Genomic DNA, 57,671 nt, shown 5'->3' on the forward strand with positions numbered 1-57,671 from the left:
AGGTCTGTTGGGTATGATGTAGACATTGCTCTAGTAACCCTGTCGCATTTTTATCTACTGACACAATAGCGTTACTGGAGCTTTTTTAGACTTTCCAAACATCCTCTTAGAGTTATGTTCCAATTTTGTTAATTAATTTGCAACTTTTTGATAGTAAAAGAAGAATAAACTTTATCCTTATGAAGGCAACTAAGTAGAGGAAAGAATCTCGATTTTCTACTCAATATTACCCACAGCTAAAATTTGTGCAACTGTCAGCACAATTTCTGGAAAAGTTGCAGACATAATTTGCTGACTTCCGCTAAATTCTTGTTCTTCGTACAATCCTTCTGACAACAATAAAATTGTAATTTTTGATTCTATTGGGTCTACAATCCAATATTCAGGAATCTCCAACGCCGCATATTCAGAACGTTTATAGCGATAATCGCGCTTCACTGAATCAAGACTCACCACTTCCACTACTAATATCGGCGCAGTCTGACAAACAGCCGACTCATCAAGGAATTCCTTTACCTGTTCAGTTGTGACAACATAAACATCAGGTAATCTTGACTTCCGCCATCCCGTTCTTACTCCCGCTTCTCTAAAGCATAGCCAAGGTAAACTCAGGCGATTGATTTCTGTGTCAAATGCTAGTTCAATAAATTTAGAAATCAGTAAATGTCGGAAAGTTGGCGGATTCATAAGTTCTAGGTTTCCATCCACCAGTTCATAACGGTTATCAGTACCATCGTTATAAGCAAGATATTCTTCAAAAGAGTATAGATGCTCTGTTGTTGTCTGTGTCATGGCGTAATCTTTGATTAAGCTCATTTTCTATAGTAGACTTGATTTTCAGCAAAAATCTCAAATAAAACGGTTGAAAATTCTTTAAACTCTTTACTGATAAAGGTTTTGAGTAGTGTCATAATTTCCCCATTATTTTGGAAAGTTCTGCTGTGCGACAAAGATGCGATCGCAATTAAGCTAATGAGCATTTCCGTGGTACAAAACTAGGGCTGTACTGCTTCGCAGAACCCGTAGGGTAGCCGTTATTACCAGTGAATCAGTCTGGAACAATGAATGACGATTGGCTGACTGTACGATGATTCTAAAATCATCAAAAAGGTAAGGCAACTGACCCTATCAAGTATTTCGCTGCGCCAGAAAACCAAGATTTAGGTATTGTTAAACGGCAACGAAAACCAAACATGAAGCTCATCGTTGCACCCTTCCCTGATCAACAACGAGGCACACCTGAATTTTTCTTTCAGCCATCTTCTCAAACCCCCTTGACAACTGCCTCACAGCCTTAACTTGTGACAAATGCCCTTTACCCAAGATATTTTTTATGGCGTTTTAGCATTCTTTCTTTTAGATATGGGGATGGTAGCCGCTAGAAGAATTAAAGATATGCAAAAGACTGGCTCATTTTTGATTGCTTTCTCTATTTTTATGCCTGTAGCTAATGCAATTATCGGCATAATTTTAGCGAAATTAATTGGTATGTCTGAAGGAAATGCTTTACTATTTGCGGTTTTGTGTGCTAGTGCTTCTTATATTGCAGTTCCCGCCGCTATGAGAATGACAGTTCCAGAAGCTAACCCTAGTTTGTATGTGTCTATGGCTTTAGCTTTAACTTTTCCTTTCAACATTATTATCGGCATTCCTTTGTACTTCAACATTATCAAAGCAATTGGAGTTTAAGAGAATGGAAGCTATTAAAAAAATTGAAATAGTCACCAATTCTTTAGAACTGCCAAAAGTTTTAGAAATTTTAGACAAAGCAGGTGTTTCTGGCTATACAGTCATTGAAGATGTCACAGGTAAAGGCGATAGAGGTAGAGTTTTTAATGATTTAGAAAGCCATACACTGACTAATGGCTATGTGATGAGTGTTTGCACATTAGAACAAGAACAACAATTAGTCACAGCAATTGAGCCAATTTTGAAAAAATTTGGTGGGGTGTGTATTGTTTCTGATGCCAAATGGATTGCACATTAGGTAAGCTCTGATGAGACGCGTTATTACTATCTGCGTCTCTATAAATCAAAATAAATTTTGTGAGTGAGGAGTATTTATCCGTGCCAATCAAACGAATAATTGAGGGGCTGAATGAATTTCACGACAATTATTTTAGTACACACCGAGAACTATTTGAAAATTTATCACAAGGCCAAAATCCAGAAGTATTATTTATTACTTGCTCAGACTCTCGTATTGACCCTTGTTTGATTACTCAAAGCCAACCTGGAGAATTATTCGTTATCCGGAATGTTGGTAATATTATCCCTCCTTACGGAACACCGCATGGTGCTGAAGGTGCAGGGATAGAATATGCTGTGCAAGCTTTAAATATTAAAGATATTGTTATTTGCGGCCATTCTCATTGTGGGGCGATGAGAGGACTATTGCAGATAGGTAACTTAGCTCATCAAATGCCTTTAGTTTATGATTGGTTGCGGCATTATGCTGAACCTACTCGCCGCTTAGTTTTAGATAACTACCCAGATTGTTCTAATGATAAGCTGTTAAAAATAGCCATTGAACAGAATGTTCTTACCCAGATAGAAAATTTAGAAACTCACCCGATTATTCGTTCTCGACTCCACAGTGGTCAATTGACACTTCACGCTTGGATTTATGAAATTGAAAGTGGAGAAGTGTTTGCTTATGACGCTCAGACTGGTCAATTTAAGATTCTAGAAAATCGGCCATTTCCTGTACCAAATCCTTTAATTTGCGCCCAGTTACAGTAGTGTTTGTGCCAGAGCAAATATGTAGCGATCGCATCAGTAATCACTCTACCTCAAAAATAGCGATCGCTGATATTTTTACTTTCCTCGGCCACGCCAGTCGCTGTAAGTCGGGAAACTCGCCCAACGCACTAGCTCCCCTTGCCGTCTAAACAAGCAAATTCAGTGATTAACAGCTTATGGTGTTGATTCTCCACATTTACAACACCGGAGAGTCTTCAAATTTATAGCCAACCCCAACAACAGTTTTAATAAAAGATGGACTAGCTGGGTCTGGCTCAATCTTTTTCCGCAACCGCGCTACATGAGTATCTACAACCCGTTCATCCCCAAAAAAGTCATCTCCCCACAGTTTGTCAATTAATTGCGTCCGGTTCCAAACTCGTCCGGGGTTGCTGACAAAGGTAGTTAACAAATTAAATTCCAAGTTAGTTAAATCGAGAATTTCTGGTTCTTGGGAATTTATCTGACGCGAAGCTGTGCGTTGTTCAACATCTACGATAAAGCTTTGAGTCCGAATTAGTTGATTCTGGCCACCTTGGCGCAAGCTACGACGTAATAACGCCCTGACCCTAGCAACTAACTCCCGAGGACTAAAGGGTTTAACCATGTAGTCATCAGCACCAGTAGATAGACCAATTACCCGATCTATTTCTTCACCCTTCGCAGTCAACATCAAAATATAAGGGTCTTTTGCACCAGGCTTTTGACGAATTCTGGCACATACTTCCAACCCATCCAACCCAGGAATCATTAAATCTAGAATAATTAAATCAGGTGGTTTTTCTTGAAACATCCGCAACGCATTCACACCATCACGGCTGACGCTACAAGAAAATCCTTCTTTTTCTAGAGAAATTTGGATTAACTGAGCAATTTCAGCTTCATCTTCAACGATTAAAATATCCATTGCACCTAGGATAGGATTAAGCAGACGACACAGAGTGATTTACTGGCTTGTCATTGTACTCTAAAAATCGGCTGGCATTTACAGCTAATCTTATTTCCAAATAAACAAGCACAGAAAAAACCTACCGTCTGCAGTCTGCTTCCCGTTCCCTATCCACAAAGAAAAGCAGTTAGTTAAAGCTGCGAATTAGACAACGTGCGGTAGTTGTAACCCAAATGAGAATCCTTTTGGATTTCTTGTTTAATGTTCTCAAGATCAATAAAATAGTCGGCAACATCAATCAAACTGTCGCTGGTCATGGTTCGCAAACTGACTACTTCCACCCGACCACCTTTGCTAGTGACAGCATCAACCGCATACGCTAAAGCTCCATCACCACTAACTAAAATTGCAGTATCGTAGTAAGGAGCTAAGGTAATCATATCAACAGCAATTTCTACATTCAAATTGGGTTTTTTGGTAGCATCTGTGAGTTGAACTTCTTTCGCAACCACCCGATAACCATTGCGACGCATCCAAAATAAAAAACCCTGTTGTTTTTCATTCGCGCGCGGGCGGGTTGGGTTTTGTCTTGTAACATCCACTACTGTATAGAAAAAAGCTCGTAACAGGCGCGAACCAGATGTTAATCGACACAGCAATTTGAGATAGTCAATTTCGATCCCTAATTGCAAAGCGGCATGAAATAAATTGACACCATCAATAAAAATAGCAACTCGCCCACGGTTTAATCCATTGATTGGAGAACTATCGGTTCTAGTTTCTCTTCTGGATGAATTCTCACCTTTAAGATGATGTTTGAGCAAGATTTTGCTTGATGAATGTACTTCATCTTCGTGGTGTTTATAGGAATTTCTAGGTTTGGTAAAATTAGTGAAAGTCATTGACTCCTCGGAAAAATTTAAATTTGTCAAGGCTGTTGAGAAATTACCAAGTAAACATCTGTGCTAGTGTGTTTATCTAGCGACAAATGGTATTAATTTACGAGTCTTTAAGCTAAAGCATTTAACTTGCACTTTGATTTGTAGGGGTTATGTTTTGTTATGATTTATTAGTCATTGATTTGGGGATGACTAAATAAGGCATTAACAAAAACAGTGCAGTATCTAAATGCATGAGCTTAAGCTACACAGATTGTGTTAACTATGCAGATTCCAAAAATGAATGCTCCAGAGTGTTGGACTCTAAGCACAGCGAGTTTTACGAGATATTCCCTCTGCCTACAAATATGTGGCTCTTGACCTTGAATATTTACCTGTTTCTGATCACAGGATGCTAAAACTGATTTGGAGACTGCTTCCTGTCAGGTAAATGGTAAAGAACGATTGGCATCTATTGTCATTGTACAACTGTATGGCAAAATCCTTCAATCAAGCTTTTGATGACATTTGATTGCATGAGTATTAATTACTAAAAATATTGCGGTTTTAGTTGATATATGAATTACAAAAAATTCAACCTATGTTTATTTACAACGGATTGAATAATACATAGCAGATTTGATTTAGCAAATTGTTTGATTGCTGAGATTGAATAATTTAGCACATTGTTTGATGAGGTGCAGAAATAATAGATAATTTTTGGTATATATAGCGATTCCCAGTTAAGTGAGGTACAGGTAATATTTTGAAACGCAGAGGGTCGCAGAGTTAAGCGCAGAGGTACGCAGAAATTTGTACTTCAGCAGACTAGGAAACGCTATAGATTTTAGCAATTTATTTAATCCATCAAATAAGCGGTTAATCATTTTCTCAATCAGATAAATGAGAGACTTCATCTTTAATTCTTCTTAAGATAGAGGGCAAAAGTCAAAAAAAGAGATACATTTATTTATAGACTAGTCCACAAAATGTCTTTGCTCATCTCCTCCACGGTTTTTTGACCAGGGAGGTTGTTTTTTGATATTTTTCCGAGAAAATGGCGACAAAAACAGCAAATTTTGAGTATTGATAATTGCTGTAGGTGGCTTGGTAAAAATTAGTCAGCAAATTAATAGCTGAAAACCGCAGATTTTTTGATTAATTTAGCTGAATATAGGGTTAAGACAGAGAATTATGTGACTTTAAGTCTAATATTTCTAGTAGCGATCGCTCCATAACTCCACTGACAAACTGATTCCCCTGTAAGTTCATGTGAATAGTGTCGTGGTACAACGCTTGGGGGTTTGGGCTGGCGTTAAATAATTGCAAAAAATCTATATAGGGGATTTGCTGGGCTTTGGTAAACTCGCTCAACCTTTGTCGGGCGGTGATTTCATAATCAAGAGGGCCTGGTTTACCCACTTCTCGCAGTAAGGGAGTCATGGCTAAGAGAAATTTGCTGTTGTGTTGATTTGCCAAAGCTTGGATTTTGCTAATGGCCTCTAGATTAACACCGACGCGATCGCCTGCTTCTTGCTGAATTGCTTGGAGTTCCGGTATGGGTTGCGCCTGAGTCAGGTAACGCTGCCAAACTTCTATTAATGCCAAAGCTGGTTTAGTATCGGGATAGTTGCGATCTCGTCCTACAGGTAAAGCTGTCGGGCTAGTCGCAAACAAATCATCGGTATTAATTAACAAAATGACAACCTCAGCCCCAAAATTGCCAAATCGCTGCAAATAAGCTAACTCATTTCTCGGCCCCCAAGAATTAGCCGACGCATTCAAAACTTCTACTTGCTGATATTTGTCAGCGATCGCTGATTTTAGCGAATTCATGATCAAACTAGAAATAGTATTCTTTTGATCTGTCCACCAGCCCCCATTGGCAATGGAGTCGCCTAACAACAGCACTCGCAGCGTTGACGGCGCAGGTATCTTCTCGATAGGACTGCTACGCATTGAAAATTGGTTAATCTCAATTTGATTACCAAAGCGGCGGGTTTGCTGGTTAGGTGCTAACAAGTAACCAATTTGGTCATCACCTAGGTAAATTAAGGGGTTGCCAAAACCAAATAGCGATCGCAAACCTATCTCCACTAAGACTAGCAGCCCCAGCAAAACACCAATAATTAAAAATATTAATCGCACTGGCTCATTTTCTCCAACTTTAATCTAAGTAATTAAATATACTGTATGTTTTTAACTGATTAGGGTGAGTAGATTGCTAGTTAAATCCGATAATTACTGAGAAAAGCCCATAATTCAGGCTCAAGATGATTACTTCTGGGTAAGTAAATCTAGATATACAGATATTCTTTGTATAAAGTGAAATATTACCTCTAACGGCATAAGTAAAAATGGCGATGTATTTGTTGCAAAGCTTAAACAAAATATTATGAGAGGTTTGAGTTGTTTTGCGAATAGAAAGACTACAATCAAAACGGACAAATTCGGACTCTAACAAAGGAGGATTCAATAGTCATGTCCGACTTAAATAGAGGAATTATGAAATTTGAGGGTGCAGACTCTCCAAAAATAGTGACTGTCTCTACTGTGTTGCTGTTAGGTTCGATTGCAGGCCTGATTATTTGGGCATTGCAAGCTGCCTACGCGCTAAACTAACCAAGAGCTTAAGAATTATTTGTCTCCAAGGACACTAGCAAACTACTGCTAAGTGTCCCTTAAGCATATAAAAAAAGTCCCAATAAAATCGTTAAATAACTTAAACAAAAAATTTAGAATTTGAGATTTGAGATTTTAGATTAAGATTGCATCTAAAATCCAATATCAACAATGCTTGAACTTTGGGGTGTCCTTGTTATATTAATTGCCTGCCCCTTATTAGGAGCGTTACCGCTAATTGCCTGGATTACTCAGGGATTAACAGGTAGGCAGTTATCACAAATCGGCACAAGAAACATTAGCGTATCAGCTGCTTTTTATCATGGCGGAACTTGGGTAGGGCTTTTGGCTGTATTGTCAGAAGCTCTAAAAGGTATCGCCGCAGTTTTTCTGACGCGGGCTTTTTTCCCCGATGGTTCGCCGTGGGAAATCGTCGCTTTAATTGCCTTAGTCTTGGGTAGATTTGGCTTAGGTAGAGGGGCGGGGACAACTAATGTGGCTTGGGGATTTGTCATCCACGATCCACCTGTGGCAATTTTTGTAACTTTTTTGTCACTGACAACGTTTTTAGTATTCCGCAACAAAAAATTTACCAAGTACGGGATATTAGTTTTATTTCCGTTGTTTGTGACTATCTTGCATTCTGATGATGTATTTAGAATCCTAGCAGCGATCGCTCTAGCCATCTTACTAGGATGGATTTATACACAACTGCCAGATGATTTAGATTTACCCGTTGCCGAAGCCCAGACAGACACACAAGCAACATTAGAAAATTTGCAAGGCGATCGACCCATTTTGACCTTAGATAATGAGTTAGAAGCCTCTATAGTGGGCGAGAAAGCCGCTACCCTATCTCAAATAAAGCGTTGGGGCTATCCTGTGCCTAAAGGGTGGATAGTTACTCCAGGTAACGATCCGGAAAAATTAATTGCCATTTTGCAACCTTCGGAGTTATCGCCTTTAATTGTGCGTTCTTCGGCAATTGGGGAAGATTCCGAACAAGCTTCTGCGGCTGGACAGTATGAAACAGTGGTGAATGTCACTAGCAAACAACAGTTGCAAATTGCGATCGCCCAAGTGAGAGATTCCTACAACGATATCTTGGCGGTACAATATCGTAGCGATCGTGGTTTACCAGATACAGCAATGGCAGTTTTGGTGCAGCAACAAGTCCAAAGCGTGTATTCAGGGGTAGCTTTTACCCGCGACCCGATTACGCAGCAAGGCGATGCTATTGTGATTGAAGCTTTGCCCGGTAGTCCGATTCAAGTTGTCTCTGGACAAGTCACACCAGAGCAATATCGCGCCTTTGTCGTGGAGACAGATAATATTTCTTCGATTCATTTAGAAGGAACAGGGCAAGTTCCCCAAGCCATTATTAAACAAGTCGCCTACCTTGCCTACCGCATCGAAAAACGCTATCACGGTATTCCCCAAGACATTGAATGGAGTTACGACGGTCAAACCTTGTGGGTGTTGCAAGCTAGACCAATTACCACTTTGTTACCTATCTGGACGCGCAAAATTGCCGCCGAAGTAATTCCCGGTGTGATTCATCCCTTAACCTGGTCAATTAATTGCCCGTTAACTTGTGGTGTTTGGGGGGATATTTTCACAATTGTATTAGGCGATCGCGCTTCGGGGTTAGATTTTACCGAAACCTCCACACTGCACTATTCCCGAGCTTATTTTAATGCCTCCCTCTTAGGAGATATTTTTCTGCGGATGGGCTTACCGCCGGAAAGTTTAGAATTTCTCACCAGAGGCGCGAAAATGAGTAAACCGCCCTTGCAGTCAACTGTGCAGAATCTCCCAGGATTAATGCAGTTACTCAAGCAGGAACTCAATTTAGACAAAGACTTTAAGCAAGATTACCGCGAATTATTTATTCCTGGTTTATCGCAACTGGCCCATGAGTCAATTGAAGATATGGAGCCATCCCAGATATTAGAGAGAATTGACTTTAACTTAGAATTATTGCGGCGTGGTACTTATTACAGCATCTTAGCCCCCTTGAGTGCCGCCATTCGACAGTCAATTTTTCGGGTCAAAGATGGGCAGATTGATAACAGTGTGACACCAGAAGTCGCTGCATTGCGATCGCTCAGTGCTTTAGCCGCCGATGCTGCCCAAATATTAACTGATGTTGAGCCAGATCAAGTATTTGAACAGTTAGAACAAACCCCCGCCGGACAAAAAATTCTTTACGAATTTCATGAACTACTAGAAGATTACGGCTATTTAAGTGAGGTGGGTACAAACATAGCTGTCCCTACCTGGAAAGAAGACCCCCGCCCAGTGCAGCAATTATTTGTGCAGTTAATTCAAGGCAATCAGTCAGATGTAGGCGGTGTTGACCCGATTAATCGGGCTTTATCAGGTAAGCGTAAACGCGGCTTCGTTCAAGAACGTATAGATATTAAAGGGCGGGTGACAGAAGTTTATTCGCGCTTATTAGCTCAACTGCGCTGGCGATTTGTAGCGATTGAAAAAGCTTGGTTAAATTCCGGTTTGTTGCCAGCAGCCGGAGATATCTTTTTCTTAGAAATTGGGGAAATTAGGCAACTAATAGCTGGTGATGCGGCTTCATTAAGAGAACGCTTGCCCGAAATTATAGAGTATCGGCGATCGCAATTCCTCGAAGATAGCAAAATTCCCCAAGTTCCCCTGTTAATTTACGGCAATACACCACCCCATCCTCTCGCCCCCTCTCCCTTATACTCTGACCAAGTATTACAAGGTATACCTGCCAGCCACGGACAAGCGGAAGGTCGGATCAAAGTAGTGCGCAACTTAGAAGATACGCCTTACATCGACCGGGAGACAATTTTAGTCGTACCCTACACCGATTCTGGCTGGGCGCCTTTATTAGTTAGGGCTGGTGGACTTATTGCCGAAGTTGGCGGTAGACTTTCCCACGGGGCAATTGTCGCCCGTGAATATGGCATTCCGGCAGTCATGGATGTACGCGGCGCAACTTGGTTGTTACAAGATGGTCAACGCGTCAGAATCGACGGATCTAGGGGTATTGTAGAACTATCTCACGACTTAAGACCAGAATGATTATTACTTCTTTGAATAACTTGCCGGAAGAATCCGTTTCTCATAACCCCGAAATCACAAAAAAGGTGATGTTACGCTTCGGCGATTTACCTCACCTCACCAACTTTTCTCAAGCTCGTTTTGCCCCGGGAAACATAGCCACAGCCCACGCCCATCAAGATATGTGTGAAGTGTTTTTTGTCGAAGCAGGTTCTGGCTTAATTCGTGTGAACAATCAAGAATATCCTTTGCTTCCCGGCAATTGTATTGCCATTGAACCAGGAGAAATTCACGAAGTAATTAATAATAGCGATGGCGAACTTGTGCTTACCTATTTTGGTTTGCGAATTGAATAATTTAAGTAGCTTAGTTTGCATATTAAAATTACATCAAACTCTTGTGGGGCGGACATCTTGTCTGCCCATTTGATGCAAGTTCCATATACAACAGTTTACCTGAGGACTTTAATCAAGAAACACTAGGATCATTCACACTTCTAATCTGTTTTAACATTTGTTCAATTTGATAAACCTTATCATTTCTACTTTGGGTTTTAAAAATATTTAAAGCTTTTTCTAGAGAAGCTACCGCTTCATCTCGTTTATTAATTTGCCATAATGCTTGACCTAAATTAGTCATGGCTTCGCCATAATTGGGGTTAATTTCTAAAGCTTTGCGATATTCAGTAATCGCTTCATTCCATCGGTCTTGAGTGGCGTAAGCAACACCAAGGGCATTGTAAGCTAAAGCATATTTAGGTTTAATCCGAATAGCTTCTTGATAAGATTTAATTGCCACCTCTGGCTGTTTTTGCCGCAGCAGTACATTGCCTAATTGAAAGTGAGCAAAAGCATCTTCAGGATATTTTTTAATTAGCTGCCGTAAACTAGTTTCTGCACCCTTAAAATCTCTTTGAGAGTATAAGGCATTAGCTTGTTGTATGAGTTGCGATCGCTCTGGATTATCATCATTAAATTGAGCTAAGTTAGACGATGGTTTTTCATTAATTTGTGTAGGATAAAGCAATGCAGCCATTGTTGGAACTGCTAACGTTAATTGTGATACTCCAATTGCTGCAATTGATATCAACGTTATACTACTAACAGATTGAACTTTCATCGCCTTCAATACCTCACTAATGTCCTGATCCCTATAATAATTTGACGGGGCATTATCTGATATTGTTCATTTTATTTTGGTGATACCAATTCTCTGTAAGGCTGCATTTATCATTTATCTCGTATTTCTGTCTTTGTGTCCTACCCTTCGAGAAGCCGCTATCGCGTCTATGCGCCCTTTGTGGTTCGTTATCTAATTCAGTGCATCTTCATATAGAACTGGTATGAGCCGCCATACTCTGATGCTTTGCTGTGTTGGAGCTAATGCGCTTAATTATGTTTACCTGATTAACCTTCAACTGTGGTAGTTGATAACACTTCAATTTGACTTAATTGCTCTTGAGCAAGGCGTTCATAATGTTCTTTATCTCTATATTTGATGATTCTATGAGGTTGACCACCGACAATTGCTAAAGGTTCCACATTAGAAGTTATCACTGTACCTGCTGCAATAATCGCTCCATCGCCAATGACAATTCCGGGAATAATTAAGACATTTGCACCAATCCAAACATTGCGACCAATCACAACAGGCTTATGAATGTAAACATCATGTTCGTAAGGTAGAGCATTACTTTGATAATCGTGGTTGGCAGATAAAATAATTGTATTAAACCCGATTGTTGTATTATCACCAATTGTAATTCCACCACGACCATCTAATAAAACATCTGTCCCAATGTAGATTTTGTTGCCAAGACAGACATTTTGTGGATGCTCAATGCGAATTTGATGTTTAAATCGCACACCATAACCAATAGATTTTAATTTATTTTTGAGTTCTTGATGTTTATATTGGCGGACTTTCGGTTGCCAGTATTCTTCCCACTTCACCATGAGAGGAATGAAAGATATTAATACACGCTCTAATTTATTGGTGATTGTATTAGTAAGTGATTTCATACATTTACTCAAAGATAATGATTTATTATTCCCTAAAAAAAATAGCGATCGCACTGCATCTTTGGGAATACTGAAATCAACCATGTACAAGTTTGTAGTAAATATGGCAGAAAATCGCATCAGTGCTAAATTGTCCGCCGCAGATAAAGATGCAGTTATGCAAGCAATTGCGACTATCAAAGAAAAATTACCGTTTTTAATTGATTTGACCACCGAAGACCGTCGCACAATTGTCAAAATGGGCGATAAAAGCCGCGCCTTTGTCAGCAAAGCTTTAGAAGTAGCCACCCAAAACCCCGACTTTTTACCCCGTTCTTTTGATGTTGAAGAAATGCGGCGCGACTTAGCACTGTATGAAGCCTTGTATCCTGTGCTGTTGTCGTTGACCCAACTGCAAGAACTGGTAGATGATACTTGCATGGCCTCTGGTAGTGAAGCATACACAGCAGCCTTAGCAGTTTATAACTATGCCAAAGCTAGTGGTGATGTTGCAGGTTTAAATAGCGTCATTGATGAAATGGGACGTAGGTTTACCCGCCGTACTAAGAAAAAGAAAACCGAAGTTGTGGCGGGGTAAGGATTAGGATAGGCGATCGCACTAATAATTGATACAGGGACACAAAAATTTTGTGTCCCTATTTTGTATTTTTCTTAGAGGATGTTTGAAAAGTCCAAAATCATAATCAAACCCCTCTCCAAACCTCTCCCCTACAAGGAGAGAGGCTTCAAAAGCTCAATTTTTCGTCAGTAATTAAGGATATTTAAGCCCCTCTCCGCCTCGGAGAGGGGTTGGGGTGAGGTCAAAAAAGACTTGTAGAACTCACGTTCTAACCCTTTGAGGCTGAAGATTGAGCCTTTTAGGCTGAAAGTTGAGCCTTTTATGCTGACAATTGAGCCTCTGAGGCTGAAGATTGAGCCTTTTAGGCTGAAAGTTGAACCTCTGAGGCTGAAGGTTAAACCTCTGAGGCTGACAGTTGAACCTTTGAGGCTGACAGTTGAACCTCCGAGGCTGAAAGTTGAGCCTTTGAGGCTGACAGTTGAATCTCTGAGGCTGAAAGTTAAGCCTTTTACAGACAAAATATTAATTTTTAAACTGAATTTTGGAAATTTTAGAATAAAACACTGCTTAATTAATTGTTAAAACAGTATTTGTTACTTAATTGCCATGAGCATGAGCAGTGAATCTGGGACATCTATCAGTAAGCCTGTTCGATTTTGGAGAAAACCACCAAAGTTAGATGTTAGAGAACTATTCAAATCTCTGAGCAAAGCCGCTATAGATGGGGCTTTAGGAAATTGGCAAGAAGTAGCCAAAGATGCAGTAGAAGCATCAGCAGCAATTGGTTGGGCGCAAACACCAGAAGAGATAGGCTGGTTGCTGGTTTATCGTTCTTTGATTCAAGCAATGCTAAGTTTGGTAGAAGAAAACCGAACTTTTCTGTTTGAAACACCAAATCAAAGTGACCTGGAATTATTGTATAGTCACCTCAACGAATCCTTAGAAACTCAAGAGTTACGCATTGACCAAGATTTTTTTAACAATCCCAAAGATTTGCCAATTCTCGCCACAATTAACAGTGCTTTTGGTAATTGGTTGCAATATTTTAGCCTAACTACAGTTCAAGCTCAAACAATTAGCGATCGCTTACCTACTTATTTTATCTTTGCTCTACATCAAGAATGGGCAGAACATCCAGATAAATATGCTTGTCTTAAAGCAGAAGTAGATACCCCCTTTACGCAAGCCAATGAACAAGAACGCTCATGGTTACGTTATGCTGCTTGGCTACAAAAACAAATAGCAGAGCCAATTTTTGATGAAACTTTTGGCTTAGAAAAAGTCTATATACCCTTGCGGGCTTATTATAAAGTCCCGATTAAACCTCAAAAAGATAGTTATTCTTCTCGTCAAAGTCAAGAATCAGAAAAATTTGAGCAAGTTGTAGTTAACTTAAAAACCGAGCTAGAAGCTTGGTTAACAAAAGCCGCACCTCAAGATGCTATGCGGGTAATTAGTGGTGGCCCTGGTAGTGGTAAATCTTCTTTTGCTAAAATCTTTGCTGCTGAACAAGCTGCAAAAGCAGAAATTCAAGTTTTATTTATTCCTTTACATCGTTTTGAGGTCGAAGATAATTTAGTTAATGCAGTTGGTGAGTTTGTTAAAGCTAATGGTTTTTTACAACATAACCCCCTAGAAGATAATGATAAATCACGTTTACTAATTATCTTTGATGGCTTAGATGAACTCGCCATGCAGGGTAAGCTGGGTGCAGAAGTAGCGAAACAATTTATTCAGAAAGTAGAAAGAAAACTAGATAACTCTAATCAGCACGAAACCCGCTTACAAGTTTTAATTACTGGACGTGAGTTAGTAGTGCAAGCCAACACAAATCAGTTCGATAAATGCCCACAAGAAATATTACATATTCTGCCTTACTTCATACCTGAAAATGAAAGGGATAAATACCAAGACCAAAACAAATTGCTTGATGTAGATCAACGGCAATTTTGGTGGCAAAAGTATTCCCAAGCTAAAAATAAGCAATATAACGGTTTACCTGTAGCTTTAAACCAAGGAAAGCTAATAGAAATTACTGCTCAACCTTTGTTAAATTATCTAGTTGCTTTGAGTTATGACCGTGGCGAAGTGGAATTTTCAGAAAATAGCAACTTAAATACTATTTATGCAGACTTACTCAAAGCTGTTTATGAACGCCGTTGGGGTGATAAACAAAAACATCCCGTAGCTCAAGAATTTAGCATTGCAGATGATGAAGAATTTGCGCTGATTCTCGAAGAAATCGCGTTAGCTTGCTGGCATGGAGATGGTAGAACCACAACAGTAAGTAAGATTGAAAAGAAATGTGGCACTAATAGTCATATCAATCAACTATTTAAAGAATATCAGCAAGCAGCAGAAGCGGGTGTAACTCGTCTTTTGACAGCATTTTATTTCCGGCAGAGTGGAGTTAAAGAACAGGAAAAAACCTTTGAATTCACTCACAAAAGTTTTGGTGAATATCTCACAGCCAGACGCATAGTGCGTGAATTGATTTGGATTCACGAACAGTTAGAGGAACGTCAAAAAGATAGATATCATCGTAAAGGATGGGATGAAACAGAGGCATTAAAAAATTGGGCAATTCTTTGTGGCACATCTCCCATTGATAAGTATCTGTTCGATTTCATTTGCGACGAAATCCGCTTACAAAATCCCGCAGATGTTGAAAACTGGCAACAAAGCTTGTCTCATTTAATTAGTTTTATGCTGCGTCACGGAATGCCAATGGAACTTTTGCCGGAAATCAAAAGTTTTCATCAAGCTAATCAACAAGCGCGTAACGCTGAAGAAGCTTTGTTAGTTGTTTTAAATGCTTGTGCTAGGGTGACGCAAAAGACTTCTAAAATTGAATGGCCTGATCTGGAAACTTCTGAAGCATTTGAAGAACCAAAAGCTTCTAATGCTTTTGGGGCTTGGATTTCTCGTTTACATGGGCAACGAGTGAGTTGGGATGCTGATGTATTGTGCTTAGATTGCCTGAGTTTTTTAGATTTACAAAACTGTATTTTAACTACTAAAGACTTTTTTACAGCGAATCTTGAACGAGCGAATCTTGAAGAGGCGAATCTTGGATGGTCGGATCTTCAAGCGGCGGATCTTCAAGCGGCGATTCTTAAAGGGGCATATCTTGAACGGGCGAATCTTCAAGAGGCGATTCTTGAACGGGCGAATCTTCAAGAGGCGATTCTTGAACGGGCGAATCTTCAAGAGGCGAATCTTCAAGGGGCGATTCTTCAAGGGGCGATTCTTCAAGGGGCGATTCTTCAAGGGGCGATTCTTCAAGGGGCGAATCTTGAAGAGGCGAATCTTGAAGAGGCGAATCTTCAACGGGCGAATCTTGAAGAGGCGAATCTTCAACGGGCGAATCTTCAATGGGCGATTCTTCAAGGGGCGATTCTTCAAGGGGCGAATCTTCAAGAGGCGAATCTTGAAGAGGCGAAACTTCAAGGGGCGAATCTTCAAGGGGCGAATCTTCAAGGGGCGAATCTTCAAGGGGCGAATCTTCAAGGGGCGAATCTTCGAGGAGCAATTGTTGAATGGCCGAAACTTTTACCAGCAAATTTTGTAGATGAAGTAGCAAAATAAAACGTAGGTTGGGTGGAGCGGTAGCGTAACCCAACATCATCAAGCAGGCTTTGTTGGGTTCCACTTCGTTTCACCCAACCTACATTTCTTCTATTCCGCTATCTGCAACTCGATAAAAATTACTCATCTTCCGGCTTAAGTAAAATTAAAACGTAGGTTGGGTGGAGCGGTAGCGTAACCCAACATCATCAAGTAGGCTTTGTTGGGTTCCACTTCGTTTCATCCAACCTACATTTCTTCTATTCCGCTATCTGCAACTCGATAAAAATTACTCATCTTCCGGCTTAAGTAAAATTAAAACGTAGGTTGGGTGGAGCGGTAGCGTAACCCAACATCATCAAGTAGGCTTTGTTGGGTTCCACTTCGTTTCACCCAACCTACGGTTATTTCTAACATTGTTCTGACATTTTTACATGACTATGCCACATAGCGTAAAATTTCAACTTCAGCACCTTTATTAACTGCTTCTTCTGCACGTTGCAAAACTTGTTCTGTAACAGCAGCACTTAAATAATATTCGCCGCAATTATTACAAACTTCTGTTGGCACACCTTTAAGAATAACGATAGTATCATCTCGCTCTAAAGTTACTGTCACTAGTCCTGGTTGAGTTTCGCCGTGCTTACAGATAACACATTGCATAAATTAAGGAAAAATCCTATAAATATCTTTACGATGTGCGACTCGTTGACAAATTAAAGTTTGTCTTTCTTTGTCAACAGTGATACCTATTCTGTAATTGCCTACACGAATTTTATATTTATCTTCGTATCCCTTCATTTTTTGGAGATAACCCAAGTCAAAAGGATTTTCTGATTCTAATTCTTGAAAAACAATGGGTTCAATTCGGGCTTGAATATCTTCTGGTAAATCTGCCAGTTCTTTTAAAAACTTTTTAGTATATTCAACTTGCCACATTCTTTTTCTTCACTGACTGGTAATATTTCAAAGCTTCTTCTTTAGTCAGGCGTTCATCATTTTCTAACTCGTCCATTAACTTTACCAAGCCGTAGTTTTCTAATATTTCTTCGATTTTTTCAAAGTCAGCAATAGAAATTTGTACAGCAATAGGTTGCTGATTTTCATCCATCACGTAATTTTTGCTTATTTCTAGCATTTTTACTACATCTGAATTGATTATTTGCCTGCTTTACTTCAGCTTTCAGCTATATACGATGATTTTATCTTGGACTAGTAGGGTGCGTTAGGACTAAAGTCCATAACGCACCACAATATTAAATGATGTGTTGCGCTACTCAGCACTCAGCACTTTTAACTCAGCACTCTTTAAGCACCTTCGCGCAATTTATCTAATACGCCACGGTCTTCTAAGGTTGAGGTGTCACCAGAAACTTCTTGTCCGGCGGCGAGGTTACGCAACAAGCGCCGCATAATCTTGCCCGATCGCGTTTTGGGTAAAGCGTCGGTAAAGCGGATTTCACCCGGACGAGCGATCGCACCAATCTCTTGCACGACGTGTTTTTTCAGTTCTTTACTCAGTTCCTCACTTGGTTGATGTGTACCTTCTAAGGTGACGAAAGCGACAACATCCTCACCTTTGAGTTCATCTGGTTTACCTACTACCGCCGCCTCTGCAACGGCTGGGTGAGAAACTAAGGCTGATTCAATTTCCATAGTTCCAAGGCGATGTCCAGAGACATTCAACACATCGTCAACTCGTCCCATCACCCAGAAATAACCATCTTCATCGCGTCTCGCGCCATCGCCAGCAAAGTATGTATACTTGCCATCTTGCGGTGGAATATGTTCCCAATAAGTGCGGCGGAAGCGTTCAGGGTCGCCGTAAACAGTCCGCATCATCCCCGGCCAAGGATGGCGCACTGCCAAATAGCCGCCTTCGTTATCGCCTAAAGAATTACCATCTAAATCAACGATGTCTGCCAAAATTCCGGGGAAGGGGCGGGTTGCGGAACCGGGTTTAGTGGGAATTGCCCCTGGTAGGGGTGTAATCATAATTCCACCTGTTTCAGTTTGCCACCAAGTATCGACAATTGGGCAGCGATCGCCACCAATTACGCGGTGATACCACATCCAAGCTTCGGGGTTAATTGGTTCGCCGACGGTTCCCAATAAGCGCAGTGAAGACAAGTTACGGGTTTTGGGATGGTGTTCGCCCATTTTAATAAACGCCCGAATCGCCGTCGGTGCAGTGTAGAAAATATTCACACCGTATTTTTCAATTACATCCCAGAAGCAACCAGGATTAGAAGCACGGGGCGCACCTTCATACATCAGCGTGGTTGCACCGTTGGATAATGGCCCATAGACAATGTAACTATGTCCGGTAATCCAACCCACATCGGCAGTACACCAATAAACATCAGTGTCTTGCAAGTCGAAAATCCACTTAGTGGTGATATGGGTGTACAAGTTATAACCAGCAGTCGTATGCACAACGCCCTTGGGTTTGCCTGTACTACCGGAAGTGTAAAGAATAAACAGCATATCTTCGCTGTCCATTGGTTCCGCCGGACAATCAGCCGAGACACCTTTTTGTAAATCGTGCCACCAATGGTCACGTCCGCCCAACTGCATATAAATATCTTGTCCGGTGCGCTTGACTACCAAGACATTTTCTACAGAAGGAACAGCCCCATCTGCCAAAGCTTTATCGACTTGTTCTTTCAAGGGAACGATCGCATCTTTACGCCAACCACCATCAGCCGTAATCACTAATTTAGCTTGGGCATCAATCAAGCGATCGCGTAAAGCTTCGGCACTAAAACCACCAAATACCACACTGTGGGGTGCGCCAATTCTCGCACAAGCTAACATGGCGATCGCCGCTTCCGGTATCATCGGCATATAAATACCAACGCGATCGCCTTTTTGGACTCCCAACTGCTTTAATACATTGGCAAACTGGCAAACTTCCCGATGTAGTTGGGCGTAAGTTAAAGTTCGGGAATCCCCTGGTTCACCTTCCCAAATCAACGCCGCTTTATTCTTGCGCCAGGTGGTGAGATGTCTATCTAAACAGTTGTAAGAAATATTTGTCTTCCCACCAACAAACCACTTAGCAAACGGTGGTTGCCAATCTAGGATGGTGTGCCACTTTTCAAACCAATGCAACTCGGTTGACGCTAAATCTGCCCAAAATTTTTCCGGGTCAGCCTTGGCTTTATCGTAAAGTTGTTGATAATCTTCTAAGCTTTTAATATGGGCGTTTTGCGAGAATCCCGCCGCCGGATGGAATAAACGCTTCTCTTGTAAGATTGACTCTATAGTTGGTTGAGACATAGTTGATCAGCACAATCACTATATGTTAGTAAAAACCATTCTTAACCTAGTTAGGCTCTCAAGAGTTTAGATTTTCGTTAAGCTGGATGAAAAGAGGGGCTAGGGGCTAGTACAAAAAGCCTGAAGTCTGAAGTCTGAAGTTTGAAATGAAGAAACTCTGATAGTGAGCTTTTCTGCAATTTATTATGAGTGCTTGATTTCCACTGACCTGTACTAGTTGCTGTTGAGTATTTAGGATTTTCCCATTAAATCAGTGAACAGTGAACAGTTATCAAGGCCTATGGTGGGGGATTTAAACCCAACGATAAACACATCACTCTTTACTGATAACTGTTAAATAAAATAAGTATAGGAATCCGATTTGATTTCTGAAAAAATCTCAGTATGTAGTAGTGGCGTGTTAGGCGTAAGCCGTAACGCACCGAAAACTTTGCGGTAGATGCGTTACGCTGTCGCTAACACATCCTACGTACATTTCAGAAATCAAATATTAGTCCTATATAAAATTTCACACTTCACACTTCATACTTCACACTTCACACTATGCCGCTAATTCTCGAAGCTAGTAACTTATCACTCAACGATGTTCATCGCTTGCTGAAACTCGAAAAGCTGGCGAATGGTTCATTTACAGACTTTTTAAGTTTAGAACCAGTCTCTGAGCTTGAACAGCAGGATTTATTGCGAATCAGAAATGACTTTGAGCGTTACTCTAGTGAGGGGAAAATTTCTGAAGGATTAGTTAAATTTTTAACACTAGCGCCATTAATGCGGCTGGCTGGATTTTATGATGTGCCGATTCGGTTAACAATGGAAGATAGTGTGGCGATCGCAGTCGAAGATGAAGACAGAAGAATTACCGGACGGATGGATATTTTAGCCGTCAATAACTCTCAGACTCATACCACAGCACCTTTTTGGATTTTAGTGATTGAAACAAAAAATAGTGCGATCCATGTGGGTGAGGGTTTACCGCAATTAATTACTTACGCCTTTAAAAGTTTAGAGCAACAACCATCTGTGTGGGGTTTAGTTACCAACGGACAGCTTTATCAATTTGTTCATGTAACCCGGACTCAACAGCCAACCTATCAACTCATGCCATTATTAAATCTTAATGAATCACCCGATGCGATCGAGTTATTACAAGTTCTTAAAGGCATCTGTCAGTTAGTAAATCTTCAGAAATAATTAACGTAGATATTGAGAGCCGATTATGTCTGAGCCTGCCATTGTAGACAGGAGCAAAAGTGAAATTACAGCAGATGGTATACTGTTCCCGCCTAGTGATTTACTCAGTGACGAACCACCATTGGAAAGTGATTTACACCGTGACCAAATTGAACTGCTAATTCGCACTTTAAAGTTATGGTGGCAAGAAAGACAAGATTTCTATGCTTCTGGTAACTTGACAATTTACTACAGCCCCAGGCAAAAAAAATCAGAAGAATTTCGCGGCCCAGATTTTTTCGTGGTATTAGGCACAGAAAAAAGAGACCGTAATAGTTGGATAGTCTGGCATGAAGACGGCAAATATCCCAATGTAATTGTCGAAATTTTGTCAGATTCCACAGCCGCAGTAGACAGAGGCTTGAAAAAACAAATTTATCAAGACACCTTCCGCACCCCTGATTACTTCTGGTTTGACCCTGTTACTTTTGAGTTTCAAGGATTTCATTTAGTAGAAGGCAGATATCAGTCAATTACACCCACCCCAGCAGGCAAACTCTGGAGTCAACAATTAGAACTATATCTTGGCGTGTATGAGGGCAAATTAAGATACTTTACTACTGACAATCAGTTAATACCCACACCAGAAGAAAAAGCGCAGCAAGAACAAAGCCGCGCCCAGCAAGCCGAAACCCGCGCTCAACAAGCCCAAGCTGAAGTTAATCGGTTAAGGGAGATTTTATTAGCGCAAGGTATTGACCCCGACCATATTTGATCGCATCATAAAGTTAATACGAAGTTTTTTAAATAGAATAAGTATTATTGACCAAAAGTAGGGCCTCATTTGCAAGCAAAAGAGATTAAGGAGCAGTTAAAATCACTAATCGAGGAAGCATCCTTGGTAGATCCAAATCTAGCGAGAAAATTGCATGAAATTAATCGTTGGGTTAAAGATATTAAGTTAGGTTCCCTGACGGCAAAACCTTTGGTTCTGGCTTTTCTGTTGGAAGTAATTACGGATTCTACTATTTGGTTAATGATTAAATCATTACCTTCCCAAGCAGAACAACAAGCAAAGTTTGCTCAAATGACAGCAAATGAAAGATATTGGTATGGTTATCTTTTTCCTAAATGGATTAATTCAACTGACGCTAAATTTTATATTTGGAAACAAAAATTAATGTCGGGTGAATTTAATCAAGTTGATGATGATATTATTAAATCTATAGCGCAAGATATTGTGAGTCGTGAAGGTAGTTTTTGGCAGAGGTATATTGCCGACCTTTCGATGGCAACAGATTTAATTGTTAGCAGTCGCAACAATCAACCTTTATGTATTCAAGTTACCAGTGTATCGGAAGAATTAAGTAGCCAGAAATATCATGATTGGAAAAGCACACTCAACTCATGGGAAATAGAAAGAGGCTTGTTTGTTAGTTACAATCCCAAAGATGCGAATTTCATTAATCAGTTAGTCAACGTTGCTTTGTATAACAGTGATTATCTTGCTGAAGGCAAATATCTGAAATTTGCTTAATTACTGCTGAATTTAATATAGTTAACTGCTTATCACAGCTTTATGCCTAACCAAACCGAAACTGCTAGCTACGACGGACAATTAGATAAATTTTCTCAGGCGTTAGCAACAGCCCGTCAAATGCAACAAGATTGGCTAACCTACGGATTAAATTTTGTCCATATTTATGTTGAAGATGTTGATGGAGATTGGTTAGAAACTTGGAACCATGATGAAATTTTAGGTAATAATTTATTAGATGCAATTAAAGAATTTTTGGTAAGTGATGATGTTGTCGCTGTGCAGGTAAGGCAGCAAATAGGAGAGCGTTCTTTATTTGATTTTGCAGTTAATTTGTCCCAATGTCAGCAAATTTCTGAAGCGAGTGAAAGATTATTGGCGATTAGAAATTTGTTAGCTATGGATGATAACGAAAATAGGAAATTAGACGATTTAGCAAATGTGCTTGCAGATAAATTTTTCTCATAAAAATAGCAGTATCAAATCTACTCCCTACTCGCAATTTCTATTAACTGCCTTCAAAATTCGTTGAACAATCAAGTGAAACTGGTATAGGATTTAGGCAACTGAATACTAAAATTTGTTTAGCGATAATCTGAAAATTAAGGTATCGCTAAATTTTGTGTATAATAAATCACGTTTACTTTAAATATAGTAAAAATACTGGAATGCGATCGCGTCCATTATGCAGCCTCTACAAGTTAAGCTGGATAAAAGTAGCGATTGATTGCGCTTTTTATAGAAGAAACGTTCTGTTAGTTTTTTATTTTTCTGTTTGAGAAACCCGGAATGCTAGACAGCATATTTGATTATCTCCACTTTCATTTCAGCGTAGAAGCCCCGATAGTTCTGCTAATTCTGGTGTTTTTAGAGGCGGTACTATCGGCTGACAATGCTATTGCTCTTGCGGCAATCGCTCAGGGATTAGAAGACAAGGAACTCGAAGGTAAGGCGCTGAACTTTGGTTTAGTAATTGCTTACGTGTTGCGGATTTCCCTAATTTTGACAGCAACCTGGGTACAAAATTTCTGGCAATTTGAACTGTTAGGTGCTGCTTACTTGTTGTGGTTGGTATTCCAACACTTTACATCTGAAGAAACCCAAGACGAGCACCATCACGGGCCGAGGTTTAGTTCGCTTTGGCAAGCCATCCCAGTAATTGCGTTTACAGACTTGGCATTTTCCTTGGATAGCGTGACAACCGCGATCGCAGTTTCACAAGAAAGATGGTTGGTATTAACAGGCGCAACCATTGGCATTATTACACTGCGATTCATGGCCGGATTATTTATTCGCTGGTTAGATGAGTATGCCAACTTAGAAGACGCAGGCTATATAACTGTAGCTTTTGTTGGCTTGCGCTTGCTTTTAAAAGTCGTCAACGATGACTTAGTACCACCAGAATGGTTAATGATCACTGCGATCGCTTTAATCTTAGCTTGGGGCTTTTCTAAGCGGACAGTTGCCCCATTACCCCAAGCCGAACCAGAAAAGACTGAAGTCTCGAAGTAAATTCTGAAGTATGAAGTCTGAAGTTTATTTTTCATACTTCACACTTCACACTTCATACTTTTTTATTCGTGCAACCAAGGGAAAATATGTGGTTGCCAATTAACTAATTCTTCATCTTTAAACCACAAAGCAACTTCCTGCTGTGCAGTTTCAGGAGCATCGGAACCGTGAATCAAGTTGCGTCCAATATTGATCCCAAAATCGCCGCGAATTGTTCCTGGTTCTGCGTTTAAGGGATTTGTTGCCCCAATAATTTTTCTTGCAGCCGCAATCACACCGTCGCCTTCCCAGACCATCGCTACAACTGGGCCAGAAGTGATAAATTCGACTAAGCTGCCAAAAAAAGGTCGTTCCCGGTGAACACCATAATGTTGTTCAGCTAATTCTCGACTAACTTGAAGAAACTTCAACCCCACAAGGGTAAAACCTTTAGTCTCGAAGCGACGGATAATTTCACCGATCAGTTTGCGTTGTACGCCATCAGGCTTAATGGCTAAAAATGTGCGTTCCAAAGCTGTCTCCCAAAACTTAATAAAGTTTTTATCTTGTCAATTGTCAAAAGTCTGTAGTCCAAAAGTCAATAGCTCTTTTACTATTGACCCATGACCAGTGACTATTGACTCTTCTTGACCAATCAGAGTTTATCTCAGAAATCATCTTTGAGTGCATATTCATTACTAGATGAATGAGTTAAATTGTTTATTCGTGGGTGAAACACAGAGGTCAGAAATGGGTGTTGAGTCAACTGCTACATCTGATGAGGTGGTACAACTACCGTCTAATGGGCATAAATCTGAAGTGAAAAATCATAAGCAAAAAAAGCTATTACCACCTAGCACTACCGCAGGAGATTTGCCGCGCCCCTGGAAAATCGAGGATAGCGAAGCACTATACCGCATTGAAGGGTGGGGGCAACCTTATTTTTCGATTAACGCTGCTGGTCATGTTACTGTTTCCCCCAAAGGCGATCGCGGGGGTTCTCTGGATTTATTTGAATTGGTCAACGCCTTAAAACAAAGGAATTTAGGGCTACCTTTGCTGATTCGCTTTTCTGATATTTTAGAAGACCGCATCGAAAGATTAAACGCTTGTTTTGCCAAAGCGATCGCTCGTTATAACTACCCTGGTGTTTATCGTGGGGTGTTTCCTGTCAAATGCAACCAGCAAAGGCATTTGATTGAAGATTTAGTCAAATTTGGCAAACCCCATCAATTTGGTTTAGAAGCTGGTTCCAAACCAGAATTAATGATTGCCCTGGCTTTATTAGATACCCCAGGCGCAATGCTCGTTTGCAACGGCTACAAAGACCGGGAATACATCGAAACGGCGATGTTAGCCCAAAGACTAGGCCAAACCCCAATCATCGTTTTAGAGCAGATTGAAGAAGTAGATTTGGTAATTGCGGCTAATCGCCAGTTAGGGATTAAACCAATTTTAGGGGTACGAGCCAAACTCAGCACTCAAGGCATGGGACGCTGGGGAACATCCAGTGGCGATCGCGCGAAGTTTGGCTTGACAATGCCAGAAATTATCGAAGCTGTGGATAAATTACGCGAAGCTGAGTTAATCGAGTCTTTGCAGTTGTTACATTTCCATATCGGTTCGCAAATTTCTGCCATCAATGTGATTAAAGATGCCATCCAAGAAGCCAGCCGCATTTACGTAGAGTTGGCGATGTTGGGAGCGGATATGAAATATCTCGATGTTGGCGGTGGCTTGGGTGTAGACTACGACGGTTCCCAAACCAACTTCTACGCTTCCAAAAACTACAATATGCAGAACTATGCCAACGATATTGTGGCAGAGTTAAAAGATACCTGTGCGGAAAGACAAATCCCCGTACCTACACTGATTAGTGAAAGTGGTAGGGCGATCGCATCTCACCAATCGGTACTGATTTTTGACATTCTTAGTACCAGCGATGTCCCCCTCCATCCCCCCGAACCCCCACAAGAGGGAGAATCGCCGATTATTAATTACCTGTGGGAAACTTACCAATCAATCAACAAAGAAAATTACCAAGAATTTTTTCACGACGCAACGCAATTTAAAGAAGAAGCAATTAGCCGCTTCAACTTAGGAATTTTACGCTTGCGAGAAAGAGCGAAAGCCGAGCGACTCTATTGGGCTTGTTGTCAAAAGATTTTAGACATAACCAGGCAGCAAGATTACGTACCTGATGAACTGGAAGACCTAGAAAAAATCATGGCTTCCATCTACTACTCCAACTTGTCAGTGTTTCAATCAGCACCAGACTGTTGGGCGATCGACCAGCTATTCCCAATTATGCCGATACACCGTCTTGATGAAGAACCAACACGACGAGGAATTTTGGCAGACTTAACTTGTGATAGTGACGGCAAAATTGATCGCTTTATTGACCTACGCGATGTCAAATCAGTATTAGAACTGCACCCCTTCCAACCAGGCGAACCCTATTACTTGGGAATGTTCCTCAATGGTGCGTACCAAGAAATCATGGGCAATTTGCATAACCTATTTGGGGACACCAACGCCGTGCATATTCAGCTGACACCTAAAGGCTACCAAATTCAACACGTCGTCAAAGGCGACACCATGAGCGAAGTAGTCAGTTACGTACAGTACGACTCAGAGGATATGGTAGAAAACATTCGCCAGCGTTGCGAGAAAGCCTTAGAAGAAAAGCGCATCACCCTCGCCGAATCTCAGCGATTACTCCAAACCTACGAGCAAAGTCTCCAAAGATACACATATTTGAATAGCTAGGAAGTAAAAAGTAAAAAGTAAAAAGGCAAAAGTAGAAAATGTAATCTTTTGCCTTTTACCTTTTGCTTTCATTAACTTGCGTTTGTCCCTAGCAATTCTTCAATTGCTTGCCGTTCTAGAGGTGTATGAATTGGCGGTGTTTGCCGAGCATCGGTAATTAGCCAGTCTAAAGCAGCCGCTTGCACATCAATGGATGCGCCCGTTTTATCTACGCAATAACGACCAAATACCAACTTATCAACAAGGCGGACTCCTGGCCCTAGGCGCGACCATTCAAAGATGACGCTGTTATCCACAGTTGCACCACTGCATATCCAGCAATTGGGGCCAATCATCGCTGGGCCAACGATTTTAGCCCCGTCTTCGATTCTGGTCATCCCGCCAATGTAAACTGGGCCTGTAATATCTACTTTGTCCCAATTTACGGCCACATTTAAACCAGTGTAAATACCAGGAGCAACTTCATGGCCGGGAATTTGCACGTTTTTAATTTCACCTAGCAATACCCCGCGAATTGCTCGCCAGTAATCTGGCACTTTACCGATATCTACCCATTCAAAATCCATCGGAATCGCGTAGAAAGGCGCGCCGATTTCCACTAATTTCGGGAATAACTGGCTACCGATGTCATATTCCACCGCAGAAGGGATATATTTAAATACCTCTGGCTCAAAAATGTAAATACCAGTGTTGATGTTAGTGCTGAGGGCTTCTTCTACTGACGGTTTTTCTTGGAAAGCTTGAACGCGCCCATCTTCATCAGTAACAACTACACCGTAGCTAGAAACTTCTTCTAAGGGAACAGATTTAGAAATAATTGTGGCAATTGAGCCTTTGGATTTATGCCACTTGACGGCTTCTGTTAAATCTAAGTCAATTAAAGCATCACCGCACAAGACTACAAAAGTATCATCAAAAAACGGTGAGAAATCTTGGATGCGGCGCATCCCTCCAGCAGAACCAATTGCTTCCCCTACCAGTTTACCGTCATCAATTTTCCCTTCAAAAGAATAGGCGATTTGTACGCCAAAGCGTTGACCATCACGGAAATAGTTTTCAATTTCTTCAGCCAAATGGCTAACGTTGACCATAATTTGGTCAAAACCATGTTGACGCAAAAGTTCCAGTAAAAATTCCATCACTGGCTTTTGCAAGATGGGAATCATCGGTTTGGGAGTCGTATAGGTAATCGGACGAACGCGAGTACCCTTACCTGCTGCGAGAATCATCGCTTTCATAAAATTTTATTCCTCAACCACAAGCCAGTTTACTTTTAATGAGTGATACTTAACCATCAATTTTTCTGTTCTAAGTAACTCCTAGAAACAGGGATAACAGGAATTTGCGGATTTTTGCAACCATAGCTAGAGATATACAATCAGCTTTAGGCTTTGACCGTCGTCAGCATCGCCCATCCTTTAAATTTACTCAAATTTTGAAGTTATACCAAATTGAACAATGATCAAGACAGATGGAATGTAAAAAAACTAACTCATCAAACATTGCAAAATCCGACATCGAAAATGGTTTTAACTTTAGAGTGTCTGTTAAAATTACGTATATTTTCAGTTAAAAAGTCGAGCCTAGTGTTAATACAGACACTATCTCACAATTAGCAAAAAACAGATCAAGGATTTCCCCTTAAACAGGACTTACGCACCAAGATTGTCTATGGAGATTGTTCTGCTGACTTTTGAGTGTGATTTATTTCACAAATCAGTCTAATTTTAATCTCTTGGTAAAATTCTTCCTGAAATAGCTCTACTTTCGATTGAGCCGATAACAGTAGTAAAGCCCAGAAAACACTAACTAGGTGGCTGTGTTCTGATTCATGATGACCAGAGCCATTTTGTTGTGCTGGCTTTGTTTGCGACCACAAATGTACAAGTTGTTCGAGACTTAGATAATTTTGTGTTTGCAATAGTTCTTGGCCAGCACTATGTAATACCTGTTCTAATTCCCTGGCTACTTCTGTCAGATTTTCTTGGTGAGCCAATTCTAGGGCCTGTCGCATTGTCCGGACACTAGGTTGACGTTTAACACGAACAGGTTTATCTACTTTTTGGACAAGTTTTAGCTGGTTTGCCATTAACTGCAATTGCTCGATTAGTTCGGGCAACGTGACACGGCGCTTTGGCGGTGGCATGGCAGCAGGGCGACGGCGCAGGTGTAACTCTAAAGGCAAACGACGCTGATGTAATAGGCCATTTTCTAAATCAGATATGGCATCTTCTTCTAGAATTTCTGGGACTTCTTCGGCTGTTGACCATTGCATCAAGGTGTTGGCTTTGAATAATACCAGCATTGATGCGGATAAAAAAGCTTGCCCAGATTGCGACAAATCAGCTTCGTAGCCTTTTGTGGTTGCCTCTGGGGCCATAAATTCTAAATAACGGTCAATTACCTCAATTACTTTGACATCCCAAGGGTCTATTTCCCCTTGTTCTGCTTGCTCAATCAGGAGTGCGATCGTTTCTAATAGCTCGGAAGCATCCATTCTGATTTCCGAATTATGGAAGTTGTGATTTGAGGTTTGTGAAACAAATCCCAGCAAAATAGTTTAGTTAATTTTTTATTTATGGACAAACTAATATATCATTAGGTTTTTATACTGGAATTTAAGTAAAATAACTTAATAGTCCTGGCTAAAAAGGCAAGATTAAATTTTAGACTTCGGACTTTTTAGTTTTTATATTCTTCTGGTGGTTCGTGGGCAACAGTTACAGTTGATACAAAATTGCTGCCTTTGTTACTTTTAATGGCATCAAAGGTTCCTTTGATAGTTCCAGCCAGGGGAACGGCTACAAGTGTACCCAACAATCCAGCAATTTCAAATCCCATCAAAATAGATACGAAAATCCAAATTGGGTTGAGACCAATAAAATCACCTAAGAGTTTGGGAGCTAATAAATTATCTTTAATTTGCTGCATGAAAATCGCCGCTATGGCAACTTGTACTGCTAAGCAGCCATTTTGTAGCATTACCAAAATTGTGACTAAACTAATGCCCAGGGTTGCCCCAATGAAAGGGACGAGTTCTGATAAACCAATGAGAATGGCAAACAATAAGGCAAAGGGAACTTTCATCCCCATAAAAATGGGTGTAAGAGTTATTATCATGAATAAACCTAGTAATAACTGGCTTAAAAAGAACCTTTGGAAATTTAGCTGCAAAGAAACCGTTAAAGGAATGCCAATCTGAGCGGGTAAAAGATTAATTAGACCATACCAGACGCGATCGCCATACAACAGCATATAAAATGCCAGCACAACCACTAACACAATATTTAATAGTCCTGATAGCAGTGTTCCTGCCACTCCTACTGCACCAGAGGCTAGTTGCTGCACCAAACTTTGGATACTGGCATTAATTTGATTACTCAACACTCGCAAATCTAAGGGTAAGCGACGTTGTTTGGCAAATGCCTCTAACTGTTCTAGGTTTGCTTGACTAGCACTTAGCCAATCAGGAATTTTATTTAACAGTTGAATTGTTTGCTCGATAACGATAGGGACTAATGTAACGCCCAAAATGACAACTAACGTTAAAGTTACTAGCAAAACTATAATTACTGCCTGGGTGCGGGTAATTCGCGCGCGTTCAAAAAACTTAACTGGGTAGTTAAGTAAAAAAGCTAAAATCGCCGCAACGCTAAGAATTGTAATTGGATGCTTAAAGTAAGTAAAAAGTCCTGATAGCAGCCAAACGTTAAGCGCGATAATCGGGCCGCACAGACCATAGAATAACAAAGTTTGCAGAGAAGCTGAACGGCGCATTGGCTGTAATTAATTTAAATAATTATCAGATAAGTTTTTATTATTTGGAACTGACAACAGGTCATAACTGATAGGGTGCAAGGTTTTTGGCTATTTCAGGTTTAATTATCTATCGATTTGCTGTATGCCTGCGCTATTTTGATCAAAATGGCTTTGGTACTGGCAATCATCATAGATATTTTTAACAAAGACCTGTATAAGTGTATCTGTTATAGAGGAAATAAATAACCATGAACACCACCATTGCTGACCTCCGCAAAGACTATACATTGCAAGATTTATCAGAAACAGAGGTTGACCCTAATCCATTTATACAATTTAAAAAATGGTTTGAGCAGGCACTAGCAGCCCAACTCCCAGAACCTAATGCGATGACTTTGGCAACAGCAACACCAGATGCACAGCCAGCAGCCAGAATGGTATTACTGAAGAATTTTGATGAGCGGGGTTTTGTCTTTTTCACTAATTACAATAGTCATAAAGGACAAGAACTAGCCGAAAATCCCCAAGCGGCTTTGGTTTTTTGGTGGGCAGAATTAGAACGCCAAGTTCGTATTTGTGGCCATGTAGAGAAAGTCTCGGAAGAAGAATCAGATGGATATTTTGAGGCTCGTCCTGTCAATAGCCGCCTAGGTGCGTGGGTTTCTCATCAAAGTGAAGTGATAGAAAGCCGAGAATTTCTAGAACAGCGGATGCAGGAATTTCAAGATAAATATGAAAATCAGGAAATTCCCCGCCCTCCTCATTGGGGTGGTTTGCGAGTCATTCCTTCTGAAATTGAGTTTTGGCAAGGTCGCCCTAGCCGATTGCACGATCGCTTGCTTTATACTCTTTTAGATGATGGCAGTTGGAAGATTGAAAGATTGTCACCTTAAGTAAGGGTATAGGGGTGTTTGGGTGTAGGGGGTGTATGTATCTCAAATCCTTTTACCTCTACACCCAGTTTTTACAACTAACTTTCTTGGGTCAGTTCTACTGTGGCTGTTGGTTGAAGTGTAAATGCAACTCTGGGGTCTGGCATGAAGGTATATCTGAGGTACAGTCCACCCCAGACGAACAAGATAATTAATAAAGCACCAATACCCAAAGGACTAGGAAGCCAGAAAACTACTTCTATATGGTTGAGTTCGCCTGGTTGCAGTCGCCACACCAGTTGATTACCTTGCTTTTCTGGTGTGACAGCATCTTCGGTGAGTGGAATAGTTTTAGCCCCAAAAGGAGTTTTTAAGCTAAATTCCAAGTCGAGAATTGCACCAGCATCAGTGAGGACGTTGCCTTTACTGGCGATTAAAGCCAGCGATCGCAAGTCTAAATCATAAATTAAACGATTTCTCACCAACAGTAAAAAATTATTTTGAAATAAAAGTAAATTTGATTCAACTTTTGGTAATTCTGAATCGGTTTCGTTGGGTTTAGCTGCTACTTTTTGAGAATTACGAGAGCTAAAAAATTCATTAAATTTAGTTTGCAACTCTTGACCATTACTGAAGGGAATGGTCACTATAATTTCTTCTTGAGAAACTCTTTGCGCCTTGCCTTCAAGTTTCCGCGCGCGATTTTCTATACTATCTAACCAGGCATAGACATAATCACCACTAAAACTAGTCAGCCGTTCACCTAATTTTATGTGCTGCACTAATTCACCACTATTAGAGTGGTGAAAATTTAAGCCGACATCATATTTAACACAACCAGATAACAGCAGTGATGTTAACACGACCAGCCACAATACAGACTTTCGAGGAGAAACAAAAAGGTTAATACTTCTCCTGAGATGCGCTGCCAACTTAGAAAAATTAATCACTGTACTTCTCCTAAAAAAGACAACTGAAGTATGAAGTATGAAGTGTGAAGTATGAAAATTTTGATAAATCACCAGGATTGAATTGGCTTGTTGAGACTCAAAGTCAAGGTGAAAATTGGAGCGTTCAAATCCCCGATTTATTTAATAAGTCAGGGATATTGTTGTTCACAGATAGCCTTATTTCATACTTCATACTTCATACTTCACACTTCATACTTCACACTTCATACTTCACACTTCATACTTCATACTTCACACTTCATACTTCACACTTCATACTTCACACTTCATACTTCACACTTCATACTTCACACTTCACACTTCACACTTCATTAAAAAGCTAACCAAGCCAGATAAGAAATAATAACTCCAATAGTAATTAGTGCTACCCAAATAAAGCGATTATCTTTAGTATTAACCTGGCTGAGGTCAACAAATTCGGGTTCAGCAGTTTTTTTCTTGGGTGTGGATTTAGTCGGATTAGGCGCAATACGCATTTTGGATTCATTATCTGACAACGCACCCAAATCGGGAATTTCCGTCATCCATTCGCTTGGTCGTTTGAGCTTTGGTGCTTGTAATATGTAGAGCAACCGCCGGGCTTGTTTGTTGATTTCTGAGTAGGGATGACGTTGGAGTTGTTTGCAAAGTGCGATCGCTTCTTCATTTCTTCCAGCCGCTTCATAAGCTGTTACTAGCCAAATTTGCGCTTCACCCCCTAAACGGGAATTACGAGTTAATAAAGCACTTGCCTTTTCGAGATTTTCTATGGCTTCCCGATATTGCCCATTTTCAAAGGCAAATCTGCCCGCTTGGTAACGCTTTCTGGCAATTTCTAAACTTTGGTCACTCACGTTTCGCATATAAATCAGCACTGTCTTAATTGTGCCAATGTCAGTAAACTTTTTGTAATCTTTTTAGAACCTAATCATTTTCCAGGAGATAAACTTTTAAAATTTAACTAGTAGTCATCTGTAAAAACCCTTAATTATACAATACAGGTGAGCAAAATATGGTTAATATCAAGTCTTATCAACCCAAATGGCTAGGAGCAGGAATTAGTCTGGTATTGATGAGTACCTTCATTGCTCCAGCTTCAGCCCAACAGGTGATTGTGATTGATAACAACAATCCTTTTGGTGTAAGTCAGCCACCTGCTGTTGGTTCATTTATTTATGGTAGTCCAATTGCCACACCCATGCCTGTAGATCCCTCAACAGGGCTTTTACCTAGAACTCGCACTGTCTACCCCGATTATTATCCTCCAGTCAGGCATTACAGAAGATTCAATAATCCCACTATCATCAATCCCACAATTCAAGACTCGACGATAGTCAATCCAGTAATCATCAATAATTCCTGGCGACAAAGACCGTTTAGAGGGCGATCGCGGGTGATTATCACTCATCCTTGGTAATGTGATGGCACAAGGCAGTGGCTATTGTTCAAGAGGGGTCAAAAGCCTTTTCTGAACAAAACCTTCTGCCCCCTGCCCCCTGCCTTCTTCAAACAAAATGAGAACCCGAAATCATTGTCCCGATCCCTACATCGGTAAATATTTCGAGTAACAGTGCGTGGGGTAGACGACCATCGATAATGTGTGCAGCCCGAACTCCTTGAGCGAGCGATCGCACGCAACAATTAACTTTGGGAATCATCCCACCACTGACTACACCACTAGCAATCAATTCCCGTGCTTCCCGAATATCTACTTTGGGAATTAACGTCGATGGGTCTTTATAATCTTTTAAAATCCCTCTAGTATCGGTGAGCAAAATTAACTTTTCAGCCCCCAAGGCCGCAGCAATTTCCCCAGCAACAGTATCTGCGTTAATGTTATATGCTTGTCCCGATTCATCAGCAGCAACACTTGACACTACCGGAATATAACCGTTACTCGAAAGAGTTTCTAAAATTTTGATATTAACACCGCTAACTTCACCCACAAAGCCGATACCTTCTTGACCTTGGGGACGGGCTGTAATTAAATTCCCATCTTTGCCGCATAAACCCACAGCCATACCACCAGCTTGGTTAATCAAAGCCACAATTTCTTTATTCACTCGACCGACTAACACCATTTCCACCACATCCATTGTGGGAGCGTCGGTCACTCGCAAACCATTTTTAAATTGTGGTTCGATGCCTAATTTATCTAACCAACTGTTAATTTCAGGGCCGCCACCATGTACAAGAATGGGGCGCAAGCCAACACAAGATAAAAAGACAATATCGCGGATTACCTTGTCTTTGAGGGTGCTGTCTTTCATCGCTGCACCACCATATTTCACAACAACAGTACGTCCCGCAAATTGTTGAATGTAGGGTAGTGCTTCGCTGAGTACCCGCACACGGGTAGCTTCAGCTTGCCTGATATACTCAGTATCGTTGACCATCATGGTTGATATTTAAAACCTATGCAGTCAGTGTAGAAGACTTTTTCTCTGGTCACAATCTCTTAGTTGGAAGTGCTAAGGATAAACAAGGCGATCATCGCTTAATTTTCTACATTCTGGTGAGAAGCAGGGGTTTTCAGAACGCTAGGAATGGCTGCCATAACTCGATTAGCGATTTGTTCTGGTGTTTCACCTTCGTTGACGATGATGTGCAAATCAGCTTGGGCGTAGAGTGCTTGGCGCTGTTCAAGCAGGGAGCGCAATTTACCTTGCGGATCAGGATCTTGCAGTAGTGGGCGTGTGGTATCTTCAGCCAAGCGCTCATAAAGCAGTTCCACTGGCACATCTAGCCACACAATTAAACCGTGGCGTAAGTAACTCCAATTTTCTCGCTTTAGCACAATGCCGCCACCTGTGGCTACAGTCAAATTTAGATGCGCGCTAACTTGGGCTAATACATCACTTTCCAACTGGCGGAATGCGGCTTCTCCTTCTTCGGCAAATAACTGATTGATGGATCTACCTGCTGCTTTAGCAATCACATCATCAGTATCCACAAACCCATAACTCAACTGTTTTGCTAATAAACGCCCTACCGTTGATTTACCAGCACCCATCATCCCAATTAAGTACAGGCTTACTCCTTGCAATAAGCTACTCACCAGTCGCTTTACTCCAGTAAATTCTCAACTCCTCACTTTACTTTAAATCTCGGCATTCAAGCGACTTTCTTTGATGTGGTTTTTTAAGTGTGCCGCAAAAATGGTCTGACTCATTAAAAAGTAGCTTTCTTGTTCTTCGCTTAATTTCAGGTTTTCTTCAATTAAGCGTTCAATTATATACTCCATAAATACTGGAGTTTGCGCAAAGCTAGAACCTTGTTGTTCAATCAGGGAGCGTCTCATTAATAAATCGACCGCTTCTAAAATTAATCTTTGCGATAGTTTAGGTGACAAACCTGGTATAGTATTTTTCTGCAATTGCCTCACAGAAACAGCATTCTGATTCATTGCCAACCAGTACATCATATGCTTTTCTAATTGCGACAACCGATTAAACTGTTGCTCTAGAATGGTGCGAATCTCCCCAAACACCACAGTTCCTTGTTGAATAAACTCATCAATATTGCCACCAAATAATTCTTGAATGGTTGTCGCTACTAATTTTAAGAACAGTGGATTTCCGGCATATTGTTTTAACAAAGTATGGCATTCGTCTTCTGTTATATTAGTCAACCCTTTATATTTCAGAAGTGAGAGGCTTTCTAAGAGATTTAAACCAGTTAATCTCAAAGAGCGAACAGGTAGCGAATTACCTTCTAAAGCTGTGATTTCGGGAGTTTTTTCTCGACTGGTTAATATTAAACAGCTTTGATGCTGCGATTCCCCAACGCGCCTAATTAGCTCCCCATATAATTCATATCCTGGGCGATACTGAATTTGAGTCAGAATAAAAGAAGGATGAGAATTTTTCATTCCTTGGCTGCTAGCTGTTAATGTCGTGTCAATATCACTGCTAGCTAAAACTGCATCAAAATGATCAAAAACAATTAAACATCGATAATTACGCAAAAAATCTATCAATTGAGAGATGCGCCCTTCGGTATTTTCTGAAATAGCTATTTCTTGATGGGGTAATAAATTTTGAATTAGCTGTTCGATTATCTGTTCCGGGGTAGGAGATAGACGTAGCGATCGCCAGATGACATAATCAAACTGCTCTTGAATTTCTTGTGCTAGCTTCACCGAAAAAACTGTCTTACCAATACCACCCATACCTGAAAGTAGAAGTAAGCGACAGCCTTCTTGCAATATCCATTGTTGAGTTTTTGCAAGTTCTGTGATACGACCCTCAAAAACGCTAACATCAACTGCTTCACCCCAATCGGGCATTGCCGCTGATTTAACTTTGACTAACTCTGTTTGTGTAGGTTTTGATGCTTTTTTCGGAATAATTGCTGCTGGTAATTGAATCCTACCTTTTTTGTACCCAGCTTTTTCTAGTAAATAAGTTACACGACTCCAATTTTTCACTTTTACTGAGTAGCCAGCTGCATTACTCAGCATTTCTTCTATATACTTGTATAATCCATTAGACAAATAAACTCTAACGGTGCTACTACTGCGACTTTGATAAACTATACTGGCAATTTCTGCTGGACTGCAACCACACAGCAAACCTCTGAGGAATTTCTTTTCTACTGGAGTTAACGCTTTACCTTTTGTTGATGCTAAATCTACGTATAACTTTTCTAACTCCCAATTACTTTTAGCCTCAACAAATTCCTCTTCGACTTGATTTGAATCTGGTGTTGCCATTACCATAATTTATGTAGTTAATATAACCCCGGCAATATCCTAACTATTATTCGATGAAGTCAGAATAAATAAAAAGTAAATTTATAACGAATTTACTAACTGTTGTTAGGTGACTTGGAAGTTCTTGCTTAGATATCTTTAGATTTAACGGAAATTTTATCAAGCTTGTTTGAAACTTTAAGCAAACAAATTCGGTCAATAGAAATCTACGTAACTTTTGGTCTGTGCTGTGAGAATTTTAGATTGGCATCATACCGTGTCTTTAGTATCACATTATTGGAATTCTAAAATTCTTGGAAATTAAGTTATCATCAAAAATTTTTGCCAAGCAAGGTGTAAAAAGAGACTGAATTTTTGAGCTTGTCGGAACTAAGCTTTGCAAAATTTAAGGTATAAGCACAAAAAACGATGCGTATTCTACCGGACTCAGCCCGAATAATTAATGTGGTGTGTTAAGAGGCATCAACCATGACTCGAATTCGTGATGTTGTACAACAAGCTTTAACAACTGGATATTTAACTGTTGAAGCAGAAAATCAATTACGGCATTTATTAACCAGTCGTTATGACTTGGAAGATTTCAATGCTTTTATGGCTTTGCAAGAAGCGGCGATGAACGGTAAAGTCAGGCAAGAATCGCGGGAAAGAAGTGTGAAGTGTGAAGTCTGAAGTCTGAAGTGTGAAGTCTGAAGTCTGTAGACGCGCAGCGTCTGGCCGCAGGCTAGTCTGAAGTTTGTAGACAGTTAATCAAGACTGCCATTCTCTTTTCTTCTGCCTCCTGCCTCCTGCCTTTCCATCACAATAGTTTTTCACACTGAGCTACTCAATCACTTGCGTGGTTTTTCGTCATCCTCAAATTCATCATCCTCAAAAAATGACCAATCATCGTCATCACTAGTGCTTGCGGTTTCGTTTTCAGGTTGTTTGTAGGGAGGAATAATGACGCGATAATCAGCATCATAAACTGATTCGGTTTTACCTACAGCCGTATTTTTGGGTTCGCGGTAGCTGTAAGAGTAAGTTGAACCAGACTTAGAAGCTGTTTTAGGTTGTTGTTGGCGTTCTTCTGGTTCAAAATTGCGTTCTGGTTGAGGACGAGGTGTTTGTTCTGATTGTTCCTCAAAATCCCAATCATCGTTATTATTACTAGTCTCCCAATCATCAAATTCTTCGGTTGCAGGTGTTTGATTTTGCCGAGCAGATGATGGAGAAGTAAAAGGCGTAGATTTAAATTCTTCTCTGCTAGGTGCGCTGACACGCCGTGAAGTTGCTGCTGATTTTGCCTGGGTTTTTTGCCGTGGTTGCCCTTGAAAATAACTCGATATTTTAAATAAAGTAGTGATCAATACAGACGTAAACGCACCCGCAGTAGTAATAAATAAAATCCACATTGCTAGAGGTAAGGGTTGAGTACGCATCCCTAAAAACACTAACGATATAGCAGGCGACCAGTTCTGTACTAACAACAGTGTTAGTCCTCCTAGTATTGCCACTAATAAAATTAAGCGAAGTACAGCCATAAGCAAGTATGAATTATGAATTATGAAGTATGAAGTATGAAGTGTGAAATATAAATTTCATACTTCAGCCTAGCCTGCGGCAAGCCTTACATACTTCATACTTTAACGATGACCTTGCCACCGTTGAATGGGGATGCAGTCAATCTCTAATTGATCTAAAGTCCGGGCGACGACAAAATCCACCAAATCTTCGATGGTTTGCGGGTTGTGATACCAAGCAGGTATAGCTGGGACAATTCTCACCCCCGTTTCTGCCAAGGTGGTTAAGTTACGCAGATGAATCAGGCTAAAGGGAGTTTCCCGGGGTACGATCACTAGTCTACGCCCTTCTTTGAGTTGGACATCTGCTGCCCTTTCTAGTAAGTCGGAACTCAAGCCAACGGCTAGCTTGGCAACTGTACTCATACTACAGGGGATGATGATCATCCCTAAAGTGCGAAAGGAGCCACTGGCTATATTAGCTCCCACATCACTCCAAGGATGACAGCGTAGTTTGCCTGCAACGGCTACTCCTGCTTGTTCGCGCCAGAATTGCTCTTGTTGAGTTGGTTCGGCTGGCATTTTAATTTCCTGTTCGGCTTGCCAAACCATGTAACTTGATTTAGAGGCAACTAATTCAATTTCATAGTCAGCAGCAAGCAAATACTTGAGAGCGCGAACGGCATAAATTAGCCCAGATGCTCCTGATACGCCAATGATTAACGGCTTGGTGTGATGTGACACGCGATTTTCTTAACAAAACTTATTCATCATCAGCATAAGCTTCTAAATCGCTAGGTTCAAGGTCACGAGATAGATAAATGTCATCTCGGTCATCATTAAGACTAGGATTACCTAAGCCTTTAGGTAGGCCATCACTGCCAACGGTGACTAAATCAATTTGTTGGCGGTAGTAATCGACACTCTTCACCTGGACAGATACACGATCGCCTAATCTGTAAGAAGCGCGATTTTTTCGACCAAACAAGGCTTGTTGTCTGGCGCGATATTCATACCAGTCATCTTTTAAGGAACTAACGTGGACTAATCCTTCTACCCGCAATGGCGCACTGGGATGTTTTTGTTTGGGCGAGTCTGTGGTTGGGACTTCAATTTCTACAAAGAACCCGTAGGACTGCACACCAGTAATTACGCCTTGGAAAACTTGCCCAATGCGTTGTTTCATTAGTTGGGCTTTTTGCAACCCTGCTAAGTCAGCTTCGGCTTCTTGGACTTCTTTTTCGCGGTCATTGAGTTGAATGATGACCCTGGTTAAATCGCTTTGCAGTTCTTGTTGCAATTCGGGCGGTAAGACGTTCCAACTGACTTCGATGTGGGATGATGAATGACGCAGGTTAACGCGGTCTTTAACGCGGGTAGTGCGGCGATCGCGTCCATGTTCAATCAGTCGGTAGTAAACTCGTTGCAAGAGCAAATCAGGATAGCGGCGTAAGGGCGAAGTACAGTGAGTATATTGCGCTAGTGCCAAGCCAAAATGACTGCCTTTGGTGGTACTGTAAGCGGCTGGTTTGAGGGTGTCTTGCAACAAATAAGTTAACACCTGTTCGGAAGGTGATTCGGCAAAGGCTCGCGTTAATAATTGGTAATCTAAGGGTTGGATATCCGCTTCGGGGTCTAATGTCAGTTCCACACCCAAATTAATTGCCAGTTTGAGCATTTCTTGGACATCTTCGGGATCAGGTGCGCCTTGGACTCGCCAAATGGCGGGGATACCTAATGCACTGAGATGTTCTGCCATGAGTTGATTGACTAATAGCGTAAACTCGGTGAGGAGCGATCGCACAGTTAAATTATTCACTACAACCGCACCTAACATTCCTTCATCAAAGTAAGGATTTTGATTGGGTGGCAAGTTTAACTGTAAGCTACCACGGGCTAGACGTGCTTGTTTGACGACTTGGTGTAAACCTTCTAGGTTTTGCAATAACTGAATGACTTCCTCAGATTCCTTAGCAGGTTGACCACCAAGAACTGCTTCCGCCTTGTCTTTGTTGATGGCTGTATCGACATTAATCACACTCGGTTGAATTTCCCATTCTTCCACTTCCCCGGATGTTGGGTCGATGGTAATTAAGAATGAGAGTGTGAGGCGATCACTTCCCGCCACCAAAGAACAGCGATCGGCTACAGTGTCTGGTAACATAGGCAATACTAAATCACCCAAGTACACAGAGCGTCCGCGCTTCAAGGCTTCTCTGTCTAAAATTTCATCGGGTTGAATGAAGTGAGAAACATCGGCAATGTGAAAGCCTAAACGCCAACCTTTGTTGGTTTTTTCCAAACTCAAAGCATTTTCTACTAACTTGGCATCAGTATTGATCCCCGTAATTGCCAAGGTAAATAAACTGCGTAAATCTAATCTGGTTTTGATGTCCGCTTTCAGGATGCGTTTGGGTAATTTCGCTGCTGCTTCTTGTACCGCTTCGGAAAAATTGCGGGATAAATCATGTTTACAAGTGACCAAATCAATATCGGCGGCGGCTTCCGCATCGCTACCCAAAATTTGCACGACCCTTCCCAGGGGGGGATATTGCGCTAAAGGATAACGCAGCACTTCCACATGGGCGAGATGGTCGATGGCTTCGGCAAAAGTCATACCATTTGTTTGCAACTTGAGTTCAAACAACAGGCGATCATCTAAAGGTACTGCGCGAAAACCACTTTCTACTTGTTTAATCCGCGCTAGTAATGTGTGATTAGAACGTTCTAAAATTAACTTAACTTCCCCTTCGGGAGAGCGCCGCCGACTACCTTCTTTGAGAACTCTTACCAAAACGCGATCGCCATTCCACGCATTACTTAAATGACTTTCGCGGATGTAGATATCTTCAGCGCCTTCTACATCTTGAATTGCAAAACAAAAGCCCTTACTAGAACAGCGAAGTTTGGCTTCGATCATCCCTTCTTCAAAGACGCGGCGATATTTGCCCCGTTCTTTGACCAAAATTCCGATTTTTTCTAGGACTTCTAAAGCAATATGCAGCTTTTGTAAACTATCCTCATCTTCGCAGCCAAGTTTTTTTTCTAAAACTTTCCGAGCTACCAATTTATCATCGGTGAAATTGGCAAGGAGTGTAGCGATTGAAAATTCCATGCAGTGAACCGACCTTTGGTCAAAACATCATGTTGGTTGAATCTGGTTCTGTTCTGTATACCCTCACGGCCTACAGATACTTAACTAACTGGAAACGAATTGCCCTGAGGCATGGTTCTGTGAAGTTCCGCACCAGGGAAATCAACCTACCCTTAAGATAAAGTCGCTCCCGAAATCTTGGAACTTCTCACTGCACGACCATTTCAGAGTTAGCTTGCGCTTTGTCCCTTCACCTAACCAAACTGATAAAGTACGCCTGATGAGGGGGTTTTGCCTACTCAGTAATTACGCGAAGGCTTTTTGAGAGGCTAGCTTAAGATTACTCTCCACACTGCCCAAAAGCGATAGGTAGGAAAAACCACAGGTGTTTGATTGTCTAGCTTGAAGGTGCTTTTACGCCATCTAACTCTGATTTTTAACTAGGAGAAACTGCTGATAAACCTAATTTTCCCATCTGTAGAATCGGTGACAATCAGGCCAGCAGCCATACAAGCAGTGAGGGCGAACCTTATCTCCATTATTGTAGATTTAGAGCGTACTTCCAGGAAATAATTCTATATAGAGAATTAGGTAAATAGTATAGCATTGAAGGTGAGATCACCTAGTTAATAGGGGCAGTAGCGAATAATTTGGGAGAAATAATAGTTACTGCCGCAATTACAACACACAAACACAGCACAAACTTTACCTTGAATTTTAAGATACCAGAAAAATTAGCTTGTTAGTGCTGTGGCAGTTTTTGTAGGCGATCGCATCTACTCAAGAATAAATCTTACCCAATCTTCCGAATTAATTAGCTTTTTCTCTGCCGACAAAGGAATTAGGGTCTTAAAATTAAAATATTTCCATAGATTCACTGTGGTCAACTTAGTTATCTCCCATTCAATTTCACACTTCTCTTTCCTTGGGCGATGACAAAATGATACACACACAGTAAACGTAACTAACTGGGGTCTAGAGATTGCATCAACCCCATAATTTAGCAGACATTAGTTTTTGGTGGCAGTATTATGTTGGCTCAATTTCAGAGCTTATATCCCAACGGCAGTTTAATTTCCGAATTAGTAGACATTTTTCAAGGTAAATATATTGTTCGGGCTAGTGTCCAAATTGACGGTGTAACTCGTGCTACTGGTTTGGCCGCAGCCGACACCGTAGAAGCCGCCGAAGACCAAGCTAGAACTAGGGCTTTGATGGTTTTGGGCGTTACAAGTTCACCAGCAACCCAAGTTGAATCATCTCCCAAACCAACAATTGCAGTACAAGCAAATCCTGTGAGTAAAACAACAGTAGATGTTAATGAATCTACTTATGGGTCTAAAACAGATAGGGATTTGGAATTAGTGACAAGTAAAACAGAAATATCTTTCCCATCTACTACTAGTAAGAATATTGAACCAGAATTATTGGCAATTGATACATTAAATACTAGTAATACTTACATTTCCTCCCCAAGCTTGAATTCTAGCTTACCTTTAACTCCAGAACCAGCATTTACTCACCATACAGATGATTTGGATATTGCCGTATCTCATCAACCAGAAACTCCAGCTTTTTCTGGGATGACTGCGAGTAATGTCACTCCATTTACACCACGTAATTCTAGTTCTTCAGAAACTACAACCGCTCCCACAACTAGTAAAAGAAAAAAGAAAGCTGAAGCAGTAGATTTGTCTGATATTATTGCCAAAACTGATGTAGAACTTCAACGTTTAGGTTGGACACCAGAACAAGGAAGAGAGCATTTAATTAAAACTTACAATAAAAGAGGGCGGACTTTGCTGACTGAAGATGAATTGCAAAGTTTTCTCCAATATCTACAATCTCAACCTGATCCAATCGCCGGGTTTTAATTAGTCATTTATTAACCGAAGCAGAACTACTAGATTTTCTCAAATACTTGGAATCTTTAGCCACACCCTTAATTTAGTAGGTTGGGCATAATACCCAGCCTACAATAAAAAATAACTACACCACAGCCATTGGACGGCTACCCGCAGAGTGACGGTCAATTACTTGGTCAATCAAACCGTATTCTCTGGCTTCGTCGGGTGACATGAAGAAATCGCGTTCGGTGTCTTCTGCAATGCGCTCAATGGGCTGACCTGTGTGGTCTGCGAGAAAGTCGTTGAGTCGCTTCTTGTGATACAAAATTTCCCGCGCTTGAATTTCAATGTCGGTAGCTTGGCCTTGTGCGCCGCCTAAAGGTTGGTGAATCATAATCCGCGAATGGGGTAGACTCATCCGCTTACCTTTAGTACCAGCACTCAAAAGAAAAGCTCCCATACTTGCCGCTAATCCGGTACAAATGGTACAGACATCTGGACGGATATGCTTCATAGTGTCAAAAATACCCATACCAGCAGTTACCGAACCGCCGGGAGAGTTAATGTACATATAAATGTCTTTTTCTGGGTCTTCTGCATCCAAGAACAGCATTTGGGCAACTATTAAGTTAGCTAAGTTGCTGTCAATCTGTTGTCCCAAGAAGATGATACGCTCACGCAACAGCCGTGAGTAGATATCAAAGGCGCGTTCGCCTCGACCCGATTGTTCAATAACGATAGGAATCATGCAGCGTTCTTGTAGCTAAATTACATCTATTTTATCGATTTTGATTTTAGCGATGACAACGGCTAATGGCGGTTTTCACCCCTAAAATGGCGAATTAACTCTTGAAGAAGGCAGATGTTAATCATTATTTACAGGCACTTTTAATCAAGAGCAGCGTCTAAGGAATTGTCTTTATTTGCTGAGGGCGGTCAACTAAACATATCTGACACGCTGACTCAGGCAATTAAGGAATGCTACACCATCTTAGTAGCTTGGCTGTCAGACTGCTGAAACAATATCCTAAAACGTGGATTTTGTCAGTAACTGAGAACTTTGCAATTTATTGAATAAGTTCAGGGCATTTGTCCAGCTAACCCCACATTCGGAAACTTATGGCTTTGGGGTGTATTTAAAAAACGGATTTCATTTGCAGTGCTATCACTTGAGGGAGACCTGCCATGCTAGAAAAACTTGTGCAAGCCGCCATCATTACTTTCTTGCTTCATCTGATAGCAGGAATTAATCCTCATACAAAAATTCAAGCTAACGTCAAAGCACCCACACCAGAAACTTCAACAACACTCATCAGTTTTCTGTGGCGTTCTTTGCCTGAGCGTTAAGCAGTCCCAATGAAACTGATTTCACCAGCCTTGTGTGAAAGAACAGCTAGTATCTTTACTCAGCACTTTCAAGACTGTTTTTGGTTGAGTTTTGTTTAGGTGTGTATCTCGCTTAATGCTTGAAGAATGTAGACTGGGCAAAGAAGGCATCTATCCTCACACAACAAGCTCATGACTAATCGCCTTGCCCAAGCCAAGAGTCTCTACCTGCGTAAACACGCCGAAAATCCGATTGATTGGTGGCCTTGGTGTGATGAAGCTCTCACCACTGCTAAGGCAGAAAATAAACCTATCTTTCTTTCCATTGGTTACTCTAGTTGCCACTGGTGTACTGTGATGGAAGGTGAGGCTTTTTCTAATGCTGCGATCGCAGATTACATGAATGCCAATTTTCTGCCTATAAAAGTAGACAGAGAAGAACGCCCAGACATCGACAGCATTTATATGCAGGCATTACAGATGATGACTGGTCAAGGTGGTTGGCCGTTAAATGCCTTTCTTTCTCCGGAAGATTTGGTTCCTTTTTACGCTGGGACTTATTTTCCGGTTGATCCCCGCTACGGCCGTCCTGGTTTTTTACAAGTTCTGCAAGCTTTACGGCGCTACTATGACACCGAAAAAGAGGAACTGCGCCAACGCAAAGCAGTAATTTTAGACTCGCTCCTCACCTCTGCAATCTTGCAAAATGATGATCCCCAACCAGTTGCAGAAAATGAATTACTAGGTAAAGGTTGGGAAACTAGCACGGGGATCATTACTGCTAATCAATACGGTAACAGTTTCCCGATGATGCCTTATGCTGAATTAGCACTGCGGGGAAATCGGTTGAATTTGCCATCTCGCTATGATGGTCAGCAAATTTGTACTCAACGCGGACTAGATTTAGCCCTGGGTGGAATTTATGATCATGTAGGTGGCGGCTTTCATCGCTATACAGTTGATCCCACCTGGACAGTGCCTCACTTTGAAAAGATGCTGTATGACAATGGGCAAATTGTCGAGTATCTAGCAAATTTATGGAGTGCGGGTATTCAAGAACCGGCTTTTGCTAGGGCTGTGGCGGGAACTGTACAATGGCTGCAACGCGAAATGATTGCCCCGGAAGGCTACTTTTACGCGGCTCAAGATGCAGATAGTTTCATTAATTCTGATGCAGTCGAGCCAGAAGAAGGGGCTTTTTATGTGTGGAGTTACAGCGAACTCGCACAGTTATTAACACCAGAAGAATTAAACCTATTACAACAAGAGTTTACAGTTAGTCCTCAAGGCAACTTTGAAGGGTTGAATGTATTGCAAAGGCGTAACCCTGGGGAATTGAGTCCAGAAATAGAAACAGCATTAGCAAAATTATTTACAGCGCGTTATGGTGATGCACCAGAATCATTAAAGACTTTTCCCCCAGCCCGGAATAATCAAGAAGCCAAAACCCATAATTGGCCGGGGCGTATTCCCTCGGTGACGGATACAAAAATGATTGTGGCTTGGAATAGTTTGATGATTTCTGGGTTAGCTAGAGCAGGTGGGGTCTTTCAATCACCTTTGTATTTGGAACTAGCCGCACAAGCCGCTAATTTTATTTGGGAAAATCAGTTTGTCAATGGACGTTTCCACCGACTCAATTATCAAGGTGAAGCGACAGTTTTAGCGCAGTCTGAAGACTACGCCTTTTTTATTAAAGCGTTACTGGATTTGCAAGCTTGTAGCCCAGAGGATAAACAATGGTTGGAAAAAGCGATCGCTATCCAAGAAGAATTCGACGAATTTCTCTGGAGTGTAGAACTAGGAGGATATTTTAACACATCTAGCGATGCTAGTCAGGAATTAATTGTCCGTGAACGCAGCTATGCGGATAATGCTACACCTTCAGCTAACGGAGTAGCGATCGCAAATCTTGTCAGGTTATCACTACTCACCGATAATCTGCACTATCTCGATTTATCAGAGCAAGGTTTAAAAGCCTTCCGAAGTATCATGGCTAGTCATCCTCAAGCTTGCCCTAGCTTATTCACCGCTTTGGATTGGTATCGTAACTCTACCCTAATTCGCAGCACCACTGAGCAAATTCAAGCTCTCATTCCTCAATATTTGCCAGTAGCAGCGTTTTCTGTCGTTTCTAACCTCCCACAAGGCAGTATCGCCTTAGTTTGCCAAGGTTTAAAATGTCTTGCACCAGCCACCAGCATTGAGCAAATGTTACAGCAAGTGCAGCAAAGTCAAACGAGAGGATGATTCTTTTTAGGAAGCAGAAAACTGATAAAGTCCATCTACTAAATCAAGCAAAATAGCAATGAAAACCGAACAAGAAAGAAAAGAAATAATTGAATCTATCAATGTGTTGTTAAACCAAGCTTATGACAGTGTGTTAGATGAAATCCTCACGTATTTACAAAGAATAGATGATATGGAAGATGAAGAAGATTTACAAGCTATTAAGGAAGCTAGAGAAGATAGACGCATCAATGGTACTGTTTCTTGGAATGAATATCAAGGATATAACAAAGAAACGGCTTAATGTATCAAGTTGAATTAACCAAGGGTGCGCTAAAACAACTAAATAAACTACCCAAGAATATTAAAGAACGCATCGATGCTAAAATTCTAGATTTGGCTATAGAAACGCGTCCAAATGGAGTTAAAAAATTCAAGGTGATGACAATTCTTATCGGATTCGAGTAGGAGATTACCGCATCATTTATGAAATCTATGATGATATTTTACTAATAACTGTAATTAGAATAGGGCATAGAAGTAAAATTTATAAAGACGAAATCTGACAAATAACAGGACTTACGCAAAATCATGAAAAAAAGAACCGCAAAGAGCGCAAAGGACACGAAGTTAAGAGAATTTGAGAGGGTTCTTGCGTAAGTCCTAAAATAAAAAAAATCTGGCGTTGCATAAATGCAGGATGAATTAAGCCTTTTCAGCAAGGTTAACTATCGATTTTTCTCGTCTTTGCGTCTTTGCGCCTTTGCGCGAAACAAAAAACATCCCTCTAATTATCAACGCCACAAATCTCAGGTCTAGAGACAAAATTCAGGTGTGGTGCAAAATAGGGACATAGAAACACAAATGACTCAGCACTCAGCACTTTTATCTGCCATTGTATTGGCTGGCGGTAAAAGTTCACGGATGGGACAGGATAAAGCTTTGCTGACGGTTGAAGGTGTGCCTTTATTACAGCGAGTTTGTCAGATTGCGGCGGCTTGTGCTGAGACTGTTTTTATTGTCACTCCTTGGCCGGAACGCTATCAACATTTAACACTGCCTCGTTGTCAGTTTATTTTAGAAGCGCCTGTAAATCATGGGCCGTTGGTGGGGTTTGCCCAAGGACTTGCACAGGTGCAAACTGATTGGGTGCTGTTACTTGCTTGCGATTTACCAAAGTTGCAGGTTGAGGTGTTGCAAGGATGGGTGGCGCAACTTGATAATGTAGGGGAAGATGCGATCGCCGCTTTAGCTCATCATCCTAAAGGCTGGGAACCTCTGTGCGGTTTTTATCGCCGTCAGTGTTTGCCGCAACTACTAGATTTTATCAACCAAGGCGGGCGATCGTTTCAGCAGTGGCTGAAGTTGCATCCTATACAATTTTTGTCCGTCCCAACTGAAGAAATCTTGTTTAACTGTAATACCCCAGAAGATTGGGCATTAATCAAATAAAAACATCCTTTTATCTAGCAAATAACCCAAAATTAAAATATAGCTGTAGTCACTTCTGACTCCTAAACTCTGTTGATAAAAATGTAATAAACAATACATTTTTCTGGTAAATATTAGTCATTCCAAGTCAGCATATCAGCATAATCAATCTTTGAAGGGTTGCTGTATCGTTCACGTTTTGTTACAAAAGTACAAAGAACTTCTAGAGACCCATAACCAAATGTTCGGCGGACTAACTGGTTTACAAGATCCTAAAGGCACTGACTGGGGTGAGCGAATGCTCAACACAGTCGCCAGCCAAACGATTCGCCATTTGTTTACTCAAAGCGAGTCAGTAGAAGTCTTTGTACGCTGCTATCCCTCCAGCAAGTTGTTGCAAGGCAGCATTGATAGCTTCAAAATGAGTGGTCGTGGCTTAGTCATCCGTAGAGATTTTGCGGTAGAGGAGATGTCTTTTGAGACGGATGCGGTGGCGATAGATTTTGGCGCGGTATTAAGTGGCAAGTTAAATCTCAAGCAACCTACCCAGGCGATCGCTCAAGTAGTATTATCCGAAGCAGGTATTAACCAAGCCTTCAAAGCAGAACTGGTAAAAAAACGTCTAGTTAACCTTGATGTACCCACCTTGACAGCATTATCTGACGGTAAGCCAGTTTCCTTTCCCGAAGTTCAGGTAAAATTATTGCCAGGAAATCGTCTGCAAATCGCCGCCAAAGCCGATTTGAATAATGGCGAACTGATCCCCGTAAATATGACAGTTTCCATCGCTGTAGAACGGCGGCGACGGATTTCATTTCAAGACCCACAAATTGACCTTGAGCAAGTGCCAGAAGCGCAAAAAGCCACTTCCCAAACCCTGAGCAAAGCACTAGCAGAAATTTTAGATAATATGGTCGATTTAGATCGCTTTGACCTTGATGGAGTCAAAATGCGCCTTAACCGTTTAGAAACTGAAGGGCAAAAATTAATTTTCAGTGGATATGCGGAGATTGAACGCATTCCTCGTAGTTCTTAATCTTGAAATATTTTTTATCCCCACTGCCTAAGTTAGACACATTTTCTCAAGTATTTTTTCTTTCCGTACCAGCATTTTGATAAGTTAGTTAGTACATAGTTTGCAACAATTACATTCAATCGAAGAGGGGATTAAGTTGAGTCACCATCAAGATGCCATTGCGCCGCACGGTGGACAGTTAATTAATCGCATTGCCACGCCTGAACAAAGAGCAGAATTTCTCTCGAAGGCGGATTTTTTACCACGCGTGCAACTAGATGAGCGTGCAGTTTCAGATGTAGAAATGATTGCTATCGGTGCTTTTAGTCCACTCACTGGTTTTATGAACCAGTCAGACTATGATCTCGTCGTCACTCAAATGCGTCTGGCTAACGGTCTGGTGTGGTCAATCCCGATTACACTTTCGGTAACAGAGGAAGTTGCTGCACCTCTTATAGAAGGCGATTACATCCGTCTTGATAACCCCCAAGGTGATTTCATTGCTGTTTTGCAACTAACCCAAAAATATCACTACGACAAAACCCGCGAAGCTATTAATGTTTACCGCACCGATGACGCAAAACATCCGGGGATAAAGGTACTTTATAACCAAGGTTCGGTTCATCTTGCTGGTGATATCTGGTTACTCCAACGAGAAGATCATCCCCATTTCCCCAAATACCAAATTGATCCCGTCGCATCACGCCAGTTATTCAAAGAAAAAGGCTGGAAAACAATTGTTGGTTTTCAAACTCGCAACCCTATCCACCGCGCCCATGAATATATTCAAAAGTGCGCTTTAGAAACTGTGGATGGGCTGTTTTTACATCCCTTAGTTGGCGCGACCAAAGAAGATGATATCGCAGCTGATGTGCGGATGCGCTGCTATGAAATTTTGTTAGAACATTACTACCCCTTAGACCGGGTGATTTTAGCAATTAACCCAGCTGCAATGCGTTATGCAGGCCCGCGTGAAGCAATTTTCCATGCTTTAGTTCGCAAAAACTACGGCTGCACTCACTTCATTGTTGGACGGGATCATGCAGGCGTTGGCGACTACTACGGTACTTATGATGCTCAATACATCTTTGATGAATTTGAGCCTAGCGAAATCGGTATTGTCCCGATGAAGTTTGAACACGCGTTCTATTGCACGCGTACCAAGCAAATGGCCACAACTAAAACCAGTCCCAGCCGTCCAGAAGAACGGATTCACCTATCAGGAACAAAAGTCAGAGAAATGCTACGGCGCGGTGAATTACCCCCACCAGAATTCTCTCGCCCTGAAGTTGCAGCCGAATTGGCCCGGGCGATGCGAGTTCCAGTTCCAGCATTGACTTAAACAAGATATGGAGACAAGGGATCTGGGGAGTTCTTTCCCCATGTCTCTAAATCTCTATCTTGATTGCACCTAAAAGTTTTGGTGGATTAATTATTGCTTGCTCGAGTTGGTGAAATGATAATAGTAAAAACTTAACTTTACACTGAGACTTCAGCCCTTTAAGCTGTTAGCTGACAGGCTGAGGACTGATGTCTAACTTATGAAGCGCCGGACTTTTTTACAACGAATTGGCTCAATACTGGCCTTGTTGGGTTTAACTGAAGCTGAGTGGTTGACTTTAGGCAATCGCTACTCTCAAGCTTTGGCACAATCTAACCCCCGCAAATTGGCTTTATTAGTCGGTATTAATAAGTATCGAAAAAGTCCTTCTCTTAGTGGATGTCTAACCGATGTAGAACTACAAAAAGAATTATTAATTCATCGGTTTAGCTTTGCAAGTTCTAATATTTTGACGTTAACTGATGAACAAGCTAGCCGCGAATTTATTGAGGCAGCTTTTTTAGATCATTTTGGTAAGCAAGTTAAGTCGGATGATGTAGTTGTTTTTCACTTTAGTGGTTACGGCACTCGCATCAAATTAGATGAGTCATCGGAGACGCTACAAAAAGCTTTAGTGCCAACCAACGAAAATTTAGAAATTCAAGACGAAAAGATAGCTACTTATTTATTAGAAGAAACTCTTTTATTATTGTTGCGATCGCTCCCTACAGAACGTGTGACAGCAGTATTAGATACTAGCTATGATGCACCTAATATCATTCAGCCCACAGGTTTAAAAATTCGCGCCCGTCAAGACTTAGCGGCACAATTAGCCACAGCAGAACTTGAATTTCTCAAACAACTAAAAACTCAAAATTACCTGAGTAACGCAGTTATATTATCTGCAACATCAGACCCGAAGCAAGTCGCAAAAGAAGCGTTATTTTCTGGATTTAGTGCGGGCTTATTTACCTACGCTTTAACACAATATCTCTGGGAAACTACCCCAGCCACAACAATTCACTTCAGCCTATCTCATGTGGATAGTGCAATGTATAAGCGGGGGAGTAAACAGCAACCTAAGTTAATTACGGACAAAAAAGTTTTGACTAGCGAGAATTTATGGCTAGATCAAAATGCTAGTGCCGAGGGAGCCATCATTGCCATAGAAGACGAGGGCAAAACTGTACAATTATGGTTAGGAGGGCTACCAGCACAAGTATTAGAAAACTATGGCGTAAATTCTCGATTTACCTCAACCAACGGACAACAGCTAATATTGCGATCTCGTACTGGTTTAACTGCAAAAGCGCAAATCTCTGCTATTGAAACCGCCACTCCCTTAGAAGTTGGACAACTTGTGCAAGAATCTATCCGAGTGCTACCGCTCCATCTTAATTTAGCTGTGGCTTTAGATTCTGGGCTAGAAAGAATTGAACGGGTAGATGCAACTAGCGCCTTTGCGGGAATTGCCCCCGTTGCCAGTATCATCACAGGAGAACAAGCTGTAGATTATGTTTTTGGTAAACTCTTAGAAACTCCCAGCCGCTACGGTTTATTTTCTCCTGGTGGATTGTTAATTCCCAATAGTGCCGGCGAAGTTGGGGAAGCTGTGAAAGTAGCCGTGACACGCTTAGGCGCAAAATTATCCCATCTATTAGCAGCCAAGTTATGGCGACTCACAGAAAATGAAGGTTCTTCTCGCTTACCAATCAAGGGAAGTTTAGAGATAGTTAATGGGATATCGCCAAAGGTGATTGGACAACGCGAAACCTTACGAACTGTGGACTCGAAAACACCAACGAAAAAACCACTCACCACTCCCAACATACCAATTGGTAGCCGAGTGCAATACCGCATAGAAAATAAAGGCGATCGCGCGGTATATTTCATGCTACTAGGGTTGAAAAATTATCGGACTGCGATCGCTTTTTATCCTTGGCAAACAGTCGAAGAACCAAACACTTCCGAAACTAAACCTCTACTGCAACAAATAGTTATTCCTGCTGGTGAAACCGTGATTTTGCCACAGAATTCGGCTGCATCTGGATGGACAATTTCCGGCCCAGCTTACGAATGCGAACACCAACTAATTTTTAGCACCGCACCCTTCAGCAGCACACTAAAAGCTTTAGAAACTCCCAAATATCCCCCAAGCGATCAACAGCCAATTGGTGCGCTAGTGAATCCTTTAGAAATCGCTCAAGCTGTCTTACAAGATTTACACAACGCCAGCATCACCACAGCCGAAATGAACGGTACAGCCAACGATTCATATATCTTAAATGTCAATCAATGGGCTAGTTTTAACTTTGGGTTTCAAGTCAACTAAAAAAGTGTGAAGTATGAAGTATGAAGTCTGAAATTAATCAGTCAATCTAAAATCCAAAATCTCAAACTTTTATGATCCAAACTGCGGGTGCTGTTAGCCTTAACACCTACGTTCAAGGTCAAGGATTTCCAATTTTAGCGATACATGGTCATCCTGGTTCTGGTCGTAGTCTTTCTGTATTTACTAATCACTTATCAAAACGCTTTCAAACTTTTGCCCCTGATTTGCGTGGCTACGGCAAAAACCGCTATCAAGGTAATTTTGCCATGACCGACCATTTAACCGACCTAGAAGCTCTTTTAAACCGCTTTGCCATTGAAAAATGCTTAATACTGGGTTGGTCACTAGGTGGAATTTTGGCGATGGAATTAGCTTTTAAGATGCCAGAGCGTGTCACGGGGCTAATTTTGGTAGCTACAGCCGCTAGACCCTATGGCAGTCATCCCCCGATAACTTGGCAAGATAATCTGTATACAGGGATTGCGGCGATATTAAATTTGATTAAGCCTAGCTGGCAATGGAATATTGATACATTTGGTAAGCGATCGCTATTTCGTTACCTAATTCAGCAACATACAGCTACAGCCTATAAGTACATTGCCCAAGAAGCAGTCCCAGCCTATTTACAAACTTCAGCCGCTGCGACTCGTGCCTTATCTACTGCTTTACGGTCTAAATATAATCGCCTAACTGAACTAGACCATATTAATTGCCCTAGTCTAGTACTAGCAGGCGCGCAAGACCGTCACATCACAGCCGAATCTAGCTTAGAAACTGCCAGACATCTCAAAAATAGTCAGTGGCAATGCTACCCTAACACCGCACATCTTTTCCCCTGGGAAATTCCGCATCAGGTATTAAGTGACATTGACCACTGGCTAGAAACACATCCCCAAGTGATGCGTAGCTAATAATTTTTAGTTGTTGAATGAAGGATGAAGCGAAGAATGGTAATTTCATACTTCAGACTTCATACTTCAGACTTCAAATAATTGCCTAAATTAAATCTGACCGCTAAAGGCAGGCGTTACTTTGCGGTCAATCCGTTCCCCCAGGTCTTCAGCAATTGTCAACTTATCTGGTTTACAACGTTTCACATTCACTTGTATTCCTTGTGCGCCTTCGAGTTCTAGGTCTTCTACATAGCCTTTGAGAGATAATTTGGCATCAGCAGAAGTCAGAAATGGGCCAAAGTAGTAAGTGCAACGGGGGTTGTGTGTTACAATCTCTACCCACCAAGCTAATCCGAGACTATTAAATGTATTGATTAAAGCTTCTTTCATGTTGTACCCGATGGTTGTCATGGTAGTTGCTGATCGATCAATCTGGTAGTGGTTTTTAGATACTACGCTGCTATTTTTATGGTTTACATTTCTTTATACTCTTTTGGGCTTGATTTTCAAAGAGGTTTTTGTAACTTATTCAGATACAAAGTGTTCAAAGAACGTTGGCGATAAACCTCGTAAAGTGCCATCCCAGCAGCAACTGAGGCATTTAGACTAGGAGTTTTTCCTTGTAAGGGAATTGACACCAAAACATCACAAGCACGTTGTGTTAACAAACTTAAACCTTCACCTTCTGAACCGATGACCAAAACTATAGGCCCGCTAAAACGCACTGTATGTATGGGTTCGCTACCTGTAGCAGCAGTGCCATAAATCCAAAAACCAGCTTCTTTGAGTTCTTCTAAAGCGCGACTGAGATTAATCACTCTAGCTACAGCAAAATTTTCTAAAGCTCCTGCTGCTACTTTTACCACTGTTGAGGTGATCCCCACAGCCCTTCTTTGAGGAATGACTAATCCTTGTGCGCCGATGGCTTCGGCTGTACGAATAATTGCGCCTAAGTTGTGGGGGTCAACGATTCCTTCTGCTACGACAATGACGGGATCATTAGTAACAGATTTTGCTTTGGCAATTAAGTCTGTTAATTCTAGATAAGAATAGGGTGCAATTTGCGCTGCAATACCTTGGTGATTAGCCCCTTCTGTAATTTGGTCTAAACGTTTAGGTTCTACTTCATCGATAACTGTGCCATGCTCTTTTGCTTGTAACAATAAATTGTGGAATCGGGGATCGTAGCGTAACCGAGATGTGACCCAAATTCGATTCAATTCGCGTTGACTTTCTAACGCACTTAAGACGGGATGACGACCATAGATTAAATCGCTGTCTTCAGCATTTTTAATAGCCGGAGATGGGAGTGAAATGTGCGGCTTAGAGTGCGAATTGTGAGGAATCTGATTATTTTGCTCTGCGGATTTAGCTTTGCGAATGGGATGACCCACACTCACAGTCTGATCACGATCGCCTGATTTGGCTTTACGAATGGGACTACCGACAAAACGCTTGCCTTTGATTTTCACAGTCCGCCCACGATTGGGTTCGCCAGATGTCTGGAGCTTTTTTGGTTTACTAGTCATAATTAGCTTTCAGTTTATTAGCTTAAAAAGTACGCATCTGAATTCTTGAAGGAGCTAAACCCAACACACCAATTTTTTACTCATCAGGTGAGATTGCTCAGTCTTGTTCGAGATGAAGTTTTTCTAACAATTCGGTTAATCTTGCTACGTCTGTCAGATACAGATAACCAATCAATGTTTCTAGGCTAGTTGCTTGTTGGTAAATTTCGGGAGCAAGGCGTTTAGGTCGTCCTGTAGAGGCGTTACGCCCCCGACGGACTATTTCTAGTTCGGCCTCCCTCAGATGAGGAATCAGCGATCGCAAATGTAGGGCTTGTGTTTCTGCTCTCACCTGAGCTACTACCAAACGGTGGTAAGCTTCTAGTCGCTGTAATGGCAATAGATAGAACATTCTAGCATAAAGCTCATATATTGCGTCTCCTAAATAAGCTAAAGCAGCAGGAGAAATTTGTCTTACTTGTGTTGGTGAAATCTCTTGGCGTAGTTGCGCCGCGTTGGCTAAACAGCTTTGAACCCAAGATAAATCAGATATGGGAGGTTCATCTTGGCTATCTACTGGCTCGTCCTCCTGGGGCTTCACAAATTCATCATTCCTTAACAAAATGCGCTTACAGGATTGGTTTTGCTTTAAAATACTTTAATTATCTTACGTAGCACAATATATACTATCAGGATTGCCCAATTAATTCTATCTTTTTCGTTGAGAGTTGGCACAGAGAAATTGGGGAGTAGGGAAGAGATAGTTTGTAGATGGGCGGTTCAATAAACGCCTACTATCTCCAAATAAGTAAGTCGGTGTAAATAATTATTGTGGGAATAAGGCAGGGGGCAGGGAGCAGGGAGAGAAAGCGTTTGAGCCTTATTTACTTTTTCTCACATAGTTTAGTTTTATTGCATCGACTTACTTAGAAGTAGGTAAAAGAATTCAAAAAAATAGGCAACAGGTAAGAAAAATCCTTTGTTGCCCCCAGCCCTATTCCCTACTCAATTTAAATATTTAAATTTTATTTATATCAATAATTTGCTGGCTTTTACACCTCTCCCACAAGGAGAGAGGTTAGCGTCCAGCTTTTATAAAAATTAAGCTATCCAATAGTTGATCTGGATAGCTAAATTTCCTCATAGGGTCAACCGTCAAGACTCTTGGATATTTTCTAGAGCCGCTTCCACTGTGGTTTGCAGAGAGAGAAATGTCTCTAGGCGAACGAGTTTGACCGTTTGAGTAACACGGGCATTTGTGACAATTTGCAAGGTGCCTTCAGCTGTGCGAGCCTGCTTGGCTAGCTTTACCAAGGCTCCCAAGCCAGAGCTATCAACAAAGTCAATTTTTGAGAGATCCAGAATAATGTGCTTTGGCCCCTCTTCAATTTTAGTACCCAGGACTTTGCTAAATGTCGGTTCCGAAAAAGCATCTAACAAACCTGTGAGGCGGAACAGCTGATAGTTATCCCGGGCTTCACGAGTGCCTCTCAGGCTTACAGTTAGATTAAGTTGCTCAGCAATAATTCCCTCCTCATAATTAAAGTGAACGCTCAAGTATAGATGGTTTTTATGCACATTGTCTACAACCTGCTGGGATAGCAGTGTAGAAGTAAAGCAAACAGGAAAAATTAAAAAGATTCCTTTTACTTTAGCTTTTTAAGCTTTGATTTTGGCAGTGACCATCGAGGACTTTTTATATTTTTACTTAACCGCAGCATTAAACTGTGCGTAGTGATCGCATTGCTTGGACAAATTGCTCAAATAGATAATCAGCATCATGGGGGCCGGGGCTGGCTTCGGGGTGATACTGTACCGAGAAGATGGGCAAAGATTTATGGCGGACACCAGCAACAGTGCGATCGTTTAAGTTGAGGTGGCTGATCTCAACTAATGTTTGGGGTAAAGTATCTGGGTTAATGGCAAAACTGTGATTTTGGCTGGTAATTTCGATCCGCCGTTGTAAACCCGCAGGCTGATTTAACCCCCGATGGCCAAATTTGAGTTTAAAGGTTTCTGCACCCAAGGCGTGACCTAAAATTTGGTGTCCCATACAAATACCAAACATGGGTTTTTGGCTTTCTAAGAGGGCTTTGACGGTTTCAATACCTTCTGTAACGGCAGAGGGATCGCCAGGGCCATTGGAAAGAAAGATGCCATCTGGGTTGTAACTAAGAATTTCTGCAACGGGTGTATTGACTGGGACAACAATTACGCGACAACCATAACTAGCCAACCGCCGCAAGATATTGCGCTTCACGCCAAAATCAATGGCGACAACTGTAAAGGTTTCTTGACCATTTGCCGTA

56 protein-coding genes and 2 pseudogenes (1 of these 58 running past the window's edge) are annotated in these 57,671 nt (G+C 41.2%); 29 read left to right on the plus strand and 29 right to left on the minus strand.

Translation table 11 applies throughout. The annotated features are described in order from the left end of the window. Positions 1-216 precede the first annotated feature (216 nt). Complete coding sequence (locus tag H6G69_RS24865; protein WP_190691857.1) at positions 217-792, minus strand: Uma2 family endonuclease; 576 nt, start codon at positions 790-792, stop codon at positions 217-219. Positions 793-1,100: 308 nt separating this feature from the next. Here H6G69_RS24865 and H6G69_RS24870 point away from each other — a divergent pair. From H6G69_RS24870 to H6G69_RS24890, 5 genes and pseudogenes are all read left to right on the plus strand, one after another. After that, positions 1,101-1,298, plus strand: a pseudogene (locus H6G69_RS24870) (IS4 family transposase); the annotation flags it as partial. A 13-nt stretch (positions 1,299-1,311) separates the two neighbouring features. After that, a pseudogene (locus tag H6G69_RS24875) lies at positions 1,312-1,689 on the plus strand (sodium-dependent bicarbonate transport family permease); the annotation flags it as partial. 4 nt (positions 1,690-1,693) lie between these two features. Further along, on the plus strand, positions 1,694-1,987 hold the full coding sequence (locus H6G69_RS24880; RefSeq protein WP_190691797.1) for a P-II family nitrogen regulator: 294 nt from the start codon (positions 1,694-1,696) through the stop codon (positions 1,985-1,987). 80 nt (positions 1,988-2,067) lie between these two features. Further along, entirely contained in the window at positions 2,068-2,742 is a 675-nt protein-coding gene (locus tag H6G69_RS24885) for a carbonic anhydrase (RefSeq protein WP_190691798.1), read from the plus strand. A gap of 5 nt (positions 2,743-2,747) precedes the next feature. Continuing rightward, a complete protein-coding gene (locus H6G69_RS24890) occupies positions 2,748-2,891 on the plus strand; it encodes a hypothetical protein (protein ID WP_190691799.1) in 144 nt (47 codons plus the stop codon). A 47-nt stretch (positions 2,892-2,938) separates the two neighbouring features. Here the strand turns inward: H6G69_RS24890 and H6G69_RS24895 are convergent, their stop codons facing one another. The 3 genes from H6G69_RS24895 to H6G69_RS24905 form a co-directional block, all read right to left on the minus strand. After that, complete coding sequence (locus H6G69_RS24895; protein WP_190691800.1) at positions 2,939-3,649, minus strand: response regulator transcription factor; 711 nt, start codon at positions 3,647-3,649, stop codon at positions 2,939-2,941. 173 nt (positions 3,650-3,822) lie between these two features. Further along, complete coding sequence (locus tag H6G69_RS24900; RefSeq protein ID WP_190691801.1) at positions 3,823-4,533, minus strand: NYN domain-containing protein; 711 nt, start codon at positions 4,531-4,533, stop codon at positions 3,823-3,825. Positions 4,534-5,688: 1,155 nt separating this feature from the next. Beyond that, positions 5,689-6,657 carry a GDSL-type esterase/lipase family protein gene (locus H6G69_RS24905; RefSeq protein WP_190691802.1) on the minus strand — a complete coding sequence of 323 codons (969 nt, stop codon included), beginning with the start codon at positions 6,655-6,657 and terminating at the stop codon, positions 5,689-5,691. 333 nt (positions 6,658-6,990) lie between these two features. On the opposite strand from H6G69_RS24905, the gene H6G69_RS24910 reads away from it, so the two are divergent. The 3 genes from H6G69_RS24910 to H6G69_RS24920 all read left to right on the plus strand — a co-directional run bounded on the left by H6G69_RS24910 (position 6,991) and on the right by H6G69_RS24920 (position 10,532). Next, a complete protein-coding gene (locus H6G69_RS24910) occupies positions 6,991-7,131 on the plus strand; it encodes a hypothetical protein (RefSeq protein ID WP_190691803.1) in 141 nt (46 codons plus the stop codon). Positions 7,132-7,302: 171 nt separating this feature from the next. Beyond that, complete coding sequence (locus H6G69_RS24915) at positions 7,303-10,197, plus strand: glycerol-3-phosphate acyltransferase (RefSeq protein ID WP_190691804.1); 2,895 nt, start codon at positions 7,303-7,305, stop codon at positions 10,195-10,197. Further along, positions 10,194-10,532, plus strand: a complete 339-nt coding sequence (locus tag H6G69_RS24920; RefSeq protein WP_190691805.1) for a cupin domain-containing protein — start codon at positions 10,194-10,196, stop codon at positions 10,530-10,532. Before H6G69_RS24915 ends, H6G69_RS24920 begins: the two co-directional genes overlap by 4 nt. Positions 10,533-10,644: 112 nt before the next feature. Here H6G69_RS24920 and H6G69_RS24925 read toward each other — a convergent pair whose 3' ends face one another. Then, positions 10,645-11,295, minus strand: a complete 651-nt coding sequence (locus tag H6G69_RS24925) for a tetratricopeptide repeat protein (RefSeq protein WP_190691806.1) — start codon at positions 11,293-11,295, stop codon at positions 10,645-10,647. A gap of 287 nt (positions 11,296-11,582) precedes the next feature. Continuing rightward, complete coding sequence (locus H6G69_RS24930; RefSeq protein ID WP_242072177.1) at positions 11,583-12,131, minus strand: DapH/DapD/GlmU-related protein; 549 nt, start codon at positions 12,129-12,131, stop codon at positions 11,583-11,585. Positions 12,132-12,300: 169 nt separating this feature from the next. Between H6G69_RS24930 and H6G69_RS24935 the strand changes: the two genes are divergently transcribed. Then, positions 12,301-12,774, plus strand: coding sequence for a hypothetical protein (locus H6G69_RS24935; protein ID WP_190691859.1), 474 nt, complete (start codon positions 12,301-12,303; stop codon positions 12,772-12,774). Positions 12,775-12,941: 167 nt separating this feature from the next. On the opposite strand, the gene H6G69_RS24940 is transcribed toward H6G69_RS24935, so the two are convergent. Continuing rightward, complete coding sequence (locus tag H6G69_RS24940) at positions 12,942-13,274, minus strand: hypothetical protein (RefSeq protein WP_190691807.1); 333 nt, start codon at positions 13,272-13,274, stop codon at positions 12,942-12,944. A gap of 88 nt (positions 13,275-13,362) precedes the next feature. On the opposite strand from H6G69_RS24940, the gene H6G69_RS24945 reads away from it, so the two are divergent. Then, positions 13,363-16,344, plus strand: a complete 2,982-nt coding sequence (locus tag H6G69_RS24945; RefSeq protein ID WP_190691808.1) for a pentapeptide repeat-containing protein — start codon at positions 13,363-13,365, stop codon at positions 16,342-16,344. A 417-nt stretch (positions 16,345-16,761) separates the two neighbouring features. Here the strand turns inward: H6G69_RS24945 and H6G69_RS24950 are convergent, their stop codons facing one another. From H6G69_RS24950 to acs, 4 genes are all read right to left on the minus strand, one after another. After that, complete coding sequence (locus H6G69_RS24950; RefSeq protein WP_190691809.1) at positions 16,762-16,986, minus strand: type II toxin-antitoxin system MqsA family antitoxin; 225 nt, start codon at positions 16,984-16,986, stop codon at positions 16,762-16,764. A gap of 3 nt (positions 16,987-16,989) precedes the next feature. Next, positions 16,990-17,262 carry a type II toxin-antitoxin system RelE/ParE family toxin gene (locus tag H6G69_RS24955; protein ID WP_190691810.1) on the minus strand — a complete coding sequence of 91 codons (273 nt, stop codon included), beginning with the start codon at positions 17,260-17,262 and terminating at the stop codon, positions 16,990-16,992. Beyond that, entirely contained in the window at positions 17,249-17,461 is a 213-nt protein-coding gene (locus H6G69_RS24960) for a hypothetical protein (RefSeq protein ID WP_190691811.1), read from the minus strand. Before H6G69_RS24960 ends, H6G69_RS24955 begins: the two co-directional genes overlap by 14 nt. Positions 17,462-17,631: 170 nt before the next feature. Next, positions 17,632-19,605 carry an acetate--CoA ligase gene (gene acs, locus H6G69_RS24965; RefSeq protein ID WP_190691812.1) on the minus strand — a complete coding sequence of 658 codons (1,974 nt, stop codon included), beginning with the start codon at positions 19,603-19,605 and terminating at the stop codon, positions 17,632-17,634. Positions 19,606-20,148: 543 nt separating this feature from the next. Between acs and H6G69_RS24970 the strand changes: the two genes are divergently transcribed. The 5 genes from H6G69_RS24970 to H6G69_RS24990 all read left to right on the plus strand — a co-directional run bounded on the left by H6G69_RS24970 (position 20,149) and on the right by H6G69_RS24990 (position 23,824). Next, positions 20,149-20,796, plus strand: a complete 648-nt coding sequence (locus tag H6G69_RS24970; RefSeq protein WP_190691813.1) for a restriction endonuclease subunit R — start codon at positions 20,149-20,151, stop codon at positions 20,794-20,796. Positions 20,797-20,821: 25 nt separating this feature from the next. Beyond that, a complete protein-coding gene (locus H6G69_RS24975; RefSeq protein WP_190691814.1) occupies positions 20,822-21,550 on the plus strand; it encodes a Uma2 family endonuclease in 729 nt (242 codons plus the stop codon). 69 nt (positions 21,551-21,619) lie between these two features. Next, a complete protein-coding gene (locus H6G69_RS24980) occupies positions 21,620-22,312 on the plus strand; it encodes a hypothetical protein (RefSeq protein ID WP_190691815.1) in 693 nt (230 codons plus the stop codon). A 42-nt stretch (positions 22,313-22,354) separates the two neighbouring features. Next, positions 22,355-22,780 (plus strand): hypothetical protein, encoded by a 426-nt coding sequence (locus H6G69_RS24985; protein WP_190691816.1) that lies wholly within the window; start codon positions 22,355-22,357, stop codon positions 22,778-22,780. Positions 22,781-23,101: 321 nt separating this feature from the next. Continuing rightward, positions 23,102-23,824, plus strand: a complete 723-nt coding sequence (locus tag H6G69_RS24990; protein WP_190691817.1) for a TerC family protein — start codon at positions 23,102-23,104, stop codon at positions 23,822-23,824. A gap of 62 nt (positions 23,825-23,886) precedes the next feature. On the opposite strand, the gene ndk is transcribed toward H6G69_RS24990, so the two are convergent. Beyond that, positions 23,887-24,336, minus strand: a complete 450-nt coding sequence (gene ndk / locus H6G69_RS24995; protein WP_190691818.1) for a nucleoside-diphosphate kinase — start codon at positions 24,334-24,336, stop codon at positions 23,887-23,889. Between the two features lie 217 nt (positions 24,337-24,553). On the opposite strand from ndk, the gene speA reads away from it, so the two are divergent. Continuing rightward, positions 24,554-26,572, plus strand: coding sequence for a biosynthetic arginine decarboxylase (gene speA / locus H6G69_RS25000; RefSeq protein WP_190691860.1), 2,019 nt, complete (start codon positions 24,554-24,556; stop codon positions 26,570-26,572). 71 nt (positions 26,573-26,643) lie between these two features. Here speA and H6G69_RS25005 read toward each other — a convergent pair whose 3' ends face one another. The 3 genes from H6G69_RS25005 to H6G69_RS25015 all read right to left on the minus strand — a co-directional run bounded on the left by H6G69_RS25005 (position 26,644) and on the right by H6G69_RS25015 (position 30,349). After that, the gene (locus H6G69_RS25005; RefSeq protein WP_190691819.1) at positions 26,644-27,810 is read right to left on the minus strand and encodes a sugar phosphate nucleotidyltransferase; all 1,167 of its coding nucleotides are present in this window, start codon (positions 27,808-27,810) and stop codon (positions 26,644-26,646) included. A gap of 431 nt (positions 27,811-28,241) precedes the next feature. Next, entirely contained in the window at positions 28,242-29,069 is an 828-nt protein-coding gene (locus tag H6G69_RS25010; protein ID WP_190691820.1) for a segregation/condensation protein A, read from the minus strand. Positions 29,070-29,254: 185 nt separating this feature from the next. Further along, positions 29,255-30,349 (minus strand): AI-2E family transporter, encoded by a 1,095-nt coding sequence (locus H6G69_RS25015; protein ID WP_190691821.1) that lies wholly within the window; start codon positions 30,347-30,349, stop codon positions 29,255-29,257. 230 nt (positions 30,350-30,579) lie between these two features. Here H6G69_RS25015 and pdxH point away from each other — a divergent pair, with 230 nt between their 5' ends. After that, the gene (pdxH, locus tag H6G69_RS25020; RefSeq protein WP_190691822.1) at positions 30,580-31,224 is read left to right on the plus strand and encodes a pyridoxamine 5'-phosphate oxidase; all 645 of its coding nucleotides are present in this window, start codon (positions 30,580-30,582) and stop codon (positions 31,222-31,224) included. Positions 31,225-31,301: 77 nt separating this feature from the next. Here the strand turns inward: pdxH and H6G69_RS25025 are convergent, their stop codons facing one another. Both H6G69_RS25025 and H6G69_RS25030 read right to left on the minus strand, forming a co-directional pair. After that, complete coding sequence (locus H6G69_RS25025; RefSeq protein WP_397326994.1) at positions 31,302-32,150, minus strand: DUF3153 domain-containing protein; 849 nt, start codon at positions 32,148-32,150, stop codon at positions 31,302-31,304. A gap of 335 nt (positions 32,151-32,485) precedes the next feature. Then, on the minus strand, positions 32,486-33,016 hold the full coding sequence (locus H6G69_RS25030; protein WP_190691823.1) for a tetratricopeptide repeat protein: 531 nt from the start codon (positions 33,014-33,016) through the stop codon (positions 32,486-32,488). A 149-nt stretch (positions 33,017-33,165) separates the two neighbouring features. Between H6G69_RS25030 and H6G69_RS25035 the strand changes: the two genes are divergently transcribed. Then, a complete protein-coding gene (locus H6G69_RS25035) occupies positions 33,166-33,570 on the plus strand; it encodes a hypothetical protein (RefSeq protein ID WP_190691824.1) in 405 nt (134 codons plus the stop codon). An 88-nt stretch (positions 33,571-33,658) separates the two neighbouring features. On the opposite strand, the gene argB is transcribed toward H6G69_RS25035, so the two are convergent. The 3 genes from argB to H6G69_RS25050 form a co-directional block, all read right to left on the minus strand. Then, positions 33,659-34,552: an acetylglutamate kinase gene (argB, locus tag H6G69_RS25040; protein WP_190691825.1), complete on the minus strand. Its 894-nt coding sequence runs from the start codon at positions 34,550-34,552 to the stop codon at positions 33,659-33,661. Between the two features lie 98 nt (positions 34,553-34,650). Beyond that, on the minus strand, positions 34,651-35,211 hold the full coding sequence (locus tag H6G69_RS25045; RefSeq protein WP_190691826.1) for a shikimate kinase: 561 nt from the start codon (positions 35,209-35,211) through the stop codon (positions 34,651-34,653). 42 nt (positions 35,212-35,253) lie between these two features. Further along, entirely contained in the window at positions 35,254-36,867 is a 1,614-nt protein-coding gene (locus H6G69_RS25050) for an NB-ARC domain-containing protein (protein WP_190691827.1), read from the minus strand. A 468-nt stretch (positions 36,868-37,335) separates the two neighbouring features. On the opposite strand from H6G69_RS25050, the gene H6G69_RS25055 reads away from it, so the two are divergent. Then, a complete protein-coding gene (locus H6G69_RS25055; RefSeq protein ID WP_190691828.1) occupies positions 37,336-37,536 on the plus strand; it encodes a hypothetical protein in 201 nt (66 codons plus the stop codon). Between the two features lie 158 nt (positions 37,537-37,694). Here the strand turns inward: H6G69_RS25055 and H6G69_RS25060 are convergent, their stop codons facing one another. From H6G69_RS25060 to H6G69_RS25070, 3 genes are all read right to left on the minus strand, one after another. Next, positions 37,695-38,387, minus strand: a complete 693-nt coding sequence (locus H6G69_RS25060) for a LapA family protein (protein ID WP_190691829.1) — start codon at positions 38,385-38,387, stop codon at positions 37,695-37,697. 102 nt (positions 38,388-38,489) lie between these two features. After that, positions 38,490-39,110: a flavin prenyltransferase UbiX gene (locus H6G69_RS25065; RefSeq protein ID WP_190691830.1), complete on the minus strand. Its 621-nt coding sequence runs from the start codon at positions 39,108-39,110 to the stop codon at positions 38,490-38,492. Positions 39,111-39,129: 19 nt separating this feature from the next. Next, positions 39,130-41,481, minus strand: a complete 2,352-nt coding sequence (locus H6G69_RS25070) for a ribonuclease R family protein (RefSeq protein ID WP_190691831.1) — start codon at positions 41,479-41,481, stop codon at positions 39,130-39,132. A 1,010-nt stretch (positions 41,482-42,491) separates the two neighbouring features. On the opposite strand from H6G69_RS25070, the gene H6G69_RS25075 reads away from it, so the two are divergent. Beyond that, positions 42,492-43,334, plus strand: a complete 843-nt coding sequence (locus H6G69_RS25075; protein ID WP_190691832.1) for a hypothetical protein — start codon at positions 42,492-42,494, stop codon at positions 43,332-43,334. A gap of 115 nt (positions 43,335-43,449) precedes the next feature. On the opposite strand, the gene clpP is transcribed toward H6G69_RS25075, so the two are convergent. Further along, complete coding sequence (gene clpP, locus H6G69_RS25080; protein WP_190691833.1) at positions 43,450-44,055, minus strand: ATP-dependent Clp endopeptidase proteolytic subunit ClpP; 606 nt, start codon at positions 44,053-44,055, stop codon at positions 43,450-43,452. 437 nt (positions 44,056-44,492) lie between these two features. On the opposite strand from clpP, the gene H6G69_RS25085 reads away from it, so the two are divergent. The 9 genes from H6G69_RS25085 (at position 44,493) to H6G69_RS25125 (ending at position 53,872) form a co-directional block, all read left to right on the plus strand. Continuing rightward, complete coding sequence (locus H6G69_RS25085) at positions 44,493-44,654, plus strand: hypothetical protein (protein ID WP_190691834.1); 162 nt, start codon at positions 44,493-44,495, stop codon at positions 44,652-44,654. A gap of 171 nt (positions 44,655-44,825) precedes the next feature. Then, positions 44,826-46,883 (plus strand): thioredoxin domain-containing protein, encoded by a 2,058-nt coding sequence (locus H6G69_RS25090; RefSeq protein WP_190691835.1) that lies wholly within the window; start codon positions 44,826-44,828, stop codon positions 46,881-46,883. Between the two features lie 58 nt (positions 46,884-46,941). Continuing rightward, positions 46,942-47,166, plus strand: coding sequence for a hypothetical protein (locus H6G69_RS25095; protein ID WP_190691836.1), 225 nt, complete (start codon positions 46,942-46,944; stop codon positions 47,164-47,166). A gap of 187 nt (positions 47,167-47,353) precedes the next feature. Then, entirely contained in the window at positions 47,354-47,428 is a 75-nt protein-coding gene (locus H6G69_RS34705) for a hypothetical protein (RefSeq protein WP_313951995.1), read from the plus strand. 298 nt (positions 47,429-47,726) lie between these two features. After that, positions 47,727-48,314 (plus strand): molybdenum cofactor guanylyltransferase, encoded by a 588-nt coding sequence (locus tag H6G69_RS25105; RefSeq protein WP_190691837.1) that lies wholly within the window; start codon positions 47,727-47,729, stop codon positions 48,312-48,314. A 220-nt stretch (positions 48,315-48,534) separates the two neighbouring features. Continuing rightward, a complete protein-coding gene (locus tag H6G69_RS25110) occupies positions 48,535-49,329 on the plus strand; it encodes a DUF2993 domain-containing protein (RefSeq protein WP_190691838.1) in 795 nt (264 codons plus the stop codon). A 136-nt stretch (positions 49,330-49,465) separates the two neighbouring features. Further along, positions 49,466-50,650 carry a sulfate adenylyltransferase gene (sat, locus tag H6G69_RS25115; protein WP_190691839.1) on the plus strand — a complete coding sequence of 395 codons (1,185 nt, stop codon included), beginning with the start codon at positions 49,466-49,468 and terminating at the stop codon, positions 50,648-50,650. A 199-nt stretch (positions 50,651-50,849) separates the two neighbouring features. Then, complete coding sequence (locus H6G69_RS25120; protein WP_190691840.1) at positions 50,850-52,961, plus strand: caspase family protein; 2,112 nt, start codon at positions 50,850-50,852, stop codon at positions 52,959-52,961. A gap of 71 nt (positions 52,962-53,032) precedes the next feature. Next, complete coding sequence (locus H6G69_RS25125) at positions 53,033-53,872, plus strand: alpha/beta fold hydrolase (RefSeq protein WP_190691841.1); 840 nt, start codon at positions 53,033-53,035, stop codon at positions 53,870-53,872. A gap of 90 nt (positions 53,873-53,962) precedes the next feature. Here the strand turns inward: H6G69_RS25125 and H6G69_RS25130 are convergent, their stop codons facing one another. The 5 genes from H6G69_RS25130 to carA all read right to left on the minus strand — a co-directional run. Continuing rightward, a complete protein-coding gene (locus H6G69_RS25130; RefSeq protein ID WP_190691842.1) occupies positions 53,963-54,265 on the minus strand; it encodes a DUF1816 domain-containing protein in 303 nt (100 codons plus the stop codon). Positions 54,266-54,360: 95 nt separating this feature from the next. Next, a complete protein-coding gene (rlmB, locus tag H6G69_RS25135; RefSeq protein WP_190691843.1) occupies positions 54,361-55,383 on the minus strand; it encodes a 23S rRNA (guanosine(2251)-2'-O)-methyltransferase RlmB in 1,023 nt (340 codons plus the stop codon). 97 nt (positions 55,384-55,480) lie between these two features. After that, the gene (locus H6G69_RS25140) at positions 55,481-55,963 is read right to left on the minus strand and encodes a ribonuclease III domain-containing protein (RefSeq protein WP_190691844.1); all 483 of its coding nucleotides are present in this window, start codon (positions 55,961-55,963) and stop codon (positions 55,481-55,483) included. A gap of 554 nt (positions 55,964-56,517) precedes the next feature. Further along, positions 56,518-56,919 carry an STAS domain-containing protein gene (locus tag H6G69_RS25145; protein WP_190691862.1) on the minus strand — a complete coding sequence of 134 codons (402 nt, stop codon included), beginning with the start codon at positions 56,917-56,919 and terminating at the stop codon, positions 56,518-56,520. A 163-nt stretch (positions 56,920-57,082) separates the two neighbouring features. Next, positions 57,083-57,671 carry the 3' portion of a glutamine-hydrolyzing carbamoyl-phosphate synthase small subunit gene (gene carA, locus H6G69_RS25150; protein ID WP_190691845.1) on the minus strand. 560 nt of this gene lie beyond the right edge of the window, so only the last 589 of its 1,149 coding nucleotides appear in the window; the start codon falls outside the window, past its right edge; its stop codon occupies positions 57,083-57,085.

The sequence above is a fragment of the Nostoc sp. FACHB-110 genome (genome assembly GCF_014697425.1).
In the GTDB taxonomy this organism is placed as follows: domain Bacteria; phylum Cyanobacteriota; class Cyanobacteriia; order Cyanobacteriales; family Nostocaceae; genus Nostoc_B.

Coding starts and splice junctions, on each gene's coding strand:
- acs (WP_190691812.1), bottom strand. CDS start 19,605: ATGTCTCAACCAACTATAGAGTCAATCTTACAAGAGAAGCGTTTATTC.
- H6G69_RS24930 (WP_242072177.1), bottom strand. CDS start 12,131: ATGGTGAAGTGGGAAGAATACTGGCAACCGAAAGTCCGCCAATATAAA.
- H6G69_RS24975 (WP_190691814.1), top strand. CDS start 20,822: ATGTCTGAGCCTGCCATTGTAGACAGGAGCAAAAGTGAAATTACAGCA.
- argB (WP_190691825.1), bottom strand. CDS start 34,552: ATGATGGTCAACGATACTGAGTATATCAGGCAAGCTGAAGCTACCCGT.
- H6G69_RS25070 (WP_190691831.1), bottom strand. CDS start 41,481: ATGGAATTTTCAATCGCTACACTCCTTGCCAATTTCACCGATGATAAA.
- H6G69_RS24970 (WP_190691813.1), top strand. CDS start 20,149: ATGCCGCTAATTCTCGAAGCTAGTAACTTATCACTCAACGATGTTCAT.
- H6G69_RS25125 (WP_190691841.1), top strand. CDS start 53,033: ATGATCCAAACTGCGGGTGCTGTTAGCCTTAACACCTACGTTCAAGGT.
- H6G69_RS25075 (WP_190691832.1), top strand. CDS start 42,492: ATGTTGGCTCAATTTCAGAGCTTATATCCCAACGGCAGTTTAATTTCC.
- H6G69_RS25055 (WP_190691828.1), top strand. CDS start 37,336: ATGACTCGAATTCGTGATGTTGTACAACAAGCTTTAACAACTGGATAT.
- H6G69_RS25050 (WP_190691827.1), bottom strand. CDS start 36,867: ATGGCAACACCAGATTCAAATCAAGTCGAAGAGGAATTTGTTGAGGCT.
- H6G69_RS24880 (WP_190691797.1), top strand. CDS start 1,694: ATGGAAGCTATTAAAAAAATTGAAATAGTCACCAATTCTTTAGAACTG.
- H6G69_RS24945 (WP_190691808.1), top strand. CDS start 13,363: ATGAGCATGAGCAGTGAATCTGGGACATCTATCAGTAAGCCTGTTCGA.
- H6G69_RS24900 (WP_190691801.1), bottom strand. CDS start 4,533: ATGACTTTCACTAATTTTACCAAACCTAGAAATTCCTATAAACACCAC.
- H6G69_RS25130 (WP_190691842.1), bottom strand. CDS start 54,265: ATGACAACCATCGGGTACAACATGAAAGAAGCTTTAATCAATACATTT.
- H6G69_RS24960 (WP_190691811.1), bottom strand. CDS start 17,461: ATGCTAGAAATAAGCAAAAATTACGTGATGGATGAAAATCAGCAACCT.
- H6G69_RS25105 (WP_190691837.1), top strand. CDS start 47,727: ATGACTCAGCACTCAGCACTTTTATCTGCCATTGTATTGGCTGGCGGT.
- H6G69_RS24950 (WP_190691809.1), bottom strand. CDS start 16,986: ATGCAATGTGTTATCTGTAAGCACGGCGAAACTCAACCAGGACTAGTG.
- H6G69_RS24955 (WP_190691810.1), bottom strand. CDS start 17,262: ATGTGGCAAGTTGAATATACTAAAAAGTTTTTAAAAGAACTGGCAGAT.
- speA (WP_190691860.1), top strand. CDS start 24,554: ATGGGTGTTGAGTCAACTGCTACATCTGATGAGGTGGTACAACTACCG.
- H6G69_RS24915 (WP_190691804.1), top strand. CDS start 7,303: ATGCTTGAACTTTGGGGTGTCCTTGTTATATTAATTGCCTGCCCCTTA.
- H6G69_RS24865 (WP_190691857.1), bottom strand. CDS start 792: ATGACACAGACAACAACAGAGCATCTATACTCTTTTGAAGAATATCTT.
- H6G69_RS25015 (WP_190691821.1), bottom strand. CDS start 30,349: ATGCGCCGTTCAGCTTCTCTGCAAACTTTGTTATTCTATGGTCTGTGC.
- H6G69_RS25110 (WP_190691838.1), top strand. CDS start 48,535: ATGTTCGGCGGACTAACTGGTTTACAAGATCCTAAAGGCACTGACTGG.
- H6G69_RS24910 (WP_190691803.1), top strand. CDS start 6,991: ATGTCCGACTTAAATAGAGGAATTATGAAATTTGAGGGTGCAGACTCT.
- H6G69_RS24935 (WP_190691859.1), top strand. CDS start 12,301: ATGGCAGAAAATCGCATCAGTGCTAAATTGTCCGCCGCAGATAAAGAT.
- H6G69_RS24895 (WP_190691800.1), bottom strand. CDS start 3,649: ATGGATATTTTAATCGTTGAAGATGAAGCTGAAATTGCTCAGTTAATC.
- pdxH (WP_190691822.1), top strand. CDS start 30,580: ATGAACACCACCATTGCTGACCTCCGCAAAGACTATACATTGCAAGAT.
- H6G69_RS25095 (WP_190691836.1), top strand. CDS start 46,942: ATGAAAACCGAACAAGAAAGAAAAGAAATAATTGAATCTATCAATGTG.
- H6G69_RS25035 (WP_190691824.1), top strand. CDS start 33,166: ATGGTTAATATCAAGTCTTATCAACCCAAATGGCTAGGAGCAGGAATT.
- H6G69_RS25010 (WP_190691820.1), bottom strand. CDS start 29,069: ATGGATGCTTCCGAGCTATTAGAAACGATCGCACTCCTGATTGAGCAA.
- H6G69_RS24925 (WP_190691806.1), bottom strand. CDS start 11,295: ATGAAAGTTCAATCTGTTAGTAGTATAACGTTGATATCAATTGCAGCA.
- H6G69_RS24920 (WP_190691805.1), top strand. CDS start 10,194: ATGATTATTACTTCTTTGAATAACTTGCCGGAAGAATCCGTTTCTCAT.
- clpP (WP_190691833.1), bottom strand. CDS start 44,055: ATGATTCCTATCGTTATTGAACAATCGGGTCGAGGCGAACGCGCCTTT.
- H6G69_RS25085 (WP_190691834.1), top strand. CDS start 44,493: ATGCTAGAAAAACTTGTGCAAGCCGCCATCATTACTTTCTTGCTTCAT.
- rlmB (WP_190691843.1), bottom strand. CDS start 55,383: ATGACTAGTAAACCAAAAAAGCTCCAGACATCTGGCGAACCCAATCGT.
- H6G69_RS25090 (WP_190691835.1), top strand. CDS start 44,826: ATGACTAATCGCCTTGCCCAAGCCAAGAGTCTCTACCTGCGTAAACAC.
- H6G69_RS24990 (WP_190691817.1), top strand. CDS start 23,102: ATGCTAGACAGCATATTTGATTATCTCCACTTTCATTTCAGCGTAGAA.
- H6G69_RS25030 (WP_190691823.1), bottom strand. CDS start 33,016: ATGCGAAACGTGAGTGACCAAAGTTTAGAAATTGCCAGAAAGCGTTAC.
- H6G69_RS25120 (WP_190691840.1), top strand. CDS start 50,850: ATGAAGCGCCGGACTTTTTTACAACGAATTGGCTCAATACTGGCCTTG.
- H6G69_RS25060 (WP_190691829.1), bottom strand. CDS start 38,387: ATGGCTGTACTTCGCTTAATTTTATTAGTGGCAATACTAGGAGGACTA.
- H6G69_RS25005 (WP_190691819.1), bottom strand. CDS start 27,810: ATGAAAGCGATGATTCTCGCAGCAGGTAAGGGTACTCGCGTTCGTCCG.
- H6G69_RS24985 (WP_190691816.1), top strand. CDS start 22,355: ATGCCTAACCAAACCGAAACTGCTAGCTACGACGGACAATTAGATAAA.